This is a genomic window from Streptomyces sp. cmx-18-6 (assembly GCF_046548915.1).
Classification (GTDB): Bacteria; Actinomycetota; Actinomycetes; order Streptomycetales; family Streptomycetaceae; genus Streptomyces.
Genome location: NZ_JAEBEP010000016.1, coordinates 115,343 through 161,759 on the forward strand (window position 1 = coordinate 115,343; position 46,417 = coordinate 161,759).

Genomic DNA, 46,417 nt, shown 5'->3' on the forward strand with positions numbered 1-46,417 from the left:
CCGCCAGGACCTCCTGCTTTCCCAACACCTCCCCGGACTCATCGAACGACTGGGCAACCCGCGGTGGTGGTTCATCCGCTTCCGTGACCCGGACCAGCACCTCCGCGTCCGCATCGCTATCCCTGACCGCGGAACTTTCGCTCAGACGGCGCGGACCGTGAGCGTGTGGGCCGACGACCTGCGCAACGGCGGCCTGCTGGCAGACCTGCGCTATCCCACCTCTTATCGAGAAATGGGTCGTTGGGGCTCCGGTGCCGCCTGGGAGGCGGCCGAGGATGTGTTTCGGGCAGACTCGCACGCCGTTCTGGCCCAGCTCACAGAGCCGCAGAGGCCGGCGCAACGCACGCTGGTGGCGGCCCACACCGTCGCCATCGTCTCCGCCTTCCTCGGCAGCACCGAGGTCGCGATGCGCTGGCTGGCCGACCACGTCTCGCCGACGGCGCCTGCGTCCGTTCCCCGCCCGCAGTTCAGCGAGGCCGTACGGCTCGCGAACCCAGCCGACGACTGGGCCGCCCTGCGCGAGATCCAGGGCGGAGACGCCATCGTGTCGGGTTGGGCAGAGCGCGATGCGGCACTCGCCGCGTACCGGTTGCACCTTCCCGGCCCGGACACCCAGGGCATCGCCGTCGATGACGTCCTGACCTCCCTTCTGCACGTCCACTTCGTGCGGCACGTCGCGGTGAACTTCCCCGAGGAAGAGGTGTGCCTCTACCTGGCTCGCGCTGCTGCTCTGGCGTGGACTGCCCGCACCACCAGGAGGCCGGCGTGACCGTGCTCCCGACGCTCGGCCTGGTCGATGCCGTTGCTGCGAGGCTCGCCGACCCCGGCACGGTGCCTTCCGTCCTCCAGACACATCGGCAACATCTCGCCTACGGCCCGCCAGGGATCGCGCTTCTTCACATCGAGCGGGCCGCGAACGGCCTCGGACCGTGGCAGCATGCGCACAACTGGCTCGCTGCTGCGTCCCACGGATCCCTCACGAGTGGACCCGACAGCCACCCCTTCTACGGCGTGCCCGCCTTCGCCCACGCCCTTGCCTGCGCCGCCGACCATCTTCCTGGCTCCTACCAGCGCGCCTTGGACTCGATGGACCGACAGATCGGGATCGACGTCAGACGCCGTCTCGACGTAGCGCATCGCCGCATCGATGCCGGATGCCTTCCGCAACTGTCCGAGTTCGACGCCATCCGGGGCCTGACCGGATACGGGGCTTACCTTCTACGCCGGAACCCAGACAGTCCTATGGTGCGCGCTGTCCTCGACTACTGCGTGCGCCTCACCGAACCGATCAGGGAATTTGGCGAGGACCTTCCGGGTTGGTGGACTGCGACGGGGCCCTCGGGCAGACCGCACGAACAATTCCTCGGTGGCCATGCCAACACCGGCATGGCCCACGGCATCGCCGGAGTGCTCGTGCTTCTGGCCCTCGCCGCCCGGAAGAGCACCGTTACGAACGGGCACCTCAGAGCGCTGCACACCATCCTGACCTGGCTCGACCGCTGGCAGGAGGAGACAGGCCGAGGAGCAACCTGGCCGTACTGGATCACCCGGAGCGAGCTACGTACCGGTCGCTGCGCCGCGTCCAAACTCCGGCGTTCGTCATGGTGTTACGGCACCGCCGGCCTCGCCCGCGCTCAGCAACTTGCCGCGCTCGCTACCGGTGACACCGAACGCCAGATCACGGCGGAGAACGCGCTCGCCGCCGCCCTCACCGACCCGGACCAGCTCGGCGCCACGACGGACCACGGCCTGTGCCACGGCTTTGCCGGCCTCACCCACATCGCCGTCCGCACGGCCGCAGACGCCCATCCCTCAACCGTCGGTCGACTCCGAGCCGCGATCCCGGGACTTTTGGCCGCGATCTGCCCGGTGGACAACGACCTCGAACGCGCGGCCACGGCACTTGTCAGCGGCACAGGAGCGGGGCCCGGCCTGCTCGACGGAGCCGCCGGAACAGCCCTGGCTCTTCTCGCTGCCGATACCGCCGCACCACCCCAGTCCGCCTGGGATTCCTGCCTGCTCATTGCCTGATTCACCGACCGAAGGACTTCGATGCCCCCTGACTGGCAGCAGCACAACATCACCTTCATCGACCGCGAGAGCGCCCGGCATGCCATCGACGAACGCCTCGGGCCCGCCCTGATCACAGCCGAGACCGAGGGGCAGCTCACCGGCTGGTGGTTCATGAACAAGCAGCCCTGGCCGCTGCGGTACCTCGCCGACGAGCCCTCCCCGATCATTGAGTCGCTGCTGAGCGATCTCGTGGGTGACGGGGCGGTCGTGTCATGGCTGCCCTCTGTCTACGAGCCCGAGTCCGAGGCATTTGGCGGTCCGGACGCTATGGACACGGCCCACGGACTGTTCCACAGCGACTCCCGCCACCTGCTCACCTACCAGCCGAGCCCGGACCACCTGGGGCGCAAGGAGACTGCGGTCCTGCTGGCGAGCGCCATGATGCGCGGCGCCGGACTCGACTGGTTCGAGCAGGGCGACGTATGGGCGAAGGTCTTGGCTCTTCGGCCGCCCACCGACCCAGCGCGCCCCGAGAGAGCCGCTGAGTTGGTTCCGGCGATGCGGAAGCTCATGACCGCTGACGCCTACAGCCTCTGCAACCAGGGTGGTCCACTCCACGCGCACGAGGAGTGGGTGACCGCCTTCGAACGGGCCGGTACCGCGCTCGCCGCGCTGGCCTGCCGCGGCGCCCTCACACGCGGCCTGCGAGCCGTCATAGCCCACCACATCATCTTCCACGTCAACCGCGCCGGTCTCATCAGGGACGACCAGAGCGCTCTGTCCAACATTGCACGAGAGGCAGTCATGGGAACGAGTGACCACACCGCGTCGCCGACCGAGTCGACGACCGACGCCGATAGCGTGAAAGGGGTGAACACCGACACGATCGTTACTCCGACGTCCGATGCCGCGCGCCTCCGTAACGCACTGGTGGACCAGCTCCGCGCGGACGGAAGCGCCCGCGCTCCCGGCGTGGAGACCGCGTTGCGGACCGTGCCCCGTCACGTGTTCGTGCCCGATGTGCCGCTCGAAGACGCATACGCCAACGCGCCGGTGCACATCAAGTACGACACCGACGGCAGCTCGATCTCCTGTGCCTCCCAGCCGGGCGTGGTCGCCCTCATGCTGGACCAGCTCGACGCCCAGCAAGGCGAGCGCGTCCTCGAACTTGGCGCAGGCACCGGTTACAACGCCGGTCTGCTCGCCCATCTGGTCGGTGAGAGCGGGCACGTCACCACGCTCGATGTCGACGACGACCTCGTAGAGGGCGCCCGCGCGCATCTCTCCGCCGCCGGAATCACCAACGTTGAGGCGGTCACCCGAGACGGGGCCCTCGGCTACGCGGAAGGTGCGCCGTACGACCGAATCATCGCCACCGTAGGCGCGCACGGCGTGCCGCACGCCTGGTTGCAGCAGCTTGCTCCCGGGGGCCGGCTTCTCGTCCCGCAGCGGCTCAAGGGCACGGTGTCCCGCTCCATCGCCTATGAGCAGCGCGATGGACGGTGGATGTCCCTCGGTAGCGAGATGAATACCTTCATGCCGCTCAGGCGGGGCATCGCCGACGACGACCGCCGGGTCATCCCGCTCAGCACGGACGGAACCGTACGGCTCCAGGCCCCCGCCGGGCAGACAATCGACGCCGAGGCCCTCGACGGCGTCCTGCACGAGCCGCGCACCGAGGAGTGGACGGGCATGACGGTCCGCGCCATGGAGTCGCCGGAGTGGATGGAACTGTTCCTCACCTGCTCTCTTCCCTCCGGCCTGATCCGGATGCTCTTCCCGCAAGTCGCCAAGGGCACTTTGCTCACCGAGGACCCCTACCCCTCCTCGACCGCAGCCGTCGACAAAGGCGCCGTCACCTACCTCGCACGGCGTCTGTCTGAGAAGAAGACCTCCGATGGCGGCAAGCTGTGGGAGTTCGGGGTCATCGGCCACGGTCCCGGCTGCGATGAACTGGCCGCAAGGGTCGCTGCGGCCATCCGCGTGTGGGACCTGGAGTACCGGGGCCGTGAAGCCACGTTCGAGATCCAGCCTCTCGACGCCCCCGCGATCGAGCAGCGAGCCGGCCTCTTCGCGCTTGACACCCCGCTGAACCGCATCGTCGTCGACTGGAGTTGACACCCCACGCGTAGTGGGCGGTGGCCGCCGGCTCGCAACCGGCGGCCACCGTGGCTTTACCCGTCTTCACACACACCTGGGGGAGTCCATGGACCCGCACGGATCCACAGCTCAGCGCTTTCCGCTCGTCGCCCGATTCCGGCCCGCCTGCCTTCCCCTGCCGAAGCGCGTGCGCGCCCTCGTCGACCTGGCCGACACTGCGATGGCGGAGACCGATCAGGGGGTGGCGTCCTCCGTCTACAACCAGGCTGCGCTCATCGCCTCCGATCTCGCCCTTCCCGACCTCGCACGCGAGATGTGCCACCAACATGCCGCCGCCTACCTCCACGCCTGCCCCCTGCCCGGCATGACCGCGATCCGGGGGCTGGAGCCCGTCGTCAACCTCGCCCGCCTCCAGATCCGCGCCGGCCGCGCAGATGAGGGTCGTCGGCGACTGCTCGACCTGTATGGGGCCGTCGAGGTAGGCACGCCTGCTCGGTTCGAGGGCGTCACCGTGCCCGCGGACCTCACTGCGACCGACGAAGACCGCCACGAGGTTCGCGCGTGGCTGTGGCGCGTGCTCCTCGCCGACGGCACGCGCACTCTCACCACCGAGGGACGTTGGGCCGAGGCCCTGGCACACATCGAAGCTCACCATGGTGTCGGGAAACGGATGCTCGACGGGCGGCAGGTCGCTGTACTTGCAGCCCTCGTTGTGAGTGACACAGCAGGGGCCGCTGCTCTGCTCGCTGAGACGATGCCCGGCGATCCGTGGGAGCAAGCCGTCACGGCCTGTCTGACCGCCTTGTCCCGGCGTGACGCCAGGCAGCCCGTCGACAGCCACCTGAGGGACCTGGCAGCCATCTGTCTTGAGCGGCAGGCCAAACCTGGGATAACCGTCTTCGACATCCGGCTCGGCCTTACCGTCCTTGACGCGATCGGCTCCGCCGAGGCGCCCGCCGCACACCGCATCGTCGAGGATCTCCACCGGAGGACAACAGACGCCGAAGACGGCTACGCGGCCCGCGAGAACCTGGCGCACCCCCTGTTCGTCGCGATCGCCACCGATCGGCAAGAACAGGACTGCCGCGCCCTGGTACGTGCCTGCGCCCTCGGGGCAGGGACTATGCCGGACCAGCTGCAAGCAGAACTGACAGCGGCATTGAGCGCCAGCGACAGCGTGATCCGGGAAAGCCTTGCACGCCTTCCCGACCCGAACGCACTGTCGCCGTCACCCTGCCCTGGGCCAAGGCGGACGGCGAACCGAAGACCGTCCGCCTCCTCTTCGTCGATGACAAGAGCCGGGCCTACAACCGCAGCGTCTTCAACATGGGTGCCTGGAAGCTGGCCTTGGCCGCCGCCGGTGTAATCCCTCCCCGCGAGCGCGGTGCGAGGTACCTCCAGGCGGCTCCGGAGGACGGCATGCACGCCCTCCGGCACGCGTACGCCTCCGTGCTCTTGGACGCGGGGGAGAGCATCAAGGCGCTCTCCGAGTTCCTGGGTCACTCGGACCCCGGCTTCACGCTGCGCACGTACACGCACCTGCTGCCGTCCAGCGAGACCCGCACCCGCAAGGCGATCGACGACGCCTTTACCGAAGCCGAGGCGGGAGAGGGCGGCGGTGCGCCGAAGGCTCAGGGCACATCAGTGCCCCCGCCCAGACCCATGTGCCCTTCAATGTGCCCTGGCCGCCTGACGGCCCCTACCGGTACATGACGAGGGCGGAGACCGAAGGCTCGCCCGAATCCCAAGAAATCCCAGGTCACGGCCACACCAAGCAGTAAGCCTGGTGCCCCGCGTCGTGCAGCCGGTGGGAGAAGTCCTGCCACTCGTGGAGCAGCTGGTAGACGTTGAACGCGTCGCGCGGGCCGCCGCGGTCGGGGACCGTGGACCAGATGAAGGCCGCCGCGCCCACGGACTCCTCGCCGACGCCGCGCAGGGGGTCGACGACGGTCATCGGGAGCTTGACCACCGCGTAGTCGGGGTGGAGGACGACCAGCTCCAGCGGGGGGACCTTGTGCAGGGGTATGCCCTGGATGCCGGTGAGGACCATGGCGGCCACCGTCTCCGGCTTGATCTTGGTGAACATGCCGCCCATGCCCAGCTCGTCGCCGCCCAGCTCCTCGGGGCGCATCGAGATGGGCACGCGTGCGGCGGTCGCCCCGTCCGGGGCGCCGAAGTACTTGTAGGTCACCCCCATCCCGCCACTGCTCCTGCTTCCGGGGGGCGGCGTGCTCTCCGCGCCCCTGCCCTGTGCGCGCTCGACCCCGCGCCGGTGCCGTCCTCGCCGGGCAGGCTCGGGCCCCAGGTCGTCGGTCCCTTCGCCCACTCCGCCACCGCGATGCATATCTCATCCACCCGACTACTTCTTAGGAGACACAGCCCCCGCCGCGCAACCCGATCATCGTGTCAGTGACCTCCCCCACGGACGTGTGGTGAAACACCCGTCCGCAAGACCGTCCGTGCCTCTGACACCATGGCATGTGTGAGCTTTCCCTATGTCGCCCCAGTTTCGCAGACGCGAGGGGGCTGACGCTCTTTCGTGATACGAGGGGAGCGCGCTCCCCGCTCACCGGCGGCCGGGATTCCGATGGATTTTCCGGCCCGGCCTCCCGATACCCCAATCGCAGATCAGGACCAAAGTGGCGTATTCATACGAAGCCCCAGTTTCGCAGTCGCTGTTCGACCGGGCGTCCGTCGTGACGCCCGGCGGCGTGAACTCACCCGTGCGTGCCTTCCGGGCCGTGGGCGGTACGCCCCGGTTCATGGTGTCCGGCGCCGGTCCGTACCTCACCGACGCCGACGGCCGGGAGTACGTCGACCTCGTCTGCTCGTGGGGGCCGATGATTCTCGGCCACTCTCACCCGGAGGTCATCGCCGCCGTCCAGGAAGCGGTCTCCCGGGGCACGTCCTTCGGTACGCCGGGGGAGGGCGAGGTCGCGCTCGCCGAGGAGATCGTGGCCCGGATCGAACCGGTCGAGCAGGTCCGGCTGGTCTCCTCCGGCACCGAGGCTACGATGTCCGCGATCCGGCTGGCTCGCGGGTTCACCGGCCGGGCCAAGGTCGTGAAGTTCGCCGGCTGCTACCACGGCCACGTGGACGCCCTGCTCGCCGCCGCCGGGTCGGGCCTCGCCACCTTCGGCCTCCCCGACACCCCCGGCGTCACGGGCGCTACGGCCGGGGACACCGTCGTGCTGCCGTACAACGACCTGGACGCCGTGCGCGCCGCCTTCGCCGCGCACCCCGGCGAGATCGCCTGCGTGATCACCGAGGCGTCGCCCGGCAACATGGGCGTCGTCCCGCCCGCGGACGGCTTCAACGCCGGGCTGAAGGAGCTCTGCGCGGCGGACGGGGCCCTGTACATCTCCGACGAGGTCATGACGGGCTTCCGTACGTCGAAGGCCGGCTGGTACGGCATCGACGGCGTCCGCCCCGACCTGATGACCTTCGGCAAGGTCATGGGCGGCGGCTTCCCCGCCGCGGCCTTCGGTGGCCGCGCCGACGTCATGGCGCACCTCGCCCCGGCCGGCCCGGTCTACCAGGCGGGCACCCTCTCCGGGAACCCGGTCGCCACCGCCGCCGGCCTCGCCCAGCTCCGGCTGCTCGACGACGCGGCGTACGCGAAGATCGACGCGGTCTCCGCCGAACTGCGCTCCCTGGTGGGCGACGCGTTGACGAAGGAAGGCGTCGCGCACACCGTCTCCTCGGCGAGCAACATGTTCTCGGTCTTCTTCACCGACCGGCCGGTGCGTGACTACGAGGACGCCAAGCAGCAGGAAGCCTTCCGCTTCACCGCCTTCTTCCACTCGATGCTGGAGCAGGGCGTCTACCTGCCGCCCTCCGCCTTCGAGTCCTGGTTCGTCTCCACCGCCCACGACGAGCGGGCGGTCGAACGGATCGCCGCCGCCCTGCCCGCAGCCGCCCGCGCCGCATCGGAGGCCACCGCATGAGCAGCCAGAACACCGGCCGCAAGGACATCACCGTGGTGCACCTGATGCGCCACGGCGAGGTGCACAACCCGGACGGCGTGCTGTACGGGCGTCGCGCCGGGTTCAGCCTGTCCGAGCTGGGCCGGCAGATGGCCGACCGGGTCGCCGACCACCTGGAGAAGCGCGACATCACCCATGTCGTCGCCTCCCCGCTGGAGCGCGCCCAGGAGACGGCCGAGCCCATCGCCAAGTCGCACAGCCTGGACCTGGCCACCGACGAGCGGCTCATCGAGGCCGCCAACGTCTTCGAGGGCAAGACCTTCGGCGTCGGGGACGGGGCGCTGCGCAAGCCGGACAACTGGAAGTACCTCACCAACCCGTTCAAGCCGTCCTGGGGCGAGCCCTACATCGAGCAGGTCGTCCGCATGATGGGCGCGCTGGACGCCGCCAAGGACGCGGCGCGCGGGCACGAGGCGGTCTGCGTCAGCCACCAGCTGCCGATCTGGATCGTCCGCTCCTTCGTGGAGCGCCGCCGCCTGTGGCACGACCCGCGCAAGCGCCAGTGCACGCTGGCCTCGCTGACCAGCTTCACCTACCAGGGCGACAAGATCGTCTCGGTCGGCTACTCGGAGCCCGCCCGGGACCTGGTGCCCGCGCATCTGCTCGCCGGGGCCAAGCCGGTGAAGGGGAAGTCGAAGGCGTTCGGCGCGTAGGCGCGTAAGCCGTACAGCCGGCCGCCCGGACGTCCTGACCGACAGAGGCCCGGACGTCCTGACCGACAGAGGCCCGAACATCCTGAACATACGGGGCCGACCGCCGTCGCGGTCGGCCCCGTTCTCGTTGCCGGGGCCGTGCGACGCGAAAACTGTCGGTGCGTTAGTTTAGGTAAGGCTAAGCTAACTTTACTTGAGTGAAAGTGGGCGAGAGTGGTGGAGCGATGACGAGCGACTGTACGGAAGCGCCGGACGCCGTCCCCCGGCCGGTCACCGGCCCCCGCGTGGCCCGGCTCGCCCAGCAGCTCGAAGCCGCCCCGGACGCCGCGGCCCGGGACGCCCTCACCGAGGCGTTCTGGGCCGAGGTCGAGGCCACCGGCGCCCCCCTCGTCGAGGAGCTCGACGACGCCCCCGGCCACCGGGCCGTCACCTTCCTGTGGCGCGGCCACCGCGCCACCCGCCGGGTCCTGCTGATGGCCCCGGGCATCACCGACCGCGACCGGCTCGCCGACGCGCTCCTGCACCGGCTGCCGGGCACCGACGTCTGGCACCTCGGCCGCCGGCTGCGCGCCGACCACCGCGGCTCCTACCGGCTGGTGGCCGACATCTCGCCCGGCTCCGCCCCCGTCGATCCGGCCCTGCTCCAGCGCCGGCTGCTGGCCCTGCGGGCGCACGGCGGGGCCGACCCGCTCAACCCGGACCGGATACCGGCCCGTTGGCGTACGGCACAGGGCTCGGTCTTCGCCCTGCCCGACGCCCCGCCCCAGCCCTGGACCACCGCCCGGCCCACCGGCGTACCGCGCGGCGGCGTCGAACGGCACACCCTCGCGGCCGGGGCTCTCGGCGTCGAGCGCGACGTCCTGGTCTACCTGCCGCCGGACGCCGCCCCGTCTGAGTCGGCGGACGCCCCGTCCCGGCCGGCGGACGTGATGCCCCACCGGGCCGCGCACGAGCCGGGGGAGCGCGGCCGGCTGCCCCTGCTGGTGCTCTGCGACGGCGACATGTGGTTCGGCCGGCTCGGCCTCCAGGACACGCTGGACGCGCTGATCGCGGACGGGGTTCTGCCGCCGCTCGCGGTCCTCGCCCCGGACGCCGTCGACTCCGCGACGCGGTGGAGGGAGCTGGGCGGGCGGGAGGGTTACGTCTCCTTCCTGGCCGACGAGGCGGTGCCCTGGGCGCAGGCCCGGTGGCCGCTGACCGCGCGGGCGGACCGGACCGTGGTCGCCGGTCAGGGGCTCGGCGGGATGACCGCGCTGTACGCCGGTCTCACCCGGCCCGAGCGGTTCGGCCGGGTCCTCGCCCAGTCCCCGGCCCTGTGGTGGCGGCCGGGCCTCGAACCCGGGGCCCCGGCCCCCGACGAGATCGGGACGCCCTGGCTGGCCACGCTCGCCGCCGGACTCCGCGACAAGCTCCCGGACGGCGAAGGGACCCGGCGAGGCGAAGGCGGCCGGAGCGGGGAGCGCGGCCGGAGCGCCGAACGTGGCCGGCGCGGCGAAGGCGGCCAACACGCCGAGCACATCAAGCACGCCGAGCACATCGAGCACACCCAGCACGCCGAACACACCGAGCACATCAAGCACGCCGAACACAGCCAGCCCGGCCGCCGCGGAGCCGTCGTCCACCTGGACGTCGGCCTGCACGAAGGCCCCCTGGTCGAACACAGCGAGGCCCTCTCGGCGGTGCTCCGCGCCCGGGGCCACCAAGTCGCCCGCACCGTCCACAACGGCGGCCACGACTACGCCTGCTGGCGGGGGTCCCTGGCGGACGCCCTCGTAGAGCTGTTGGGCGCCCACCTTGACGTGGACGCGGCAGAGTCCCAGGGTGGAACGGGCCTGCCCCGCCACGCGGCCGGGTGTTCCTCAGGGCTGCCCGCGGGCCCGGCCGTCAGGTAAAGCGCAGAGAAAGTCCCCAATTGCACGGAACCGCGGCGTCACTCATGGCCTCTCACTCTTCAGCAGTTTGTATGGCCTTGAGATAAAACGACCGCAGATGGGGACGGCATGCGCGACATCAACCGAAGGGGACTGCTCGGAGCGGGGGCCGGCACCGCGGCCGCGATCGGACTCGCCGGCTGCGGCTTCTCCAGTTCCTCCGGCTCCAGCTCCTCCAGCTCCTCGGAGAGCGGCCGGTCCGGCGGCGACCAGGGCGACACCGGCACCGGCGGCAAGGGTGACGGCAACGGCAGCGGAAACGGTTCTCCGAAGGGCAAGGTCCGGCTGATCGGCGACGGCTCCACCGCCGACACCGGCAAGCAGCCCCATCAGCCCGCCGCCCCCGTCCCGCTCGAACCCGGCCAGAAGCCGCCGCAGTTCGTGATCTTTTCCTGGGACGGGGCGGGCGAGGTCGGCAACGGGCTCTTCCCGCGCTTTCTGAAACTGGCCAAGGACCACGACGCCGCGATGACCTTCTTCCTCTCCGGGCTGTATCTGCTGCCCGAGTCGAAGAAATCCCTTTACCGTCCTCCGAACAACCCGCGCGGCGCCTCCGACATCGGCTATCTCACGGACGGCCACGTCAAGGACACGCTGAAGTACGTGCGCCAGGCATGGCTGGACGGCCATGAGATCGGCACCCACTTCAACGGGCATTTCTGCGGCGGTTCCGGTTCCGTCGAACGCTGGACGCCCGCGCAATGGCAGAGCGAGATCGATCAGGCTGTGTCGTTCGTCACGGAATGGCGGACCAACACCGGCTGGGAGAACGAGGACCCGCTCCCGTTCGACTACCGGAAAGAACTGATCGGCGGACGCACCCCCTGTCTGCTCGGCCAGGACAACCTCCTGCCCACCGCGGGCAAAATGGGGTGGCGCTACGACGCCAGCTCGCCCGGCGGCCGCCAGATGTGGCCCGTGAAGCGCGGCGGCGTCTGGGATCTCCCGCTCCAGGCCATGCCGTTCCCCGGGCACTCCTTCGAGGTCCTCTCGATGGACTACAACATCCTCGCCAATCAGTCGAAGAATTCGACCAAGGGCATGCCCTCGCGTTATCCGGGCTGGCGCAAGCAGGCGGCCGGGGCCTATCTCGCCGGTTTCGAGCGCGCCTATCAGACCAATCGCGCGCCGTTCTTCATCGGAAACCACTTCGAGCAGTGGAACGGCGGCATCTATATGGACGCCATCGAAGAAGTGATCAAGAAGACCGCCGGTAAGAAGGACGTGCGGCTCGTCTCCTTCCGGCAGTTCGTCGACTGGCTCGACGTACAGGATCCCGCCGTCCTCGCCAAGCTCCGCACCCTGGAGGTCGGACAGTCGCCCACAGGTGGCTGGAACTCCTTCTTTAAACAGACCTGACAAGGGGCTTTACGGGCAGCGAGGGGGGTGCGGGAGATCGCCGGAACTGCCATGCGAAACTTTTCACATGAGCTTTGGCCGCGCACCTCGACGCCGCTTCACCCTGCTCGCCGCCACCGCCGTGGCCGGTGCCCTGACACTGTCCGCGTGCGGTGACGGCAACAAGGCCCAGGGCGGCGGCAACATCAACTTCGTCACCGGCAGCGGGGGCATCTCCACCGTCGCCAAGGGGGAGCGCCCCGACGCTCCGAAGCTTCAGGGCGAGAGCCTGGACGGCAAGCCGCTCGACCTCGCCGACTACAAGGGCAAGGTCGTCGTGATCAACATCTGGGGCTCCTGGTGCGGCCCCTGCCGCCTGGAGGCGAAGTACTTCGCGAAGGTCTCCGAGGAGACCAAGGACCAGGGCGTCCAGTTCCTCGGCATCAACACCCGGGACGCGCAGCGCGACCCGGCGGTGAACTTCGAGAAGGACTACGGGGTCACCTACCCGAGCTACTTCGACCCCATCGGCAAGCTCATCCTCCGCTTCCCCAAGGGCACCCTGAACCCGCAGGCCATCCCGTCCACGGTGGTCGTCGACCGGGAGGGGAAGCTCGCGGCCCGCACGATCCAGCAGCTGGACGCCGACCAGCTGCGCGAGATGATCGACCCGATCATCGCGGAGAAGTGATCCGGTGATCCCGCTCGATCAGGCGATCCCGCTCGCCGCCCACCCCGAGGCGCTCACGCTCGCCGCCTCCGCCAACACCACGGTCCTCAACGGGGCCCTGCTGATCGCCCTGCCCATCGCGATCCTCGGCGGGCTCGTCTCCTTCTTCTCGCCCTGCGTCCTGCCGCTCGTCCCTGGCTATCTGAGTTACGTCACCGGGGTCACCGGCACCGACCTGGCGGAGGCCCGACGCGGCCGGGTGGTGGCGGGCGCCTCTCTCTTCGTCCTTGGCTTCACCGTCGTCTTCGCCTCCACCGGGGCGCTCTTCGGCTACTTCGGCCAGGAGCTCCAGATGCACGCCGAGGTGCTCAACAAGGTTCTCGGCGTCCTCATGATCCTCATGGGGGTCTTCTTCCTGGGGCTGCTGCCCGGGGTGACGCAGCGCGAGTTCCGCTTCCACAAGCGGCCGGCGGCCGGTCTCGCGGGAGCGCCGCTGCTGGGCGCCCTGTTCGGGATCGGCTGGGTGCCGTGCATCGGCCCGACGCTCGCCTCGGTGCTGGCGCTGTCGGCCGAGAGCGCCACCGCGGGACGCGGCACGGTGCTGACGGTCGCGTACTGTCTCGGACTCGGCGTCCCGTTCGTCCTGGCCGCGGTCGCCTTCCGCAAGGCGCTCGGCGCGTTCGCCTGGGTCAAGCGCCACTACGCATGGGTCATGCGGATCGGCGGCGGCATGATGATCGTGACCGGGATCCTGCTGCTGACGGGTGTGTGGTCGACGCTCATGCAGCAGATGCAGGGCTGGTCCAGCGGCTTCACTGTGGGGATCTGAGTTCATGGGCAAGACGAACACCACGGACACCGGCGCTCGTTCCGGAGCTCGTACCGACACCGCCGCGGAGGACCGCGAGCAGGAGCGCGTCGACCACGCGGCCGGCGAGCGGCTCTCCACCGCACCCCGCGAGGAGAGCCCCGAGACCGGCGCGGGCGTCCCCGCCATGGGGGTGATCGGCTGGACCCGCTGGTTCTGGCGTCAGCTCACCTCGATGCGGGTCGCGCTGATCCTGCTCTTCCTGCTCTCCCTCGGCGCGATCCCGGGCTCGCTGATCCCGCAGACCAGCGTGGACGAGCTGAAGGTGGGGGATTTCAAGGACCGGCACACGACGCTCACCCCGATCTTCGAGAAACTCCAGCTCTTCGACGTCTACAGCTCGGTGTGGTTCTCCGCGATCTACATCCTGCTGTTCATCTCGCTCATCGGCTGCATCGTGCCGCGCACCGGCCAGTTCGTCGGCCAGCTCCGCAGCCGCCCGCCGGGCGCGCCCAAGCGGCTGACCCGGCTGCCGGCGTACACCACCTGGCGTACGGAGGCGGAGCCCGAGGCGGTCCGTGAGGCGGCCCTCGGCGTGCTGGGCAGGCGGCGCTTTCGGGCGCACACGGTGGGCGACGCGGTCGCCGCCGAGAAGGGGTATCTGCGCGAGGCCGGGAACCTGGTGTTCCATATCGCGCTGATCGTGATGCTGGTGGCCTTCGCCGCCGGCCAGCTCTTCAAGTCCGAGGGCGGCAAGCTGGTCGTCGAGGGTGACGGCTTCTCCAACACGCTCACCCACTACGACAACTTCAAGTCCGGCTCGCTCTACGACCCGGACTCGATGGCCCCCTTCAGCTTCGTCCTGGACGACTTCGTCGGTACGTACGAGAAGAGCGGCCCGCAGCGCGGCACGCCCCGCACGTTCGAGGCGCGGGTGAAGTACACCGAGGGCGTCGACGGACCCGAGCGCGACGGCGTCATCCGGGTCAACGAACCGCTCGTCGTCGACGGCACCAAGGTCTATCTGATCGCCCACGGTTACGCCCCGGTCGTCACCGTCCGGGACGGCAAGGGCAAGGTCGTCTCGCGGACCTCCGTACCGCTGCTGCCGATCGACAACAACATCACCTCCACCGGCGCGATCAAGGTCCTGGACGGCTACCGCGACAAGAGCGGGGACAAGACGCAGCTCGGCTTCAAGGCGTTCTTCGTCCCGACCTTCGCGGGCGAGGGCCAGGGCCAGATGTTCTCGCAGTTCCCGGGGGCCGAGTACCCGGTGCTGGCGCTGAGCGCGTACAGCGGCTACCTCGGTCCGGACTCCGGACTGCCGCAGAATGTCTACCAGCTCGACACGTCCAAGATGAAGGAGTTCAAGAACGAGGACGGCGAGCTGCTCAAGAAGATGCTGCGCCCCGGCGAGAAGCTGGACCTGCCGGACGGGGAGGGTTCGATCACCTTCGAGGGCACCGAGGAGTGGGCGAGCTTCCAGATCTCGCAGCAGCCGGGCAACGGCCTCGCGCTCGGCGGAGCCGTCGCCGCCGTCGCCGGACTCGCCGCCTCGCTGTTCATCCAGCGCCGCCGGGTGTGGGTGCGGGCGGTGCGGGGCGCGGACGGGGTGACCGTGGTGGAGATGGCGGGCCTCGGCCGCAGCGAGTCCGCCAAGCTCCCCGAGGAGTTGGGCGACCTCGCGGCCGCCCTGATCACGACCGCGCCGGTCGCCCGGCCCGCCACGGAGAAACCCGATGCGCCCGGGTCCACGGATGAACCCGACGACGCCACGAACGAGGCCGGGAGCCGGCCCGTACACCCTGCCGATGCACCTGCCGAAGGGGCTGAGAAGTGAATCTCGCCGCCGCAACCAACGAGAGCCTGGCGCACACCAGCAATGTGCTGATCTATTCGTCGATGGCCGTCTACACCCTGGCCTTCTTCGCGCACATCGCCGAGTGGGTCCTCGGCAGCCGCAGCAAGGTCGGCCGCACGGCCGCCGCGCTGTCCGGCTCCCCCGCCGGAGGGGCCGCCGCCGCCCCGGTGGTCGTCCAGGCCGGTGGCACCGCCGTGCTGGAGCGTCCCGAGGTCGTCACCCGCGCCACCGCCGGCGCCCGTGACGTGCCGGACGGGCCGGGGGCCGCGGGCGGCACCTTCAAGGGCGACCTGTGGGGGCGGATCGCGGTCTCGCTGACCGTGGTGGCCTTCGCCGTGGAGGCGGGCGGCGTCGTCACCCGCGCGCTGTCCGTCCAGCGGGCCCCCTGGGCCAACATGTACGAGTTCTCCATCACCTTCTCCACCGTGGCGGTCGGCTCCTACCTGGTGCTGCTCGCGCTGAAGAAGAACGTCCGCTGGATCGGCCTCCCGCTGGTCACCACGGTCCTGCTGGACCTCGGCATCGCCACCACGACGCTCTACACCGACAGCGACCAGCTGGTGCCCGCGCTGCACTCGTACTGGCTGTGGATCCACGTCTCGACCGCGATCATCTGCGGGGCCGTCTTCTACCTCGGCGCGGTCGGCACGGTGCTCTACCTCTTCCGCGACAGCTTCGAGAACAAGCTCGCCTCCGGCGGCACGCCGGGGAAGTTCGCCGCCTCCGTCATGGAGCGGCTGCCCTCCGCCGCGTCGCTGGACAAGTTCTCGTACCGCGTCAACGCGGCCGTCTTCCCGCTGTGGACGTTCACGATCATCGCGGGCGCGATCTGGGCGGGCGACGCCTGGGGCCGGTACTGGGGCTGGGACCCCAAGGAGGTCTGGTCCTTCATCACCTGGGTCGCCTACGCCGCCTACCTGCACGCCCGCGCCACCGCCGGCTGGAAGGGCCGCAAGGCCGCCTACCTGGCGCTCGTCGCGTTCGGCTGCTGGCTGTTCAACTACTACGGCGTGAACATTTTCGTCACCGGTCTGCACTCCTACGCCGGGGTCTGAGACAGCGGCCTGTACGGAGCGCCCCCGGACGGATCTCCGTCCGGGGGCGCTCGCGTGCCGTCAGCTCAGCGGGGTGTCCAGGACCGCCTTGCGGTGGCTGAACGTCTCCAGGGAGTACCGGCCGTGATAGTTGCCCATCCCGCTCTCCCCGACCCCGCCGAACGGCAGGTCCGAGACGGTCAGATGGGCCAGCGGCAGCCCGATGCCGACCCCGCCCGACGACGTCTCGGCCAGCAGCCGGTCCCGTACGCCGGGGGAGTCGGTGAACGCGTACAGCGCCAGCGGCTTGTCCCGGTCGTTGATGAAGCCGATCGCCCCGTCCAGCCCGTCCACCGTCACCAGCGGCAGGATCGGGCCGAAGATCTCCTCGGCCATCACGGGCGCGTCCGGCGCGACGTCGGCCAGCACGGTCGGCGCGATGTACTTCGTGGCCCGGTCGTGCGCGCCGCCGGTCACCGTACGGCCGGAGTCCAGCAGGCCCGTCAGCCGGTCGAAATGACGCTCGTTCACGATCCGCCCGTACTCCGGGTGCTCCGCCGGGTCCTTCCCGAACAGCCCCTCCACCGCGCCCGCCAGGGCCTGCGCGAGGGCCGGGGCGGTCTCCGGGTCGGTCAGCACGTAGTCGGGGGCCACACAGGTCTGCCCGGCGTTGAGGAACTTGCCCGAGGCGAGCCGCCCCGCCACGGCCTTCAGGTCCGTACCCCGGTCGACGAAGACCGGGGACTTGCCGCCGAGCTCCAGGGTGACCGGGGTGAGGTGCTGGGCGGCGGCGGCCATCACGATCCGGCCGACCTTGCCGTTGCCGGTGTAGAAGATGTGGTCGAAGCGCTGCTCCAGCAGGGCGGTGGTCTCCTCGACCGCGCCCTCCACGACCCCGACCGCGTCCGTGTCCAGGTACCGGGGCAGCAGCCGGGCCACGGCGGCGGAGGTCGCGGGGGCCAGCTCGCTGGGCTTGGCCACCACGCAGTTCCCCGACGCCAGCGCGCCGACGACCGGGGCGAGCAGCAGCTGCACCGGGTAGTTCCAGGGCGCGATGACCAGGACGACGCCGAGCGGGTCCAGCACGGTGTGGGCGGTGGCCCCGGTCGGCGCGAGATGCGGCGGTACGGGGGCGGGCTCGGCCCGCAGCCAGTCGGCGAGGTGCTCCAGCGTGTGGTCGATCTCCCGGACGGTGAAGTCGATCTCGGTCCGGTACGCCTCCTTGCGGCTCTTGCCCAGGTCGGCGCGGAGGGCGTCCGCGAGGTCGTCGCCGTGCTCGGTGAGCAGGGCGCGCAGCCTCCGCAACTGGCCGGTGCGCCAGGCGAGGTCCTTGGTGCGGCCGGTGCGGAAGGCGGCGCGGAGGCGGGCGACGAGCTCGGCGGGGGAGCCGGCGGGGGTTTCGGAGGGTGCCTCGGCGGGGGTGGTGGCGGGCATGGTGGGGGCTCCTCAGGGGGTCACGCGCGGGGTGCCTGTTCTGCGTTACCCCGTCGAGGATGGCCGACGCCGCCCCCGTGACGCGCCCACCGCGCCGGTCGGAAGAATCACCCCCGCCGGGAGGAATAGCCCGTCAGGAAGTGGGCGGGGTCTTGTCGTCGGGGGCCGTGCCGCCGTCGCGGCGCTTGAGCTCCTCCTCGCGGCGGCGCAGGTCCGCCTCCCAGTCCTTGAGCGCCGCGAGGTCCTTCTCGCCCGGCTTCGCGTCCGTGGCCTCCTCGGGGGCGGCTCCGGCCTCGGCCTTGTCCGCGCTCCCGTCCGCGGCCCTGCCCTCAGCCTTGCCGTCGCCCCGGCTGCCGCTCCCGCCGTCGCCCTTGCTGTCGTCCTTGAGGGACTTCAGGAAGTCGGGGTTGTCGTCCGGGGCCACCCACCGCGTCCGCCCGCCGCCCCGCTGCCACGAGGACGACGCGCCGCCCCCGACCGCGTTGTGGCGCACCTTGCCGGCGACGAGCCACACGACCGGCCCGGCGATCCAGAACAGCAGGATGATGAACACCCAGGCGATCTTCGGCAGGTGCTTGGTGTCCTCTTCGGAGGTGTTCAGGCAGTCGATGAACGCGTAGATCGTCAGAGCCAGCGGCACGAGAAACATCAGGGCTCTCATGGTGCGTCCCCCAAGAAGCGGCGGCGGGGCGTGATGGTTCCCCGGTGTCGCCGCCAGGGTACCGGCTGACCGCCGCGAATCCCGGGCTAGGGCCTTTCGTCCGGATCGGGCCGGACCCCGCGAGCCCGGCCCGATCCGGACGAAAGGCCCCGGGGCCCGGGGGAGCCCCCAGGGGGCCGCGCGGGCGGGGATGACAAACTGGACCGCATGGCTTACGACGATCTCCGCTCCCTGCTCCGGGCTCTTGAACGCGATGGTGATCTCAAGCGCGTCAAGGCCGAGGTCGATCCTCACCTGGAGGTCGGCGAGATCGTCGACCGGGTGAACAAGGCGGGCGGCCCCGCCCTGCTCTTCGAGAACGTCAAGGGGTCCTCGATGCCCCTGGCCATGAACGTCTTCGGCACCGACCGGCGTCTGCTCAAGGCGCTCGGGCTGAAGTCGTACGCGGACATCAGCGACAAGATCGGCGGGCTGCTCAAGCCGGAGCTGCCGCAGGGCTTCGTCGGCGTCCGGGAAGCCTTCGGGAAGCTCGGCTCGATGGTCCACGTGCCGCCGAAGAAGGTGAAGTCCGACGACGCGCCCGTCCAGGAGATCGTGCTGAAGGGCGACGACGTCGACCTGGACAAGCTGCCCGCGCTGTTCACCTGGCCCGAGGACGGCGGCTCGTTCTTCAACCTGGGCCTGACCCACACCAAGCACCCCGAGACCGGCGTGCGGAACCTGGGGCTCTACCGCCTCCAGCGCCACGACCGGCGCACCATCGGGATGCACTGGCAGATCCACAAGGACAGCGCCAACCACTACCAGGTCGCCGCCCGGCGCGGTGAGCGGCTGCCCGTCGCCATCGCGTTCGGCGCGCCGCCCGCCGTGACGTACGCCTCCACCGCGCCGCTGCCCGGGGACATCGACGAGTACCTCTTCGCCGGGTTCATCCAGGGCAAGCGGATCGAGATGGTCGACTGCAAGACCGTGCCGCTCCAGGTGCCCGCCCGCGCCGAGGTCGTCATCGAAGGGTGGCTGGAGCCGGGCGAGATGCTGCCGGAGGGCCCGTTCGGGGACCACACCGGCTTCTACACCCCGCAGGAACCGTTCCCCGCACTGACCATCGACTGCGTCACCATGCGCAAGCGGCCGCTGCTCCAGTCCATCGTGGTCGGCCGCCCGCCGACCGAGGACGGCCCGCTGGGCCGGGCCACGGAGCGGTTCTTCCTGCCGCTGCTGAAGATCATCGTGCCGGACATCGTGGACTACCACCTGCCGGAGTCGGGCGGCTTCCACAACTGCGCGATCGTCTCGATCGACAAGAAGTACCCGAAGCACGCGCAGAAGGTGATGAGCGCCGTGTGGGGGGCGCACATGATGTCGCTGACCAAGCTGATCGTGGTGGTGGACGCCGACTGCGACGTCCACGACCTGCACGAGGTGGCGTGGCGGGCGCTCGGCAACACCGACTACTCCCGCGACCTGACCGTCGTCGAGGGCCCCGTCGACCACCTCGACCACGCCTCGTACCAGCAGTTCTGGGGCGGCAAGGCGGGCATCGACGCGACGAGGAAGCTGCCCACCGAGGGCTATACCCGGGACGGCGGCTGGCCGGAGATGGTCGTCTCCGACCCGGAGACGGCCGAACGGGTGACCCGACGTTGGAAGGAATACGGTCTGTGACCGACATCCCTATGGTGCAAGCCGGGGGCGGCGCGGAGGTTCCCCGCCGACGCGGGGGTGTGACGTCCTTCCTGCGGCTGGTGATGATCGAGCACTCGGTCTTCGCGCTGCCCTTCGCGTACATCGCGGCGCTCACCGCGATGTTCCGGCTGGACGGCACGATCCACTGGGGCACGCTGCTGCTCGTCACCCTGGCGATGGTGGGGCTGCGGACCTTCGCCATGGCCGCCAACCGGATCATCGACCGGGAGATCGACGCCCACAACCCGCGCACCGCCGGCCGTGAGCTGGTGACCGGCGCGGTGTCGGTGAAGTCGGCCTGGACGGGGGCGCTCGTCGCGCTCGTCGTCTTCCTGGGCGCGGCGGCCCTGCTCAACCCGCTCTGCCTGATGCTCGCGCCGCTCGCGGTCGTGCCGATGGTGGTCTACCCGTACGGCAAGCGGTTCACGAACTTCCCGCACGCCATCCTGGGCCTCGCGCAGGCCATCGGGCCGATCGGCGCGTGGCTCGCGGTGACCGGCAGCTGGTCGTGGGACGCGGTGATCCTCGGGCTGGCCGTGGGGATCTGGATCGGCGGCTTCGACCTGATCTTCGCCTGCCAGGACGTGGCCGCGGACCGGGCCCACGGGGTGCTCTCCTTCCCGGCGCGCTTCGGGATCCCGGCCGCGCTGTGGGGCGCGCGGGTGTGCCATGTGATCACGACGGGGCTGCTGGTCTGGTTCGGGCTGGCGACGGACGCCGAGGTCTTCTACTGGATCGGCATGGTGATCGTGGCGGTGGCGTTCGTCTACGAGCACCGCGTCGTGCGGCCGCACGACCTGTCCCGGCTGAACCGCGCCTTCTTCTCCGTCAACGGCTTCATCGGAATGGCGCTGTTCGCCTGCGCGCTGCTCGACCTGCTGGTGCGCGGCCTCACCCCGTAGGGCTGGTGGGGCGACGCCTCAGACCGTGACCAGGTTGTCCGGTGCGCGGCGCGGGCGGCGGAAGAAGAAGGCCGCCGCCACGCCGCCTATCAGCCCGAAGAGGTGGCCCTGCCAGCTGACGCCCGACTGGGTGGGCAGGATGCCCCAGAGCAGCGAGCCGTAGACCACGGCGACCCCGACGCCTATCAGCACGTCCCAGGGGCGGCGGTCCACGAAGCCGCGGACCAGGAGATAGCCCAGCAGCCCGAAGACCACGCCGGACGCGCCGAGCGTCACCGTGTACGCCGGGGCGGTCAGCCAGACGCCGAGGCCGCTGAACAGGATGATCGTCACGACGACAGCGGCGAATCTGCGCAGTCCGCCGAGGGCGGCTATGAAGCCGAGGACCAGCAGCGGAACGCTGTTGGACGCGACGTGCTCCCAGCCGCTGTGCAGGAACGCGGCGGGCACCACATCGCGCAGCTCGGCCACCTCGCGCGGGCTGATGCCGTAGGTGTCCAGGGCGTGGCCGGTCGCCGTGTCGATCCCTTCGAGGGCCCACAGCAGGGCGACCCAGCCCACCATCAGGATTCCGGCGGTCAGCGCCCGCGCACCGCCGGTCGTCGTGCCGCCCGCGCGGCCGCCCGAGTGGCTGCCTGTGCCGCGGTCGGTGCTCCAGTAGTCGCCCATGGTCTTCCCCTGCCCCCGGGTTGCCCGTCATCTGTGGAACGTCCCGGGCCGCCGCCCGGTTCCGGGTGCGGCGTGTCGGGGTGCGCCGGATAGGCTCGCGGGTGTGGAATCCGGGACTTCAGTGACTCATGAGCAGCGGCGGCCTTGGATTGTCGGGGTGTCCGGTGCTTCGGGGACCCCGTTCGCGGCCGCCGTGCTGCGCGGGCTGCTGGCGGGCGGCGAGAGCGTGGATCTGGTGGTGAGCCGGGCCTCGCGCCTCACCCTGCTGGACGAGACCGGCATCGCCTTCAGGGACGGGCACTGGCGCGAGGACCTGCGCTGCTGGCTGGCGCGGGGCGCGGACGGGAAGCCGGACGCCTTCGCGTCGGGCGACCTCGCGGTGGGCGACGCGGAGCTGGAGCGCGTACGCCACTGGCCGGCCGGTGATCTGGCCGCCGGGCCGTCCTCGGGGTCGTACCCGGCGAAAGGGATGCTCATCGTGCCGGCCTCGACGGCCTGTGTGGCCGGGGTGGCGCTCGGGCTGTCCAAGGACCTGCTCCAGCGGGCCGCGAGCGTGACGCTCAAGGAGCGCCGCCCGCTCGTCGTCGCGGTGCGCGAGACTCCGCTGAGCGGCCAGACGCTGAAGCAGATGGTGGCCCTGGACGAGGCGGGCGCGGTCGTGCTGCCCGCCTCCCCGGCGTTCTACGCGGGCGCGACGCACATCCAGGACCTGGTGGACTTCGTCGCGGGGCGGGTGCTGGACGCGGCGGGCGTGGCCCATCGGCTGTACCGCCGCTGGGAGGGAGAGCTCGGTGGCGGCTCCCGCAGCCCGGGGGACTGAGGGGTCCCGGTCAGCGCTTCTTGGTCCTGCGCGGGGTGCGGGCCTTGTCGACCCGGTGCGCGGCGGCGGGCTGGTGGGCACGCGAGCGGTTGGCCAGGTCCTGCATCTCGCGCATCCGGGCGTAGGCCATCTCGATCGTGTACACGGTGAAGTTCACTCCTGAAGATTCGAAAGCTTTTCTTGGATGTTCTAGAAGATTTACAGGGTGCGAACCCTGTACGCCTTAGATTCTACACGTAGACTCGCGGTACTGCTGAACAATGGAAGGTTTCAGTCATATGGACGCGGTGGACAGGCAGCTCATCCAGGCCCTGAGAGAGAACGGCAGGGCTTCGTACGCCGAGCTGGGGCGGCTCGTGGGGCTCTCCGGGCCCAGCGTCACCGACCGCATCAACCGGCTGGAAACCGCCGGTGTCATCACCGGCTACCGCGCCACCGTCGACTCGGCCTCGCTCGGCCTCGGCGTCACCGCGCTGATCGGGATCTCGCTCTCGGACGCCGCCGACCACGAGGACGTGGCGCGCCGGCTGAAGGACCTCGCGGAGATCGAGGACTGCTGGTTCATCGCGGGCGACGACTCGTACATGCTCAAGGTGCGGGTCGGCGACGTGGACGGCCTGGAGAAGACGATCCGGCGGCTGAGCGGCACGAAGGGCGTCTCCCGGACCCGCACCACGATCGTGCTCTCCACGAAGTGGGAGAACCGGGTCGGGGAACTTCCCGAGGAGTCGTAGGCGCGGAGCGCCGCAGAGGGGGCACACCCGCCCGAAGGGCGGGGGAGTACGGTTGGTGCGGTCTGTTGCACGGAGGAAATAGGAGGCGGCCAGGTGGACGCGGGACTCAAGCGCGAGCTGGAGCAGAAGGTCCGGGCCGGCGAGCGGCTGACCCGCGAGGACGGCATCGCGCTGTACGCGTCCGACGACCTGGCGTGGCTCGGCGGGCTGGCGCACGAGGTGCGCACCCGTAAGAACGGCGACGTGGTGCACTTCAACGTCAACCGCCACCTCAACATGACCAACGTGTGCACCGCCTCGTGCGCGTACTGCTCGTTCCAGCGCAAGCCGGGCGAGAAGGACGCGTACACGATGCGCATCGAGGAGGCCGTCAGCCTCGCCAAGGCGATGGAGGGCGAGAACCTCACCGAGCTGCACATCGTCAACGGCCTCCACCCCAACCTCCCGTGGCGCTACTACCCGCGGTCGCTCAGCGCGCTGAAGGAAGCCCTGCCGGACGTGGCGCTGAAGGCGTTCACGGCGACGGAGATCCACCACTTCGAGACGATCTCCGGCCTGAGCGCCTCCGAGATCCTCGACGAGCTGATCGAGGCCGGTCTCGAATCGCTGACCGGCGGCGGCGCGGAGATCTTCGACTGGGAGGTCCGCCAGCACATCGTCGACCACCGCACCCACTGGGAGGACTGGTCGCGCATCCACCGCCTCGCGCACGAGAAGGGGCTCAAGACCCCGGCGACGATGCTGTACGGGCACATCGAGGAGCCCCGTCACCGCGTCGACCACGTGCTGCGGCTGCGGGAGATGCAGGACGAGACCGGCGGCTTCCAGGTCTTCATCCCGCTGCGCTACCAGCACGACTTCGTGGACATGAAGGACGGCAAGGTCCGCAACAAGCTCCAGGCGCGTACGACGATGGCGACCGGGGCCGAGGCGCTGAAGACCTTCGCCGTCTCCCGGCTGCTGTTCGACAACGTGCCGCACGTCAAGGTCTTCTGGGTGATGCACGGCGTGCAGACCGCCCAGCTCGCGCTCCAGCACGGCGCGGACGACATGGACGGCTCGGTCGTCGAGTACAAGATCACGCATGACGCCGACGACTTCGGCACGCCCAACAAGCTAGGCCGCGAGGACCTGCTCGACCTGATCCGCGACGCCGGTTTCCGGCCGGTGGAGCGGAACACCCGGTACGAGATCCTGCGCGAGTACCCGGGCCCGGAGGCGGACCGGCGCGAGTCCCCGCAGCCGATGCGGGTCTGAGGAACCCCCGCTACCGCCTCGTACGAGCCCCATCGCTTCAGGCGAGAGAGCCCCGGCCACCGTCCCCGGCCGGGGCTCTCTCGCGTTCCGGACCAGGTTGAGCCACTCCGTACGTAATGGTTAGTGTGCAGCTATGCCACTTACTTTTGAGTTGGATCCCGCGTTCACGCCGGCCCTGCGCGACGGCATCACCGCCCTGTGGGCCGATGTCAGCAACGCGGGCGGCGCGGTCGGCTTCGTACCGCCCGTCACCGCCGACGAGATCCGGCCCGAGCTGCTCAAGCACCTCCTGGCCATCGAGCAGGGCCGCACCCGGCTGCTCGTCGGCCGCGACGAGGAGGGGGCCGTCGCCGCCACCGCCTTCCTGACCCTCAACGACCACCGGCTGATGAGGCACTGGCTGTGGCTCTACACCGTCATGGTCCACCCCCGTCACCAGGGCAAGGGGTACGGTCGCGACCTCATGGCGGCGGCCGCCGACGCGGCCCGCTCCATCGACGGCATCGAGGCCGTCCGCCTCACCTGTCGCGGCGGCATCGGCGTCGAGCACTTCTACGCCGGCTGCGGCTACAAGGAGGTCGGCCGGGTGCCGGGCGCGATCCGGGTCGCCCCGGGCGACGACCGCGACGACATCGTCATGCTGCTTTCGCTCGGGCCGGGAGGCGTGTGAGCCACCCGGGAACCCCCTGAACCCTGAGAATTCGGGCCATGCTTCACTGGACGGGCAGGACGGTGTCGAGAGTCCACGGGATCCGTGGGAAGAGAGAGGGTCAGCCGTGTCCGCTGCCAAGCCGAGCGCAATGATCCGGTACACGGCGTTGCGCCTGTTGATCTTCGTCGGCTGCTTCTTCGTCGCCGGGGTCGCCGTCCACTTCGGCCTGGTGCCCTCCGGGCTCGGCGGCTCCAACATCGTCTGGGTCATGCTGCTCGGCCTCGTCCTCTCCGCCCCGCTCAGCTTCGTACTGCTGCGCAAACAGCGCGACGAGATGTCCGTGCAGCTCGCGCCGACGGTCGACCGGGCCAAGGCGCGCCTCGACGCCAACCGCACCCGCGAGGACGCGGTTCAGTAAGTCCCCTCACAGGCGCACCCGTAAGTTTCCTCACAGGCGCACCCGTCAGGGGTCGCGCCTCGTGATTTCCCCCGCAGAGCCCCAGACCGGAGCGGCCCGCTCCAGCACTGGGGCTTTCGGCGTTCCCGGGGTGCGCGGCGGCCGCCCTGGCGGCGCCTCCGGGCCCAAAGCAAGGCTTTGAGGTTCTCAAAGTTCAAGTGTTAACGTGTTCGACATGAAGACAGCAGTGCGCCTCAGCCATGCCGTGAGCCCCCCGCTCGTGGCGCGCCTGCACGTCGATCTCTGCCGCTGTATGTCCGCGGCCTGTCGCCGCGACGTCTGATCCGGCATCATGCAGCGGCGCCGCCCCCGACGCGGGCGCCGTGAACCCCGTCCCCGTTCCACCGCACGACCGTGCGTCTGTCCCGTACGTCCGGTCGCGCGCCCCCCACTGGAGTGTGTCCGTGTCCGCGAATTCCGCGTCCGCCGCGTCCGAGGCCGAGCAGCCGTCCACCGGCTCCGGCCCCGGTTCGCGCATACCCAAGGTCCCCTTCTGGGCCCAGATCGTCGCCGGTCTGGTCCTCGGCGTCCTGCTGGGCTGGCTGGCCCGCAGCCAGGACGTCTCCTGGCTCGTCACCACGCTCGACAAGGTCGGCTCGATCTTCGTCCAGCTGCTGAAGCTGGCCGTGGCCCCGCTGGTCTTCTTCGCGATCCTGGTGTCGATCACCAACCTGCGCAAGGTCAACAACGCCGCCCGGCTGGCCACCCGCACCCTGCTCTGGTTCATGATCACGTCGCTGATCGCGGTGGGCATCGGCCTCCTCATCGGCCTGCTGACCAACCCGGGAGCCGGCACCGGCCTCACGCCGAAGGACGGCAAGCTGCCCGAGCGCACCGGCAGCTGGATCGACTTCCTCACCGGCATCATCCCGAGCAACGTCATCACGCCGTTCACCGAGCTGAACGTGCTCCAGATCGTCTTCCTGGCGGCCGTCGCCGGTATCGCGGCCCTCAAGCTCGGCGACAAGGCCCAGCCGATCCTGACGCTCAGCCAGTCCATCCTGGAGCTGCTCCAGAAGGCCCTGTGGTGGGTCATCCGCCTGGCCCCGATCGGCACCATCGGCCTCATCGGCTACGCCATCGCCACCTACGGCTGGGACCTGATCGGCAAGTACGCGACGTTCACCGCCGACGTCTACATCGGCTGCCTCCTGGTGATGTTCGGCGTCTACCCGCTGCTCCTGGCCACCGTCGCGAAGGTCAGCCCGCTCCAGTTCTTCAAGGGCGCCTGGCCCGCGATCCAGCTCGCCTTCGTCTCCCGCTCCTCGGTCGGCACCATGCCGGTCACCCAGCGGGTCACCGAGCGCCTCGGCGTCCCGAAGGAGTACGCCTCCTTCGCCGTCCCGTTCGGGGCGACCACGAAGATGGACGGCTGCGCCGCGATCTACCCGGCGCTGGCGGCGATCTTCATCGCGCAGATCTTCGACGTGCAGCTGGGCATCGGCGACTACGTGCTCATCGCCTTCGTCTCGGTGATCGGCTCGGCCGCCACCGCCGGCCTCACCGGCGCGACGGTCATGCTGACCCTGACCCTCTCCACGCTGGGCCTCCCCCTGGAGGGCGTCGGCCTGCTGATGGCCATCGAACCGATCCTGGACATGATCCGCACCGCCGCCAACGTGACCGGCCAGGCGCTGATCCCGGTCATCGTCGCGGCCCGCGAGAAGATCCTCGACCACGACAAGTACAACTCGGCCTCGGCCTCCTCGATCGACGCGGCCGGCTCCTCCGACGCCGCCGCCGACCGGGGCGGGATCCGCGACGCGGGACCGGAGACCGGGGCTCCGGCCACCGCGTAGCGGCAGGAGCCGCAGTCGTAGCCGTTACGGCAGCGCGATCCCGTACGGCCCTGAGCGCCCCTGGCCCACCACCTCTTCGCGAGGCGGCGGGACCGGGGGCGCTTTCGCGCGGGCAGAGGGCCGAGGGGAGCGCGGGAAGGGAGGCAGAGAGGAGCGCGGGAAGGGTGCGAGAGGAGCGCGGGAAAGGAGACAGAGAGGAGCGCGGGAAAGGGCGCGGGCGGTCAGGGCCGGTGGAAGACGACCTCGGGGTGCGCCGGGACCGGCCCGTTCAGCAGCGGAGCCGCCCGGCCGCGCAGGTGCCGGTCGAAGAAGGCGGCCACGTAACTCCTGGTGATCACCGTCGAGCGGTCGGCGGACAGCGGCGCATCCGGGTCCTCCAGGCCGAGCTGCTCGCCGAGCACCGGGGTGTCGGTGAACGTGAAGTGCCCGGAGTCCCGCACGGTCAGCCAGCGCTTCCAGCCGTCCAGCCGACCCCAGCCCTTGTCCCAGGACGTGTCGGCGCTGCCGGGCCGGTGATCGGCCTCGGTGCCGAGCATCAGGAACGGCCGGCCGCCGAGCCCCGACACGGGGGCCGGGTCGAAGAACGTGCCGTCCATGTTGATCCCGGCGTCCACGCGGCGGTCGGCGGCCATCGTGGAGGCGGCCGCGTTGCCACCGATGGAGTGGCCCGCCATGCCCACCCGGTGCGGGTCGATGATCCCGGCGTGCCGCCAGGAGGAGCGCGGCCCCGTCAGCCGGTCCAGCAGGAAGGAGAAGTCGGCGCCCCGCCCGGTGGAGACGGCCGCCAGGACCTTCTCCCGGCTCGCCGCGTCGGGCTGAGCGGACACCTTCTCGCAGGCGGCGCAGGTGAGGAACCGGCCGTCCGGCAGTTGCGTACCGGTCGACTCGTACGGATGGTCCGCGGTCGCCACGACGTAACCACGGCTCGCCAGGTCCTCCGCGAGCCCCGTCAGGGTGGCCCGGGGCATGCCGAACCCGGGGGAGAGCAGGACCAGCGGGAACCGCCCGGGAGCGGGCCGGGCATCGATACGGGAGTGGGTCCGGGCGGCACTGACCACGCCGGGCGGAACGACGTTCTCCAGCCCGCGCTGCGCGAGCATCAGCCGCGCCTCCTCGGTCGTCATGTACGGGGCCGGCGCGCCGCCGCTGCCGGTGCGGGCCGGGTAGTGCAGCGACACCAGCAACTGCCGCGCCCCCGCGGCGGGCGCCCACGGGTCGGGCCGCCCGCGATCGGTCAGGAACACGGTGTCGCGGCCGGTGGCGTACGGGCCGGTGGGGCGCGGGAGCGCGAGAGCCGAAACCGCTGTGGCGTCAGGGGACTTGGCGGCTGGTGCGGAGTCCGGGGCTGGGCCTGGGGCCGGGGCGGCCGACGCCGACGCGGACGCCGGTCCGGGTGCGGACGCCGACGCGGGCGCGACCGCACCGGTCAGGGCGGCCAGGGCGGTCAGTACGGTCAGTACGGTCACGGGAACGACGGATGCGGTCGGGGCGGGCCTGCCGCGAAGGAAGATCGTCATGGTCGTCACGCTAGGCCAGGGGCCCGGACGGCCGCGTCGGACCCGGGGTGGAACCGGCGTCGGACCACGGTATGACCCGGCGCCGGACCCGTAGGCCCCTCGCCCCGTACGACGGCGGCACGCCCCGCGCCGTAGGACACCGGGCCGGTCCGGACCGGCCCGGTCCGCTCCGTACGACGGGGTCCGGTCCGCGCCGTACCCTTGCCGGGGAGCAGGACCGTGGGGCGGGGAGGAAGTCGACGTGGGTGCTGTGAAGAGCAAACGGATGCCACGCGCCGTGCGTGAGCAGCAGATGATGGACGCCGCGGTGCGCACCTTCGGGCAACGCGGATACCGGGCCGCCTCGATGGACGAGATCGCGGAGCTGGCGGGCGTCTCCAAGCCGTTGGTCTACCTGTACCTGAATTCCAAGGAGGACCTGTTCTCCGCCTGCATCCGGCGCGAGGCGGCGGCCCTGGTGGAAGCGGTACGGGCAGGAGTCGACCCGGACCTTCCCGCGGACGGCCAACTCTGGTCGGGGCTTAGGGCGTTCTTCACCCACACCGCCGAGAACCCGGACGGCTGGGCGGTGTTGAACCGCCAGGCGCGCTCGCACGGGGAGCCGTTCGTGAGCGAGGTGGTGGTGATGCGCGACGAGATCGTCGCCTTCGTGACGGGCCTGATCGGAGCCGCCGCCCGCGAGGCGCACCGCGACCCCGCCCTGGCGGACCGTGACGTGGCGGGCCTCGCGCAGGCGCTCGTGGGCGCGGCGGAGTCCCTGGCGGGCTGGGCCAACGACACCCCGGGCGTCTCGGCGAAGGAGGCCGCGGCGACCTTGATGAACTTCGCCTGGGCGGGCCTGGAGAACCTGATGCACGCCCGCCCGTGGCAGCCTCCGGCGGACGTTTCGTAGTCTCCCGGAGGTGGCGCGAGGAGCGTGGAGCGCGCAGAGCGTACGGATCCAGGGGGACTCATGACGGCAGCGGGCGCACCGCCCATCGTGTTCGTACACGGGACACGGTTCAGCGCGGGGCAGTGGAGCCCTCAACTTTCCGCACTCCGCGACGACTTCGCGGTGGCCGCCGTCGACCTCCCGGGCCACGGCGGCCGCTCCGCCGAACCCTGGAGCCTGGACGCGGCGGCGGAGATCATCGCTTCGGCGGTGGACGCGCTCGACCGTGGACCGGCTCTGGTCGTCGGGCACTCGCTCGGCGGTTACGCCTCACTGGAGTTCGCGCGCCGCCGGCCCGGGCTGCTGCGGGGCCTCGTCCTCGCGGGGGCCAGCGCCTCGACCCGTGGTGCGTGGGCCGCCCCGTACCGGTGGGTCGCCGGGCTCGTCCCCCGCCTGCCGGCGGACCGGCTGACCCGGTGGAACGACTGGTTGCTGCGCCGGCTCCATCCTCCCGAGGTGGTGGAGGCGACCATCCGCGCCGGTTACGCCTTCCACACCCTGCCGGACGCCTGGGGCGAGGTGCTGGGCCGCTTCGACGCCGACGCGATGCGTGATGTGGCCGCGCCCGTGCTCATCCTGAACGGCGAGAAGGACAGCGTCTTCCGGTCCGGCGAGAGGGATTTCGCCGGTGCGCATCCGGATGCCCGGGTCGAACTGATCCCCCGGGCACGACATCTCGCGAACTTCGACGATCCGGCCGCCTTCACGGATGCCGTCCGCCGCTTCGCCCGCCAACTGCCCTGAGCACGGACGGACGCGCCGGACCCGCCAACTGCCCTGAGCACGGACGGACGTGCCGGAGCTGGGGCCCTCGCCGCGTGCCCGAACGCGTAAGGGAGGCGGAGGGGGAGGAGGACAGGGCGCGGAGGGGAAGCGGACTGGACGCGTGGATGAGGCGGATGCTCCAGGGAGCGGATGTGCCGGTTGCCTCAGCGGTAGCCCGCCAAGCCGTCCGCGCGTTCCCCTTCGTCGCCGTCGAGGTGGGCGTAGAGGGCCTGCTGAAGGGCGAACGTGCCGCGCATGGCGGCCATGCGGTCGCTGAGCCCGCTGTCCGCCCCGCCGCCTGCGGCGAGCACCCGCGCCAGGATTTCGGGGCCATGACCGGCGCCGATGGCCGCGAGGTCCTCGGCCGGGTCGCCGAGCGCGACGTCGTCCCAGTCGAGCACTCCGGAAAGACGCGGCAGGCCGTCCGTCCACTCCCACAGCACGTTCTCGGGCCCGAGGTCGCCGTGCACCACCGCCCGGGTGAGGTGGGGAAGGTCCTGGATCGCCACGAGTTCCCGTTCGGCCCGCCGACGCCCATGGTCGGACATGAGCGGGAACAACTCGGCGCGGACGCTCTCCGCGAAGCGCTGCCACCGGTCCCGTGCCGCTTCGGGCAGAACCGCCCGTGCGCTCGCGTCGACGCCGGCCCGGTCCAGACCGGCCAGCAGCGTGGCGTACTGCGCTGCCACGGCGTCGGCCACTCGGGCGTCACTGAGCGCGTCGGCGTCCAGCGGCTCTCCCTGGAGGCGGCTGAGCACCAGGAACGGCGTCCCGTCGGCGTCGGGGGCGTTGCCCTGCACCAGCGGCTCAGGCGTGCGGAAGCCGAGGTCGAGCCCGGCGAGCGCACGCAGCGCGGCAACCCGCCCGGGCAGACGGGCCGCCGCCGCCCGGGTGCGAGGCAGGCACACGACGCGGTCCGATCCCAGGATCACATGGTGGAACTGCCCCTGTCGTACGGTGAGTTCACCTGGTTCGTCGTCGGGCAGCAGGCGGCGAAGCAGAGCGCGATGCGTGGTACGGATGCTCACGGGTGACCTTGGGTCCGGGGGCGGGACGGAGGCGATGTGCGCCTGGCCCGGCAGCCGGTGCGCGGCGACCGGTGTGCGGGGACCGATGCGCGGCGACCGGGCATTCCGCACATCGCGCCCCCATCCAACCGCCGAACGGCCCACAAGGCGAACCCATTTGGCGCGAGCCCAGGGGGTCGCCTAGTCGCCTGCATCGCCTGAATCGCCCGCATGGCGCATGCGGCCTTGATGGCCGCGTAAGGTCCTCGTCGCCGCCCTGCCGCCCTGCCGCCCAAGAATCTCCGACTCAGGTCACCCGCCCTGTCGCCGCGTGATCCTCCCGACCAGGTGCACGCGCCCGCCCTCGCCGCCGCGCAGGGCGAAGGCTTCCCCCGCCGGGTCGGCCGCGTACGTCACGGTGGCGGGCAGCAGGACGGGGGCCCTGAACTCGGCCCGTACGGTATGGATTCGATCGGGCTCGCCCGCCTCGGCCAGACAGCGGGCGGCCGTCCACATGCCGTGGGCGATGGCCCGGGGGAAGCCGAAGAGGCGGGCGGTGAGGGGGTGCAGGTGGATCGGGTTGCGGTCGCCGGAGACGGCTCCGTACCGCCGCCCGAGATCGCCGGGCAGCCGCCACTCCGCGACGGCGGGGAGCGCGGGGGCGGCGGCTGCGGCGGGGGCCCTGTCCTCGCTCTGCCCGGCTGCCTCCGTCGCGTGCCGTGACAGATAGCCGCTGCGCGACTCCCACACCAGCTCCCCGGCCACGCGCGCCTCGGTCACCATGGTGACCTCGGTGCCGCGCCGGTGGGGCGTCAACTCGTCTGCGTACACCGAGAGTTCAATCGGCTCTCCGAGCTGCACCGGCCGGTGGGCGCCGATCTCGATCCAGGTGTGGACGAGCCCGACGACGGGCAGCGGGAAGGCCCGTCCGGTCATCAGCCGCAGGGCGAGCGGGAAGCCCAGGACATGGGGGTACGTGAGGGGCAGCGGCCCGGAATCGGGGAAGCCGCAGATCCGGCGGTACGCGGCGAGCGGGCCGGGTTCGGCGGGTGCGGCCGGGCGGGTCGGGCGGTCGGCGGGCAGTGCGGCCCCCGGCCGACCGGCGCGCTTGAACGGCGAGGTCACGGCCCCGCGTACGAGAGAGGAGCTCAGCCCGTTCATCGCGCTCACGCTCCCAGCAGGCTCTGGCCGCACACGCGCAGCACCTGGCCGTTGACGGCGGAGGACGCGGGCTGGGCGAACCAGGCGACGGCTTCCGCGACGTCGACCGGAAGTCCGCCCTGGGAAAGGGAGTTCATGCGGCGGCCCGCCTCGCGGATGAGGAACGGCACGGCGGCCGTCATCTTCGTCTCGATGAAGCCGGGCGCGACCGCGTTGACCGTGACGCCGTGCTCGGCGGCGGCGCGCGGGCCGGGCGAGCGGACCAGCCCGATGATGCCGGCCTTGCTGGCGGCGTAGTTGGTCTGGCCGTTGTTGCCGGCGATGCCCGCGATGGACGCGGTGGCGACGATCCGGCCGCCGCGCGTGATCGCACCCGCCTTCAGGAGTTCGTCGGTGGTGCGGAGCACGCTGTCCAGGTTGACGTCGACGACCGAGGCCCAGCGGTCGGCGGGCATGTTGGCGAGGCGGCGGTCGCGGGTGATGCCGGCGTTGTGGACGAGGACGCCGAGCCCGTCCGGCGCGGCGGCGGCGATGCGGTCGGCGGCGTCCGGTGCGGTGATGTCCAGCGGGAGCGCGGTGGCTCCGAGCCGGTCGGCGGTACGTTCCAGGTCCTCCCGGGCCTGCGGAACGTCCAGCGCGATCACCCGCGCCCCGTCGCGGGCCAGCACCGAGGCGACGGCCGCGCCGATGCCCCGGGCGGCCCCGGTCACCAGGGCCGTGCGGCCGGCGAGCGGGGCGGCCGGGTCGGTGACGGGGGCGGAGGCGGCCGGGTCGGGGGTGGCGGGGTCGGAGGCGGCGGTGGTGAGCTCGATGACCTGGCCGCTGACGTACGCGGAGCGCGGGGAGAGCAGGAAGCGGAGGGTGGACCCGGCGGCCTGAGCCGTCCCGCCGACCGGAATCCGTACGAGCTGGACGGTGGAACCGCGCCCGATCTCCTTGCCCAGCGACCGGACGAACCCTTCCAGGGCCTGCTGGGCGGCGGCCTGGTGATGGTCGTCGGGCGACGGCGCCGTACCCAGGACGACGATCCGCCCGCCCGGCGCGAGGGAGCGTACGACGGGGTGCAGGGCGGCGTGTACGTCACCGAGCCCGGCGGCGGTGGCGACCCCGGTGGCGTCGAGCACGATCGCGGCGGGCCGGTCGGTGCGCTCGACCAGCGGGAGCCCGGCCCCGGCCAGCACCTCCGCCGCCCCCGGTACCGCCGACGCCCCGGCCGTCAGATGCAGCAGCGGCCCGTCCAGGTGCGGGGTCTCCAGGGTCCAGCGGCGCAGCGGGACGGGCTGCGGCAGGCCGAGGCGGCGGGTGAGGAAGCGGCCGGGTGCTGTGCCGGTGAGGTGCAGATAGCGATCGGCCATTGTCCTGACTCCCTGCTCGGTCGTAGATTTACTCCAGAGTAAGGTTACTGAAGAGTCAGGAGCTGGTCGAGATGAACAATCCCGGACCGACCGAGACGAGATGGTCACGATGACGCCTTCCCGGCCGATTCCCCTCGCTCTCCCGCAACCCCGCCGCGTCGCGGTCCTGGGCGGCAGCCGTACCCCCTTCGCCCGCTCGGACGGCCCGTACGCGACCGCCTCCAACCAGGACCTGCTGACCGCCGCGCTGGAGGGGCTCGTGGCGCGGTTCGGCCTGGAAGGGCAGCGGGTGGGGGAGTTCGTCGCGGGCGCGGTCCTCAAGCACAGCCGCGACTTCAACCTGGCCCGCGAGACGGTCCTCGGCTCGTCGCTGGACCCGCGCACACCGGCGTACGACGTCCAACAGGCGTGCGGTACGGGCCTCCAGGCCGTGATCGCCGCCGCCAACAAGATCGCTCTGGGTGCTGTGGACTCGGCCATCGCCGGGGGCTCCGACACCACGAGCGACGCCCCGCTCGGCGTCAACGACGACCTGCGCCGCATCCTGCTGGCCGCCCGCCGCGCGAGGACGGCGGGAGCCCGCCTCAAGGCCCTGTCGGCGGTACGTCCCCGCCACCTGGTCCCGGACATCCCGCGCAACGCGGAACCCCGCACCGGCCTGTCCATGGGCGAACACGCGGCCCGCACCGCCCGCCGCTGGGCGGTGAGCCGCGAGGACCAGGACCAGTTGGCGGCCACGAGCCACCAGCGCCTGGCGGCGGCGTACGAACGCGGCTTCCTGGACGACCTCGTCGTCCCGTACCAGGGGCTCGACCGCGACCAGAACCTCCGCCCCGGCTCCACCCCCGCCAAACTCGCCACCCTCAAACCGGTGTTCGGCACGGACGACCCCGGTACGGCGACGATGACGGCGGGCAACTCCACGCCCCTCACGGACGGCGCGGCGACGGTGCTGCTGGCGAGCGAGGAGTGGGCGCGCTCGCGCGGCTTCGAGCCGCTGGCCCACCTCACCCTCTACGAGACGGCGGCGGTGGATTACGTGGACGGCGACGACGGCCTCCTCATGGCCCCGGCGTACGCGGTGCCGCGCCTGCTGGAGCGGGCCGGGCTGGGGATCGAGGACTTCGACCTGTACGAGATCCACGAGGCGTTCGCCTCCCAGGTGCTGGCGACCCTCGCGGCCTGGGAGAAGCAGGGCCTGACCCCGCTGGACCGCACCCGCCTGAACGTCGCGGGCTCCTCCCTCGCGACGGGCCACCCCTTCGCCGCCACCGGGGCGCGGATCGTTGCCACGTTGGCCAAGCTGCTGGCGGAACGGGAGGCTCCGGGACGGGGGCTGATCTTGGTCTGCGCGGCGGGCGGGCAGGGGGTCACGGCCATCCTGGAACGCCCGTAGCCGCGAGGGGCTTCCGCAACGACGCCCTTCTGTCGCGAGGGACTCCGCCACGATGACCTTCTGTCGCGAGGGACTTCCGCCACGATGACCTTCTGTCGCGAGGGACTCCGCCACCACGCCTTCTGCCGCAAAGGGCTCCGCCACCAGCCCGTCTGCCGCAAGGGACTCCGCCACCACGCCCGTCTGCCGCGAGGGCGTGCCGCCGCAGCGGGCCTCTGCCACAACGGCCGGCTGCCACAACGGCCGGCTGCCACAACGGCCGGCTGCCACAACGGCCGGCTGTCACGACGGCCGGCTGTCACGACGGACTTCCGCCATCACGCCCTTCTGCCACCCGCCCCCGCCGGACGGACGACCCGGCGATCGACGACGAGACCCGCCCGACCCCCCGAACCCGAGGAGCCGCACGTGTCAACGCCTTCATCCGCCCCCACGCCCGCTGCCCCGGCTTTGGTGGAGCCGACGAAGAGGAGAGGCCCGGACGGCCGGGTCCAGGAGGTCTCCGTACCGGCGTTCGCGCCTCCCGTGCTGCGGGGCTCGCTGGCGGAGATCCCGTTCGACAACGCCCGGGAGGCCCCAGCCGAGGCGGTGCTCAGCCGCAAGGACGCCGAGGGGGCCTGGCACGACGTGAGCGCCGCCGAGTTCGCCGCCGAGGTGCTGGCGGTGGCGAAGGGCCTGATGGCGGAGGGGCTGCGGGCGGGGGACCGGGTCGCGATCATGGCCCGTACGACGTACGAGTGGACGCTCCTGGACTTCGCGTCCTGGGCGGCCGGTCTGGTGACGGTCCCCGTCTACCCGACCTCCTCCGCGTTCCAGGCCCGCTGGATCCTCCAGAACTCGGGCGCGGTGGCGTGCGCGGTGGAGACGAAGGAGCAGGGCCGCCTGATCAGCCAGGAGCGCAGGCAACTGGGCGACCTGGCGCACCTGTGGCAGTTCGACACGGGGGCGATCGGCCACCTCAAGTCGCTCGGCAAGGACATCCCCGACGCGGCGGTGACGGCCCGCCGCGCCACGCTGGAACCCGACAGCCCCGCCACCCTCATCTACACCTCGGGCACCACGGGCCGCCCGAAGGGCTGCGTCCTCACCCACGGCAACTTCTTCGCCGAGGTGGACAACGCGATCGAACTGCTCCACCCGGTCTTCAAGTCGGTATCGAAGGACCCGGCGTCCACGCTGCTCTTCCTGCCGCTCTCGCACGTGTTCGGGAGGATGGTGGCGATCGGCTGCATGAGGGCGAGGGTCCGCCTCGGCCACGCCCCCTCCATCCAGACGGAGGACCTGCTGACGGACCTGGCGGGCTTCCGCCCCACCTTCCTCCTCGCCATCCCGTACGTACTGGAGAAGGTCTACAACACGGGCCGGGCGACGGCCGAAAAGATGGGCCGCGCTTCGTCGTTCGACCGCGCGGCACGCATCGCGCAGCGCTACGGAAAGGCGGTCGAGGCCGCCGAACACGGCACCGGCCCGGGTCCCGGCCTCGGCCTGCGCGCGGCCCGTGCCCTGTACGACCCGCTGGTCTACCGCCGCATCCGGGCGGCCCTCGGCGGCAAGGTCCGGTACGTGATCTGCGGCGGCTCCCCGCTGGGCCGGAGGCTCGCGGCGTTCTACGAGGGCGCGGGCATCGGCATCTTCGAGGGGTACGGCCTGACGGAGACGACGGCGGCCCACACGGTGACCCCACCCCTCAAACCCCGCCTGGGCACGGTCGGTTGGCCACTCCCCGGTACGTCGGTACGCATCGCGGACGACGGCGAGGTGCTGCTCCGGGGCGGCCAGGTGTTCCGGGGCTACTGGGACCCGGAACGCGCGGAACCGATCCCGTACCTCCTGGACGGCGACTGGTTCCCCACGGGGGACCTGGGGGAGTTGGACGAGGACGGCTACCTGTCGATCACGGGCCGCAAGAAGGACATCATCATCACGTCGGGCGGCAAGAACGTCACCCCGGCCCCCTTGGAGGACTGGCTCCGCGCCCACCCCTTGGTCAGCCAGTGCATGGTGGTCGGCGACAACCGCTCGTACATCACGGCCCTGATCACCCTGGAGCCGGACGGCCTCCAGCACTGGCGTCAGATGACGAAGAAACAGGACGTGCCGCTAAGGGAGTTGGTCCACGACGAGGACCTGCGCACGTCGTTGCAGCGAGCGGTGGACGAGGCGAACCGCCTGGTCTCCCGCGCGGAGTCGATCCGCAAGTTCGCGGTGCTGCCAGTGGACTTCACCGAGGAGCAGGGGCACTTGACGCCTTCGCTGAAACTGAAGCGGGACGCGATCGCGCGGGACTTCTCGGGAGAGATCGAGGAGTTGTATCGGCGGTGAGGGGGTGGGGTGACTGTTCTCGGTAGGGTGGGCTGGGGAATCGCCCCCTGACGGATCGGTGGCTTATGTCGGTTTCTCTGCAAGTCATGAAAAACACGGCTGCGCCGAACTAAAACCCCAGGTCACGAACTGTGCTCCCCGCGCGTGCGGGGGTGGTCCCGCGACCATCGGAAAGCTGAAGCGGTATTGGGCGTGCTCCCCGCGCGTGCGGGGGTGGTCCCGTGAGCACCGACGAGTGGATGGGGGCCTGACAGTGCTCCCCGCGCGTGCGGGGGTGGTCCCTTCGGCGGCGACATGCCCACCACCCTGGTGCGGTGCTCCCCGCGCGTGCGGGGGTGGTCCCAGCCGGTTGATGTTCGCCGCGGTGAGGGCGACGTGCTCCCCGCGCGTGCGGGGGTGGTCCCCGGCAACTACTCTCCGCGATGTACGCCTCGGCGTGCTCCCCGCGCGTGCGGGGGTGGTCCCGGGTCGTCAACGACCATCTTCCGGGCCGGGAAGTGCTCCCCGCGCGTGCGGGGGTGGTCCCCGGCTCCTGGCCGTGGAGCTGCGCCGCCGGGGGTGGTCCCGGAGGTCGCCGGGCACGGGACGGAATGGCGACGTGCTCCCCGCGTGTGCGGGGGTGGTCCCGCGTCCCGGACGAGGACGAACCGGAAGCCGAGATGCTCCCCGCGCGTGCGGGGTATTGCCTGCGAGGAATTGTTGATGCGGGGGCCCTGGGTAACGAGCTGAACCCGCTCCTCACCGACTCCGTAATACGGTGGAGCGGCCCCGGCTCCATGGCCGACTGGACGCGGTGGAGCGATTGGCGGATGCGGTTCTCTCTGTATCCAACGGCTGCTGACGTGGCTGTGCCAGGTCAGCAGCCGTTGGATGCGGCGCGAGGCCAGCCGGGCTGGTCCCCGAGCGCGACGTTGTCACGGGTGTAGTGCATTGCCGTTCGTCAGAGGTCGTCGGGCAGCAACCGGAATGCCATGTGCCCAGTCAGGGGCCGCACCATACGGAAGTGGCGGTCGGTGGTGAAGATGACCTCTGTACGGTACGCGGCGGCCAGCGCGACGTTCATCGCGTCTGCCATCCCGATGCCCTTGCCGCTGTCCGCGTCCACGTAGCCCTCCGCGACGGCGATCGCAGCACTCAGGTGCGCGCCGACAGACGGGACCTCGAAGCGTCTGGTGGCTGCGTTGTGTTCGATGAACCGTGCCGCCTTCAGGGCCTGGCGTGGCCCGGCCTTCGTGGTGATCAGGTAGTCGAGCTCGGCCAGGACGAAAGGGGAGATGATCAAGTGGCTGATCGCCGCCAGCCCCTCTTTGTGTGATTCGTGGCCGGCGAGTCTCGGGTCGAGAAGTCGGTAGAGGGCGTTGGTGTCCGCGATGGCGACCAGGCTCAAGACCCCATCCCCTTGAGCACGTCCTCGATCTCGTCGTCGGTGAGATCAGGCAGGCCGAGATCGGGGAGCTCTATGGCACCCATGGGGTCGGTGGGGTACGGGGGGATGTCGTCGTCGCTGATGGGCACGACACGCGCGACAGCAGTGCCGTTCTTGGTGACGGTGATGGTCTCACCGCGTGCTGCCGCAGCAAGGATCTGTGAGGATCTCTGATTGAACTCACGAGCAGTGGTCTCCATGTACTACATGTTACTACATGTTGGCCGAGGCTCCGGCGTCGTCAGCCTCATTGAACGGACCGCTTCTTCCCGAAAGGTGCGTTCGGCTCGTAGTGCCTGGTCGGACGGCCTACTCTTCGACGCCGAAAACATCGTGAGTTAGACGAACGCTCCCCGCGCGTGCGGGGATGGTCCCGTGAATCGGGAGTCCCGAGGGATCCCGGTTCAGTGCTCCCCGCCAATGCGGGGATGGCCCCGCGTACGCCGCGTCGGCCGGGATGGTCTGGTCGTGCTCCCCGCGCCCGCGGGGCCCGGTCCGGTGCTCGCTTCGGTCGGGCGGCGGGCCGGCGACGGCCGTTTCTGCCGGGCAGGCTTCGACGTCGATCGGCGGAACCGGCAGGCGGGTCGTCCCAGTGGCGCGATCAGCAGCCGGTGGGCCGAAGCCGCTCCCGGGGGCGCGGCCACGTCCCGGCGCGGTTCTCGGCCGCCGCCTTCGACGCCTGACCCGCCGGACAGTCCCTAGCCGTCCACCAGCGACGCCACCAGGCGCGTCATGGCCGGCCGTGGGTCGGGCGTGCCGGGCCAGCCGGTCATCAGGAGGTGGTGGGCGGTACCCACGATCGCGAGGGCCACGGTGCTCGGGTCGATCGCCTCCGCCACCCTGCCGAGCCCCTGCTCGGCCTCCAGATAGCCGGTGACGGCCTCCTGGATCGCGGAGAAGCCCGGCGCCCCGTCCTGGAGGGCCTCCCGGATGCGCGACGCGGCCGCGGGGCGGGTCATGGCCAGGCCCGACACGGCGGGGCCGCCGGAGTCGAACAGGGCGAGGACGACCGCGTCGAGGTTCCCCGCCACCGTGCCCTGCCCGGCGAGGACCGCCAGCGCCCGCGCCTTCTCCGCCGTCCGTGCGAACCGGTCGAGGCAGAGCTCGGCCACGAATTCGTCGAACCCTGCGAAGTGCGCGTGCAGCAGCCCCTTGGCGCAGCCCGCCTCGGTGGTGACGGACCGGCTGGTGAGCGCGCCGGGGCCGTCCCTTTCCACCACGCGCTCGGCGGCCGCGAACAGCCGCTCGCGCACGTCGGGCGTCGCCACTCCGCGCGGTGACATGGGCCTCGCTTCCGTTCTGCCGCCATCGCCCACAGGGGGCGGACCTCTTCGATCGTAGCGGCGTTCGATCGTAGCGGCGATTGCCTATTTGGGCACGCGCCCATACTGTTTGGGCAAGCGCCCATTCCTCCGTCCCACCTCAGGAGACGCCCGTGTCGGACATCGTCAACACCGAGCAGGCAACCGCATGGAACGGCCCCGAAGGCGTCCACTGGGCGCGCAACGAGGACCGCTGGAACGCCGTGAACGAGGGCTTCAACGAACCGCTGCTCGAAGCCGCCGGCATAACCGCCGCTCATCGGACCCTCGACCTCGGCTGCGGCTCCGGGCAGACCACGCGCCTCGCCGCGCTGCGGGCGCCTCGGGGGAGCGCGCTGGGCCTCGACCTGTCCGGCCCGATGCTGGCCGAGGCGCGGGCCCGCGCGGAGAAGGACGGGATCACCAACGTCTCCTTCACGCGGGGCGACGCGCAGGTCCACCCCTTCGAGCCCGGCGCGTTCGACGCGGCGATCAGCCGATACGGGGTGATGTTCTACGCCGACCCCGTAGCGGCCTTCGGCAACGTCGGCCGGGCCCTGCGCCCCGGAGGCCGCCTGGCGTTCGTCTGCCCGGCCGACGCCATGCTCAACGGCTGGGTGGTGGCGATGGCGGCACTGCGCGCCTTCCTGCCGGTCGGTGACTTCGGAAAGCCGGGACTGCCCGGCATGTTCTCCCTGGCCGCCCCGGACCACATCCGTGACGTCCTCACCGCGGCCGGGTTCACCGGCATCACCGTCAACCACGCGCAGACGTACGGGGCATGGGGACGCGGGGCCCAGGACGCGGCGGGTTTCCTGCTGGGAACGGGCCCCGGCCGCCACCTGATGGAGCAGGCCGACGCGGCCGCACGGACCCGCGCCCGCCGCACCCTGACGGAACACCTGCGCGACCACGAGGCGGCGGACGGCACGGTCCGGCTGCGCAGCACGTCGTGGCTGGTCACGGCAGATCGCCCGGCCGCCCCATCGGGCAGGTCCTAGACCGGCGGGTACGCGTTCTCGGGCCACGGCCGGGCCGTCCCTTCACGCGGGCACCCCGGTGCCGGCAGCTCCATGGGACGGCCCCCCACCACCACAGCGGAAATGGGTGGCTTTGTTGGTGAGTTACGAGAGCACCTGTTGCCCGGCGCCAAGAGCAGGCTCTTCCACGGGAGAGTGATATCGCTGAGTTTTGAGAGCACCTGGATGCTTGCTTCGGGACCATGGTTGTGCTCTGCACGACGAGGGGGCCGGGGTGCTGCCGAAGTCCAAGGTCGATCTGTACGCGGCGATCCGCCGTGATTCGCGTCAGGGCCTGTCGAACCGTGCTCTCCAGCGGCAGTACGGCGTCGGGTTCCTGACGGTGCAGAAGGCGTTGTCGTCGGCCTGGCCGGAGCCTAGGAAGCAGCTTCCGCCGAGGGCGACCCGGCTGGATCCGTTCAAGCCGTTGATCGACCAGATGCTGCGGGCGGACCTGGACGCGCCGCGCAAGCAGCGGCACACGGTGAAGCGGATCTTTGAGCGGCTGCTGGATGAGCACGGCGCGGACGAAATCTCGTACCAGATGGTCCGCGGCTACGTTGCTACGCGCCGTGAGGAGATCAGGGTCCAGGCCGGCCGGGGTGTGGTGGAGGCGTTCGTCCCGCAGACCCACAAGCCCGGAGCCGAGGCGGAGGTCGACTTCGGCGACGTGACCGTGAGGTTGGCCGGCGAGCTGGTGACCTGCTACCTGTTCGCGTTCCGGCTGTCCTACTCGGGCAAGGCCGTGCATCGGATCTTCGCGTCGGCCGGGCAGGAGGCGTTCTTCGAGGGCCACGTCCACGCTCTCAACGTGCTGGGCGGAGTGCCGACCTCGAAGGTCCGCTACGACAACCTTAGAGCCGCCGTCGCCCAGGTGTTGGGCTTCTCGCGGCAGCGGGTGGAGGCCGAGCGGTGGACCGCGTTCCGCTCGCACTACGGCCTGGAGGCTCTTTACTGCCAACCTGGAATCCGCGGCGCCCACGAGAAGGGCGGGGGTCGAGGGCCAGATCGGCTGGTTCCGCCGGAATCACCTCGTTCCTGTTCCGGAGGGCGCCACGCTTGCCGAGCTCAACGAGATGATCGAGCGGTGGGACGAGGAGGACGATGCCCGGCGGATCCGGTCGCGGCCCCGGACGATCGGCGAGTACTTCACAGCTGAGCGGCCGCTGTTGGGCCCGTTGCCGGACGAGCCGTTCGAGACGGGCCGGCTCTTCACCCTGCGGGTTGACCGCTACAGCCAGATCAGCGTCCGCACCAACCGCTACTCGGTGCCAGTGCGGCTGATCGGCCGGACCGTCCGCGCGATGCTGCATGCCTCCGAGCTGGTGGTCCACGACGGCCGCGAGGAAGTCGCCCGGCACGAACGGCTGATTGCCAAGGGCGGGCTGCCGCCTCGACCTGGACCACTACCTGGAGGCACTCGTGCGCAAGCCCGGTGCCCTGCCGGGAGCGACCGCCCTCGATCAGGCCCGATCCGCAGGCAGATTCACCCCGGTCCATGACGCCTGGTGGGCGGCGGCAGTCAAGGCCCACGGCGAACGCGACGGCACCCGCGCGCTGATCGAAGTCCTCCTTCTCGGCCGCCACCTGCCCCACGAACACCTGGTCACCGGCCTCGCGGCGGCCCTGAAGACGGGCGCACTGACCGCGGACGCCGTCGCACTTGAAGCCCGTAAGGCAGCGGAGGAGGACGGCCATGCCCAAGAGGAACCTGTGCCGCCCACAGCCAGCCGGTCCAATGTCACGTCCCTAACCTCCCGCCGCCTGGCCCGCCTGCCACCCGACAAGCGGCCACTTCCCTCGGTTGCCCACTACGACCAGTTGCTGCGACTGCGTCGGCCGGACCGCCCCACCCCCTGAAGGAGAACGACCGTGACCTTCCCTCGCCAGCGAGGACTCACCGAGCAGGCCGCCACCGCAGCGGTCGACCAGGCATGCCGGATGCTGCGGCTTCCCACCATCCGCAACCAGTTCCCCGAGCTCGCCGAGACCGCCGGCCGCGAGCAGATGTCCTACCTCGGCTTCCTCGCCGAGCTCCTCCTGGCCGAGTGCGACGATCGGGCCCGACGACGCTCCGAACGACGGATCAAGGCCGCCGGCTTCCCCCGCGACAAGTCGCTTCGCAAGTTCGACTTCGACGCCAACCCGAACATCGACGCGGCCTTGATTCACACCCTCGCCAAGTGCGAGTGGATCAAGAAGAGCCTGCCGCTCTGCCTCATCGGCGACTCCGGCACCGGCAAGTCCCACCTGCTGATCGCGCTCGGCACCGAAGCCGCGATGGCCGGCTACCGGGTCAAGTACGTGCTGGCGACGAAGCTGGTCAACGAGCTCGTCGAGGCCGCCGACGAGAAGCAACTGACCAAGACCATCGCCCGCTACGGCCGCGTCGATCTTTTGTGTATTGACGAGCTCGGCTACATGGAACTCGACCGCCGCGGCGCCGAACTCCTCTTCCAGGTTTTGACCGAACGGGAGGAAAAGAACAGCGTGGCCATCGCCTCGAACGAGTCGTTCTCCGGCTGGACGAAGACCTTCACCGACCCGCGTCTTTGCGCTGCGATCGTCGACCGCCTCACCTTCGGCGGCAACATCATCGAGACCGGCACCGACTCCTACCGCCTCGCCACCACCCGCGCCCGCGCAGAGCAGCAGGCTGCGGCCGGCTGACTCCCCACAGACGAGCGAGCGCGACCACGGGGCGCCGGGCGGCTGGCAGAAGGTCGGAACATGATCTACCGGAAGTCGTTCAGCCAGTCGCCCGGGAGCAGGTCACGTATTCCGTCGAGGGCTGGTTCGGTGCGGCCACGGGCCAGCAGAGCCATGCCGTCGTCGTCACGCAGAAGCACGTCATGGCCCAGGAACCAACGGATGGCGTGCTCCTCCTCGCCCATCGGATAGGCCGGGAACGGCAGCCGAGTGCAGTTCTGTTCCAGCAGATCAACGCCGTAGTCGTCGAAGTCGCTCAGGAAGTCGCAGAGCTCGCCTTCGGCCTGCAGGGATTCCGACAGCACGATCTCGATGAAGCACAGGGACAGCCGCTCCAGCCAGCTCTCCCAGCGTTCGGCAGCCTTGTCAGCCAAGTCGGCCCTGATGAACACGACAGGGTCTTCGTCCACCACCTCATCGAGGAGGATCCCCCAGGAACAGGCCCCCTGGTTCTCATGCCGGAAGACCAGAGCTTCCTTAGCCTCGTCCACATACAGCTCTGACGGGCTGAGCAGGACGTCATGGTTGCTGGTCAGGTCCTGACGGCGGCCGAGCAGCAGATACGCCTCTCGAAGCGCCAGTGGCAGCCGGAAGCCGAGCCTCTCCTCCGCGGCCACGAGATCCGCCTCGCCCCAGCCGTCGTCATCACCGAGCGCCTCCGACCAGTTCGCAACGAACCCGCGGATGAACTCCCAGGCGCCCCTGCGGCCTTCAACACCCGCAGCGAGCGACCGCACCATATCGAACTCACGTGTCATGCCAGGACGATATCGGCTCCACCCACGCAGCCCTCGGGCACCTGCACAGAGCGGTAGACACGCCGGTACTGGTGCTCTCGGAACTCAGTGACATTTCCACTCGGCTAGATCAACATCCGCTGCCGCAACTCGGCATCAAACGCTCTTCGTCATCACCTACGAAGCCAAAATGGGATACCGCCCCGGCCGGAAAGGGCGGAGACTCGTCCCATGGGTGCTGACATGGGGGCGTTCCGCGAGGCGGTCACCGCGTGGGCGGCCGGTGCGCCCGGTGAGCCCGCCCGGGAGCTGGCCCCGCGACTCCCCGTCCGGACCGCCGTCCTCCTTGAAGGGCTGAGCGACGCCGCAGCGGTCAACGCCCTGGCCGAGGGCCGGGGCCGGGACCTGGCCGCCGAGGGCGTGTGCGTCCTGCCGATGGGCGGCGCGATGAGCGTCGGCCGCTTCGCCGGCCTCCTCGGGCCCTCCGGCCTGGGCCTCCGCCTCACCGGCCTGTGCGACGAGCGGGAGAGCGGCTACTACGCCCGAGGCTGGGAGCGGGCCGGTGCGACGGGGAAGCAGGAGTTCTTCGTCTGCGCGGCCGATCTGGAGGAAGAGCTCATCCGCGCCCTGGGCGTGCCACGGGTGGAGGAGCTGATCCAGGCGGAGGGCGACCTGCGCCCCCTCCGGATCTTCCTGCGCCAGCCCGCCCAGCAAGGCCGTTCGCCCGAGCAGCAGTTGCGGCGCTTCCTCGGTACGAAGAAGGGGCGCAAGATCCAGTACGGCCGCGTCCTGGTCGAAGCCCTCGACGCCGACCGCGTACCCGCCCCCCTCGACGACCTGCTCGCCGTCCTCTGAATCCAGCGCGCCACACCCCGGGGTCTGGCCGCACGGATCGAACTGCACGGCTCCGGAGAACGGGCCGGCCCACCGGCCGTGCCCGACGCGAACCCGAACGGGGGGAGGGGAACCCGTACAGAGGGTGCCACGTCGTAGTGCCGGACGGCTGGAACGGCCTGGGGAAGACCGGGGAGAAACGGGGTGCGGGGATGGGCGCGAAGCCGAAGGCGCGGGCGTGGTCAGGGGCTCTGGCGGTGGCAGCGGTCGTGCTTGTCGGAGGGGCGGGCTGCACGACGGGCGCGGAAAGCGGCGGAGGGCTCAAGGCGGACGGCGTCGCTGAGCTTGTTCTTTAACCTCTGCCTGTGGTTGGCCCCTTGGCTGACCACGGGTTTTCGTGTTCGCAGGACAGCTGGACGACGTCCGCGTGATCATGTGATTCGGCCGTAAGGCACGATGACAACCTGAG

The 46,417-nt window shown here is 70.7% G+C and carries 41 protein-coding genes, 1 pseudogene and 1 CRISPR repeat array (1 of these 43 only partly in view); of the genes and pseudogenes, 29 read left to right on the forward strand and 13 right to left on the reverse strand.

The window, feature by feature from the left end; genetic code table 11:
* From ACLJPL_RS29765 to ACLJPL_RS29785, 5 genes are all read left to right on the forward strand, one after another.
* Positions 1 to 769, forward strand: the final stretch of a protein-coding gene (locus ACLJPL_RS29765) for a lantibiotic dehydratase (RefSeq protein ID WP_411084048.1). Its footprint begins 2,186 nt before the window's first position; 769 of the gene's 2,955 nt are visible here — the last part of the coding sequence; the start codon falls outside the window, past its left edge; the stop codon is at positions 767 to 769.
* Complete coding sequence (locus tag ACLJPL_RS29770) at positions 736 to 2,031, forward strand: lanthionine synthetase C family protein (protein ID WP_411084049.1); 1,296 nt, start codon at positions 736 to 738, stop codon at positions 2,029 to 2,031. Before ACLJPL_RS29765 ends, ACLJPL_RS29770 begins: the two co-directional genes overlap by 34 nt.
* Before the next feature lie 21 nt (positions 2,032 to 2,052).
* The gene (gene fxlM / locus ACLJPL_RS29775; RefSeq protein ID WP_411084050.1) at positions 2,053 to 4,131 is read left to right on the forward strand and encodes a methyltransferase, FxLD system; all 2,079 of its coding nucleotides are present in this window, start codon (positions 2,053 to 2,055) and stop codon (positions 4,129 to 4,131) included.
* 88 nt (positions 4,132 to 4,219) lie between these two features.
* Positions 4,220 to 5,479, forward strand: a complete 1,260-nt coding sequence (locus ACLJPL_RS29780; RefSeq protein WP_411084051.1) for a hypothetical protein — start codon at positions 4,220 to 4,222, stop codon at positions 5,477 to 5,479.
* Positions 5,480 to 5,532: 53 nt separating this feature from the next.
* Complete coding sequence (locus ACLJPL_RS29785; RefSeq protein ID WP_411084052.1) at positions 5,533 to 5,826, forward strand: tyrosine-type recombinase/integrase; 294 nt, start codon at positions 5,533 to 5,535, stop codon at positions 5,824 to 5,826.
* A gap of 46 nt (positions 5,827 to 5,872) precedes the next feature.
* Here ACLJPL_RS29785 and ACLJPL_RS29790 read toward each other — a convergent pair whose 3' ends face one another.
* Entirely contained in the window at positions 5,873 to 6,310 is a 438-nt protein-coding gene (locus ACLJPL_RS29790) for a hypothetical protein (RefSeq protein WP_003968390.1), read from the reverse strand.
* A gap of 526 nt (positions 6,311 to 6,836) precedes the next feature.
* Here ACLJPL_RS29790 and hemL point away from each other — a divergent pair.
* From hemL to ccsB, 8 genes are all read left to right on the forward strand, one after another.
* Positions 6,837 to 8,060, forward strand: coding sequence for a glutamate-1-semialdehyde 2,1-aminomutase (gene hemL, locus ACLJPL_RS29795; RefSeq protein ID WP_411084085.1), 1,224 nt, complete (start codon positions 6,837 to 6,839; stop codon positions 8,058 to 8,060).
* Positions 8,057 to 8,752, forward strand: coding sequence for a histidine phosphatase family protein (locus ACLJPL_RS29800; protein ID WP_411084053.1), 696 nt, complete (start codon positions 8,057 to 8,059; stop codon positions 8,750 to 8,752). The genes hemL and ACLJPL_RS29800 overlap by 4 nt, the downstream gene beginning before the upstream one ends.
* A 224-nt stretch (positions 8,753 to 8,976) precedes the next feature.
* A complete protein-coding gene (fes, locus tag ACLJPL_RS29805) occupies positions 8,977 to 10,644 on the forward strand; it encodes an enterochelin esterase (RefSeq protein WP_411084054.1) in 1,668 nt (555 codons plus the stop codon).
* A gap of 108 nt (positions 10,645 to 10,752) precedes the next feature.
* Positions 10,753 to 12,042, forward strand: coding sequence for a hypothetical protein (locus ACLJPL_RS29810; RefSeq protein WP_411084055.1), 1,290 nt, complete (start codon positions 10,753 to 10,755; stop codon positions 12,040 to 12,042).
* Between the two features lie 67 nt (positions 12,043 to 12,109).
* On the forward strand, positions 12,110 to 12,712 hold the full coding sequence (locus ACLJPL_RS29815) for a TlpA family protein disulfide reductase (RefSeq protein ID WP_411084056.1): 603 nt from the start codon (positions 12,110 to 12,112) through the stop codon (positions 12,710 to 12,712).
* A gap of 7 nt (positions 12,713 to 12,719) precedes the next feature.
* The gene (locus tag ACLJPL_RS29820) at positions 12,720 to 13,520 is read left to right on the forward strand and encodes a cytochrome c biogenesis CcdA family protein (RefSeq protein WP_411084086.1); all 801 of its coding nucleotides are present in this window, start codon (positions 12,720 to 12,722) and stop codon (positions 13,518 to 13,520) included.
* A 4-nt stretch (positions 13,521 to 13,524) separates the two neighbouring features.
* A complete protein-coding gene (locus ACLJPL_RS29825; RefSeq protein ID WP_411084057.1) occupies positions 13,525 to 15,342 on the forward strand; it encodes a cytochrome c biogenesis protein ResB in 1,818 nt (605 codons plus the stop codon).
* Entirely contained in the window at positions 15,339 to 16,418 is a 1,080-nt protein-coding gene (ccsB, locus tag ACLJPL_RS29830) for a c-type cytochrome biogenesis protein CcsB (protein ID WP_411084058.1), read from the forward strand. Before ACLJPL_RS29825 ends, ccsB begins: the two co-directional genes overlap by 4 nt.
* 60 nt (positions 16,419 to 16,478) lie before the next feature.
* Here ccsB and ACLJPL_RS29835 read toward each other — a convergent pair whose 3' ends face one another.
* Together ACLJPL_RS29835 and ACLJPL_RS29840 are read right to left on the reverse strand one after the other, a co-directional pair.
* On the reverse strand, positions 16,479 to 17,831 hold the full coding sequence (locus ACLJPL_RS29835) for an aldehyde dehydrogenase family protein (protein WP_411084059.1): 1,353 nt from the start codon (positions 17,829 to 17,831) through the stop codon (positions 16,479 to 16,481).
* A 133-nt stretch (positions 17,832 to 17,964) separates the two neighbouring features.
* On the reverse strand, positions 17,965 to 18,492 hold the full coding sequence (locus tag ACLJPL_RS29840) for a PLD nuclease N-terminal domain-containing protein (RefSeq protein WP_411084060.1): 528 nt from the start codon (positions 18,490 to 18,492) through the stop codon (positions 17,965 to 17,967).
* 207 nt (positions 18,493 to 18,699) lie between these two features.
* Here ACLJPL_RS29840 and ACLJPL_RS29845 point away from each other — a divergent pair, with 207 nt between their 5' ends.
* The gene (locus ACLJPL_RS29845) at positions 18,700 to 20,157 is read left to right on the forward strand and encodes a menaquinone biosynthesis decarboxylase (protein ID WP_411084061.1); all 1,458 of its coding nucleotides are present in this window, start codon (positions 18,700 to 18,702) and stop codon (positions 20,155 to 20,157) included.
* Positions 20,158 to 20,168: 11 nt separating this feature from the next.
* Positions 20,169 to 21,080: a menaquinone biosynthesis prenyltransferase MqnP gene (gene mqnP, locus ACLJPL_RS29850; protein ID WP_411084087.1), complete on the forward strand. Its 912-nt coding sequence runs from the start codon at positions 20,169 to 20,171 to the stop codon at positions 21,078 to 21,080.
* An 18-nt stretch (positions 21,081 to 21,098) separates the two neighbouring features.
* Here the strand turns inward: mqnP and ACLJPL_RS29855 are convergent, their stop codons facing one another.
* Positions 21,099 to 21,749: a rhomboid family intramembrane serine protease gene (locus ACLJPL_RS29855; RefSeq protein WP_411084062.1), complete on the reverse strand. Its 651-nt coding sequence runs from the start codon at positions 21,747 to 21,749 to the stop codon at positions 21,099 to 21,101.
* 121 nt (positions 21,750 to 21,870) lie between these two features.
* Here ACLJPL_RS29855 and ACLJPL_RS29860 point away from each other — a divergent pair, with 121 nt between their 5' ends.
* Positions 21,871 to 22,569: a UbiX family flavin prenyltransferase gene (locus tag ACLJPL_RS29860; protein WP_411084063.1), complete on the forward strand. Its 699-nt coding sequence runs from the start codon at positions 21,871 to 21,873 to the stop codon at positions 22,567 to 22,569.
* A gap of 10 nt (positions 22,570 to 22,579) precedes the next feature.
* On the opposite strand, the gene ACLJPL_RS29865 is transcribed toward ACLJPL_RS29860, so the two are convergent.
* Entirely contained in the window at positions 22,580 to 22,726 is a 147-nt protein-coding gene (locus ACLJPL_RS29865) for a hypothetical protein (RefSeq protein ID WP_411084064.1), read from the reverse strand.
* 121 nt (positions 22,727 to 22,847) lie between these two features.
* Here ACLJPL_RS29865 and ACLJPL_RS29870 point away from each other — a divergent pair, with 121 nt between their 5' ends.
* The 5 genes from ACLJPL_RS29870 (at position 22,848) to ACLJPL_RS29890 (ending at position 27,468) form a co-directional block, all read left to right on the forward strand.
* Complete coding sequence (locus tag ACLJPL_RS29870; protein ID WP_010063935.1) at positions 22,848 to 23,303, forward strand: Lrp/AsnC family transcriptional regulator; 456 nt, start codon at positions 22,848 to 22,850, stop codon at positions 23,301 to 23,303.
* A gap of 93 nt (positions 23,304 to 23,396) precedes the next feature.
* Positions 23,397 to 24,560, forward strand: a complete 1,164-nt coding sequence (mqnE, locus tag ACLJPL_RS29875) for an aminofutalosine synthase MqnE (RefSeq protein WP_109167452.1) — start codon at positions 23,397 to 23,399, stop codon at positions 24,558 to 24,560.
* 133 nt (positions 24,561 to 24,693) lie between these two features.
* Positions 24,694 to 25,230: a GNAT family N-acetyltransferase gene (locus tag ACLJPL_RS29880; RefSeq protein WP_411084065.1), complete on the forward strand. Its 537-nt coding sequence runs from the start codon at positions 24,694 to 24,696 to the stop codon at positions 25,228 to 25,230.
* A 130-nt stretch (positions 25,231 to 25,360) separates the two neighbouring features.
* Positions 25,361 to 25,630, forward strand: a complete 270-nt coding sequence (locus tag ACLJPL_RS29885; protein WP_411084066.1) for a DUF4229 domain-containing protein — start codon at positions 25,361 to 25,363, stop codon at positions 25,628 to 25,630.
* A 443-nt stretch (positions 25,631 to 26,073) separates the two neighbouring features.
* On the forward strand, positions 26,074 to 27,468 hold the full coding sequence (locus ACLJPL_RS29890; RefSeq protein ID WP_411084067.1) for a dicarboxylate/amino acid:cation symporter: 1,395 nt from the start codon (positions 26,074 to 26,076) through the stop codon (positions 27,466 to 27,468).
* Between the two features lie 221 nt (positions 27,469 to 27,689).
* On the opposite strand, the gene ACLJPL_RS29895 is transcribed toward ACLJPL_RS29890, so the two are convergent.
* Positions 27,690 to 28,985, reverse strand: coding sequence for an alpha/beta hydrolase family protein (locus tag ACLJPL_RS29895; protein ID WP_411084068.1), 1,296 nt, complete (start codon positions 28,983 to 28,985; stop codon positions 27,690 to 27,692).
* 265 nt (positions 28,986 to 29,250) lie between these two features.
* Between ACLJPL_RS29895 and ACLJPL_RS29900 the strand changes: the two genes are divergently transcribed.
* Both ACLJPL_RS29900 and ACLJPL_RS29905 read left to right on the forward strand, forming a co-directional pair.
* Complete coding sequence (locus tag ACLJPL_RS29900; RefSeq protein WP_411084069.1) at positions 29,251 to 29,877, forward strand: TetR/AcrR family transcriptional regulator; 627 nt, start codon at positions 29,251 to 29,253, stop codon at positions 29,875 to 29,877.
* Between the two features lie 60 nt (positions 29,878 to 29,937).
* Entirely contained in the window at positions 29,938 to 30,660 is a 723-nt protein-coding gene (locus ACLJPL_RS29905) for an alpha/beta fold hydrolase (RefSeq protein WP_411084070.1), read from the forward strand.
* Between the two features lie 185 nt (positions 30,661 to 30,845).
* Here the strand turns inward: ACLJPL_RS29905 and vph are convergent, their stop codons facing one another.
* The 3 genes from vph to ACLJPL_RS29920 form a co-directional block, all read right to left on the reverse strand.
* Positions 30,846 to 31,709: a viomycin phosphotransferase gene (vph, locus tag ACLJPL_RS29910; RefSeq protein ID WP_411084071.1), complete on the reverse strand. Its 864-nt coding sequence runs from the start codon at positions 31,707 to 31,709 to the stop codon at positions 30,846 to 30,848.
* Between the two features lie 291 nt (positions 31,710 to 32,000).
* On the reverse strand, positions 32,001 to 32,849 hold the full coding sequence (locus ACLJPL_RS29915; protein WP_411084072.1) for a MaoC family dehydratase: 849 nt from the start codon (positions 32,847 to 32,849) through the stop codon (positions 32,001 to 32,003).
* A gap of 5 nt (positions 32,850 to 32,854) precedes the next feature.
* Complete coding sequence (locus ACLJPL_RS29920; protein WP_411084073.1) at positions 32,855 to 34,204, reverse strand: 3-oxoacyl-ACP reductase; 1,350 nt, start codon at positions 34,202 to 34,204, stop codon at positions 32,855 to 32,857.
* Positions 34,205 to 34,304: 100 nt separating this feature from the next.
* Between ACLJPL_RS29920 and ACLJPL_RS29925 the strand changes: the two genes are divergently transcribed.
* Complete coding sequence (locus ACLJPL_RS29925; RefSeq protein ID WP_411084074.1) at positions 34,305 to 35,600, forward strand: acetyl-CoA C-acetyltransferase; 1,296 nt, start codon at positions 34,305 to 34,307, stop codon at positions 35,598 to 35,600.
* A gap of 408 nt (positions 35,601 to 36,008) precedes the next feature.
* On the forward strand, positions 36,009 to 37,922 hold the full coding sequence (locus ACLJPL_RS29930; protein ID WP_411084075.1) for an AMP-dependent synthetase/ligase: 1,914 nt from the start codon (positions 36,009 to 36,011) through the stop codon (positions 37,920 to 37,922).
* 131 nt (positions 37,923 to 38,053) lie between these two features.
* A CRISPR array of direct repeats spans positions 38,054 to 38,549; the repeat unit is 29 nt; unit sequence GTGCTCCCCGCGCGTGCGGGGGTGGTCCC.
* 313 nt (positions 38,550 to 38,862) lie between these two features.
* Here ACLJPL_RS29930 and ACLJPL_RS29935 read toward each other — a convergent pair.
* From ACLJPL_RS29935 to ACLJPL_RS29945, 3 genes are all read right to left on the reverse strand, one after another.
* Positions 38,863 to 39,309, reverse strand: coding sequence for a PIN domain-containing protein (locus ACLJPL_RS29935; RefSeq protein WP_411084076.1), 447 nt, complete (start codon positions 39,307 to 39,309; stop codon positions 38,863 to 38,865).
* Complete coding sequence (locus tag ACLJPL_RS29940; protein WP_411084077.1) at positions 39,306 to 39,548, reverse strand: type II toxin-antitoxin system Phd/YefM family antitoxin; 243 nt, start codon at positions 39,546 to 39,548, stop codon at positions 39,306 to 39,308. The genes ACLJPL_RS29935 and ACLJPL_RS29940 overlap by 4 nt, the downstream gene beginning before the upstream one ends.
* A gap of 498 nt (positions 39,549 to 40,046) precedes the next feature.
* Positions 40,047 to 40,631: a TetR/AcrR family transcriptional regulator gene (locus tag ACLJPL_RS29945; protein WP_411084078.1), complete on the reverse strand. Its 585-nt coding sequence runs from the start codon at positions 40,629 to 40,631 to the stop codon at positions 40,047 to 40,049.
* Between the two features lie 152 nt (positions 40,632 to 40,783).
* Here ACLJPL_RS29945 and ACLJPL_RS29950 point away from each other — a divergent pair, with 152 nt between their 5' ends.
* The 3 genes and pseudogenes from ACLJPL_RS29950 to istB all read left to right on the forward strand — a co-directional run bounded on the left by ACLJPL_RS29950 (position 40,784) and on the right by istB (position 44,338).
* Positions 40,784 to 41,650 (forward strand): class I SAM-dependent methyltransferase, encoded by an 867-nt coding sequence (locus tag ACLJPL_RS29950; protein ID WP_411084079.1) that lies wholly within the window; start codon positions 40,784 to 40,786, stop codon positions 41,648 to 41,650.
* Positions 41,651 to 41,906: 256 nt separating this feature from the next.
* Positions 41,907 to 43,528, forward strand: a pseudogene (istA, locus tag ACLJPL_RS29955) (IS21 family transposase).
* A 12-nt stretch (positions 43,529 to 43,540) separates the two neighbouring features.
* Positions 43,541 to 44,338 carry an IS21-like element helper ATPase IstB gene (istB, locus tag ACLJPL_RS29960; protein ID WP_411084080.1) on the forward strand — a complete coding sequence of 266 codons (798 nt, stop codon included), beginning with the start codon at positions 43,541 to 43,543 and terminating at the stop codon, positions 44,336 to 44,338.
* Between the two features lie 65 nt (positions 44,339 to 44,403).
* On the opposite strand, the gene ACLJPL_RS29965 is transcribed toward istB, so the two are convergent.
* Complete coding sequence (locus ACLJPL_RS29965; protein ID WP_411084081.1) at positions 44,404 to 45,135, reverse strand: SMI1/KNR4 family protein; 732 nt, start codon at positions 45,133 to 45,135, stop codon at positions 44,404 to 44,406.
* 210 nt (positions 45,136 to 45,345) lie between these two features.
* Here ACLJPL_RS29965 and ACLJPL_RS29970 point away from each other — a divergent pair, with 210 nt between their 5' ends.
* Positions 45,346 to 45,969, forward strand: coding sequence for a TOPRIM nucleotidyl transferase/hydrolase domain-containing protein (locus ACLJPL_RS29970; RefSeq protein WP_411084082.1), 624 nt, complete (start codon positions 45,346 to 45,348; stop codon positions 45,967 to 45,969).
* Positions 45,970 to 46,417: the final 448 nt, after the last annotated feature.

Excerpts from the sequence above, each read along its gene's own strand:
- fxlM (WP_411084050.1), top strand. The coding sequence starts at position 2,053 with ATGCCCCCTGACTGGCAGCAGCACAACATCACCTTCATCGACCGCGAG.
- ACLJPL_RS29780 (WP_411084051.1), top strand. The coding sequence starts at position 4,220 with ATGGACCCGCACGGATCCACAGCTCAGCGCTTTCCGCTCGTCGCCCGA.
- ACLJPL_RS29785 (WP_411084052.1), top strand. The coding sequence starts at position 5,533 with ATGCACGCCCTCCGGCACGCGTACGCCTCCGTGCTCTTGGACGCGGGG.
- ACLJPL_RS29790 (WP_003968390.1), bottom strand. The coding sequence starts at position 6,310 with ATGGGGGTGACCTACAAGTACTTCGGCGCCCCGGACGGGGCGACCGCC.
- ACLJPL_RS29800 (WP_411084053.1), top strand. The coding sequence starts at position 8,057 with ATGAGCAGCCAGAACACCGGCCGCAAGGACATCACCGTGGTGCACCTG.
- fes (WP_411084054.1), top strand. The coding sequence starts at position 8,977 with ATGACGAGCGACTGTACGGAAGCGCCGGACGCCGTCCCCCGGCCGGTC.
- ACLJPL_RS29810 (WP_411084055.1), top strand. The coding sequence starts at position 10,753 with ATGCGCGACATCAACCGAAGGGGACTGCTCGGAGCGGGGGCCGGCACC.
- ACLJPL_RS29815 (WP_411084056.1), top strand. The coding sequence starts at position 12,110 with ATGAGCTTTGGCCGCGCACCTCGACGCCGCTTCACCCTGCTCGCCGCC.
- ACLJPL_RS29825 (WP_411084057.1), top strand. The coding sequence starts at position 13,525 with ATGGGCAAGACGAACACCACGGACACCGGCGCTCGTTCCGGAGCTCGT.
- ACLJPL_RS29835 (WP_411084059.1), bottom strand. The coding sequence starts at position 17,831 with ATGCCCGCCACCACCCCCGCCGAGGCACCCTCCGAAACCCCCGCCGGC.
- ACLJPL_RS29840 (WP_411084060.1), bottom strand. The coding sequence starts at position 18,492 with ATGAGAGCCCTGATGTTTCTCGTGCCGCTGGCTCTGACGATCTACGCG.
- ACLJPL_RS29845 (WP_411084061.1), top strand. The coding sequence starts at position 18,700 with ATGGCTTACGACGATCTCCGCTCCCTGCTCCGGGCTCTTGAACGCGAT.
- mqnP (WP_411084087.1), top strand. The coding sequence starts at position 20,169 with ATGGTGCAAGCCGGGGGCGGCGCGGAGGTTCCCCGCCGACGCGGGGGT.
- ACLJPL_RS29855 (WP_411084062.1), bottom strand. The coding sequence starts at position 21,749 with ATGGGCGACTACTGGAGCACCGACCGCGGCACAGGCAGCCACTCGGGC.
- ACLJPL_RS29870 (WP_010063935.1), top strand. The coding sequence starts at position 22,848 with ATGGACGCGGTGGACAGGCAGCTCATCCAGGCCCTGAGAGAGAACGGC.
- ACLJPL_RS29880 (WP_411084065.1), top strand. The coding sequence starts at position 24,694 with ATGCCACTTACTTTTGAGTTGGATCCCGCGTTCACGCCGGCCCTGCGC.
- ACLJPL_RS29885 (WP_411084066.1), top strand. The coding sequence starts at position 25,361 with ATGATCCGGTACACGGCGTTGCGCCTGTTGATCTTCGTCGGCTGCTTC.
- ACLJPL_RS29895 (WP_411084068.1), bottom strand. The coding sequence starts at position 28,985 with ATGACGATCTTCCTTCGCGGCAGGCCCGCCCCGACCGCATCCGTCGTT.
- ACLJPL_RS29900 (WP_411084069.1), top strand. The coding sequence starts at position 29,251 with ATGCCACGCGCCGTGCGTGAGCAGCAGATGATGGACGCCGCGGTGCGC.
- ACLJPL_RS29905 (WP_411084070.1), top strand. The coding sequence starts at position 29,938 with ATGACGGCAGCGGGCGCACCGCCCATCGTGTTCGTACACGGGACACGG.
- ACLJPL_RS29915 (WP_411084072.1), bottom strand. The coding sequence starts at position 32,849 with ATGAACGGGCTGAGCTCCTCTCTCGTACGCGGGGCCGTGACCTCGCCG.
- ACLJPL_RS29920 (WP_411084073.1), bottom strand. The coding sequence starts at position 34,204 with ATGGCCGATCGCTATCTGCACCTCACCGGCACAGCACCCGGCCGCTTC.
- ACLJPL_RS29925 (WP_411084074.1), top strand. The coding sequence starts at position 34,305 with ATGGTCACGATGACGCCTTCCCGGCCGATTCCCCTCGCTCTCCCGCAA.
- ACLJPL_RS29940 (WP_411084077.1), bottom strand. The coding sequence starts at position 39,548 with ATGGAGACCACTGCTCGTGAGTTCAATCAGAGATCCTCACAGATCCTT.
- ACLJPL_RS29945 (WP_411084078.1), bottom strand. The coding sequence starts at position 40,631 with ATGTCACCGCGCGGAGTGGCGACGCCCGACGTGCGCGAGCGGCTGTTC.
- ACLJPL_RS29965 (WP_411084081.1), bottom strand. The coding sequence starts at position 45,135 with ATGACACGTGAGTTCGATATGGTGCGGTCGCTCGCTGCGGGTGTTGAA.
- ACLJPL_RS29970 (WP_411084082.1), top strand. The coding sequence starts at position 45,346 with ATGGGTGCTGACATGGGGGCGTTCCGCGAGGCGGTCACCGCGTGGGCG.